Below are 55,498 nucleotides of genomic sequence, written 5' to 3'. Positions count from 1 at the left end.
ATGGTGCGTTCCTCCCTCAGCGCGTGAGCACGACGCCGCCGTCCGGCGAGAAAGTGACCCACACCTTGTCCTCCCAGGTGATGGGCCGCTCCACGAGGCGCGAGACATTGGGCTGGGAGACCTTGATCCGCGTGCCGCAGGCCAGTTCCACGTGATAGATGGACAGGTCGCCCAGATAGCCGATGTCCCAGATCACGCCCTCGAAGCAATTGTCCGCCAGGTGCGCCGGCGGGACGAGGGCGATGCGCATCTTCTCCGGCCGGATGGCGAGCCAGGCGGTATCGCCCACCGCGGCGTCCAGCGGCTGGGCGATGTGCAGGGGATAGGCGGTCTTCTCGCTGGCCAGCTCCACGCCCTCGGCGCCCGCCGTCACCACCTTGGTCTCCAGCACGTTCACGTCGCCGATGAAGTCGGCGATGTAGCGGGTGGCCGGCTGCTCGTAGATCACAGCCGGCGGGGCCACCTGCACCAGCTCGCCCAGGTTCATGACGCCGATGCGGTCGGCCACCGTCATCGCCTCCTCCTGGTCGTGAGTGACGATCAGGAACGTCATGCCGAGCGACATCTGCAGGTCCATCAGCTCGAACTGGGTGTCCTCGCGCAGCTTCTTGTCGAGCGCCGTGAGCGGCTCGTCCAGCAGCAGCACCTTGGGCTGCTTGGCCACCGAGCGGGCGAGCGCCACGCGCTGGCGCTGGCCGCCGGAGAGGTGGTGCGGCTTGCGCCGGGCGAAGGGCTCGAGCTTCACCAGCGCCAGCACCTCCTCCACGCGGGCCTTGATGGCCGCCTTGGGCATGCCATCCTGCCGCAGGCCGAAGGCGATGTTGTCCCACACGTTCATGTGCGGAAACAGCGCGTAGGACTGGAACATCATGTTCACCGGCCGCCGGTAGGGCGGCACGCCGGCGAGATCCTGCCCGCCCAGCGTGATTCGGCCCGCGCTCGGCTCCTCGAAGCCGGCCAGCATGCGCATGAGCGTGGTCTTGCCGCAGCCGGACGGGCCGAGCAAAGCGAAGAACTCGCGCTCATAGATGTCCAGCGAGACGCCATCGACGGCGACGAACTCGCCGAAGCGCTTGGCCACGTTCTCGAAGCGGATGAGCGGGGTGGCGGTGGGGTCGTTCCAGGGCGCGAAGGTGCGCCGCACGGCGCCGATGGTCTGGGTACGTGCCTTGTCCGCTGCCATGCGACCCCCCGCAATTGCGCTGCGGGAAGGCTAGCCGCCCCGCCGCGCCCGCTCAAGCGCTGTGCAGGATGAAAAAGGCGGCGCCCACCGGAACCTGTGCCGCAAATCGCGCCCCGCCCCGCCCGGCGCAAGGCGCGGCGGCGATCCCGCCGCGGCGGGATCCCTGCCCCGTTTCGGGCGCCGCGGACGGGTTCGAGGGGCGAAACAAGACGTTGACCACAGCTTCAGGCGAGCTTCGTGCCCGCCGGGCTTGCACGCCCCGTCGGCTTGTGGCAGGAACGGCCCGCTCGCGATGCAACGGCCTCGCGGGCCGATCAGCCCCCGAGGGGACCTGATCCAGCGCTGCGGTAGCTCAGTGGTAGAGCACTCCCTTGGTAAGGGAGAGGTCGAGAGTTCAATCCTCTCTCGCAGCACCATCCCAATCCCTTGAAATCGCTGAAGGCCCTTGATTTCCAAGGGCTCTCGTCCAGATCTCCGTTCCTTTCGCACCTCATTCGCGACCGACCGGCAAGGGCGTGTGACAGGCTCCCCCTGTTGCCGGCTGTCGATGGTTGACGATGCGTATCCCGCCGCGCGACAAGGCTTCGTATTCGATCGGGAGTAGGACATTGCGTTCAATGCGTTGGATTATCGCCGCTTCCGCCGCCAGCCTGCTGCTGGCCGGCTGCGCCACCGTCACCCGCGACGTCACGGCCACGATCCCGGTCGTGACGGAGCCTGCCGGCGCCAAGGTTTCGACGTCCTTGGGATTCGAGTGCGTCAGTCCTTGTGCCATCACCGCCGGCAGGAAGGATCAGTTCTCGGTCACGATTACAAAGGCCGGCTTCGAGCCGGAGACCGTCGACGTGACCACGCGGCAGTCTGAAGAGGGGAAGAAGGCTCTGGCCGGTAACATCATCGCCGGTGGCCTCATCGGCGCCAGCATGGACCAGGCGAATGGTGCCGACCTCGAGCACGTTCCGAACACCATCAACGTCGCGCTGCGCCCGGTGCCCAAGCGCGCTCGATAAGAAAAGGCGCCGGCCGGGTTTTCCGATCGGCGCTCCTTGACCTCAGATGATGCCCCGCGGCCCTACGGCGCGCAGGTCGCCGAGCTGCCCTGCGTCAGGACCCGCGGCGGCCAGGCGTTCGTCGCGGACGATCTGCGCCGGCTCGGCTTCTGATCGCGCGCCTTCCCGCCCCCTTGTCCCGCCCCGCCGCCTCGGCGGGGCGGGCGGGCCGGGCTATTTCCTGCCCAGCGGCTCGAACACCTGGTTGCTGAAGGGCGAGGAGGTGGGCACCTGGATGACGATGTAGCCGCGATCGTTCATCTGGTGGCAGCTGTTGCAGGCCGTGGTCAGCTCGTTGAACGACTTGGCGAAGGCCGCCTCGTCCTTGCCGGCGATCGCCGCCTCCAGGGCGTGGACGGGCGCCGCCACTACCGTCATGTCGGTCACCGGAATGCCGGGATAGAGGGTGACGGCGTCCTGGAAGCTCGCCCGGATCTGGTCGAGCTCATACTGCGCCAGGTCCCAGTTCTTGAGCCGGCCGGCGAACCACAGCTTGAAATGGCGCAGCTGCGTCGCGCCCATGATGTCGCCCAGGCTGGGCACGTAGGCATTCTGCGGCCCGACCTCCTTGCGCATCTGCGCCGGCGCCGGCCCGGCGCCGGCGGCGAGGATGGCGACCGCCAGCAGCGGCAGCGCCCATTTCATCTTGTCCATCGTCCCCCCCACGATCATTGATGACGGTCGCGCGCGCCCCGTTCCGGTCACGCGGCGAGATGCCGGGCGATCTCGGCCGTCGGCAGGCCGGTCAGGTCCTTCGGTACTTCGGCGATCAGCGCCGCCCGCACCGCCGGGGTCAGGTGCTCGCGCAGCAGGCCGAGAGCCTTCGGCGGCGCCACCAGCACCAGCGCGCCAAGGTCGCGGCTCCGTGCCGCCGCGTCCAGGCGATGGGCCAGATCGGCGAGGAAGGCGGCTTCCGCCTGGGCATGGGGGTCGGTGTCCTCCACGGCGCTGCGGGCGCCGCCATGGGACTGGTACACCCGCCCCGGCCGGTCCGAGCCGAGGTCCCGCGCCGGCAGGTCGGGCTGATCGAGCGCCTCGACCACCGCGAGGTCAAGGTCGAGCGCATCGCCGTCGTTGCGCAGCACCAGGGCCTTGGCCCCGTCGCACACCACCACCCACGCCGCCTTCGGAATTCTGATGTCCGCCATGGCCTGTCCTCCCTTGTGCCGTCCGGGCCGCCCTGGAGCACGTTCCGTTCAAATGGCATCGTCATTTGAACGGTAAAACGTTCTCTATCAAAGTGTTAGAGGGCGATTCACCGATCAGATTGGTTCAATCTGATCGGATCGCGCTCTATGGCATGCGCGAGGGGAGCCGGATCGTGTCGCCGTCCACGCTGAAGCTCCCATACCCCTGGTGGTGGATGGTGCGCGGCGCGTGCTGCGCCGGGTCCCGCCATGCCTTCACCACCTCCAGGATGAACAGGTTATAGGTCTCCACCAGACTGGTATCGCGCACCTCGCATTCCAGATTGGCGAAGCATTCCGCAACCAGCGGCGCGGCGACCTTTTTCGCCGGCCGGGCGGTGAGGCCGCAGGCGGCGAACTTGTCGCCGTCGCGGCCCGAGCAATTGCCCACCGCCACCACCTTCTCGGCCAGCGCCACGTCGGGAATGGCGATCACGCAGGCCTTGGTGGCCCGCAAGGCGGCGTGGCTGAAGTCGCCGCTGGAGACCACGCAGGCGATCAGCGGCGGGGTGAATTCCACCATCATGTGCCACGACATGGTCATGACATTGGCATGCCCATGATGGCTGGTGGTGAGCAGCACCACCGGCCCCGGCTCGATCAGCTTGTAGACGTCCGCAAGAGGCATGTCCCGCATCGAAGCCTCGCTCCGTTGCCCGCTCCCGCGCGGATGGCATCCCGCCTCCGCCGCCCCCTCACAGTGGGCGCGCCCCGGCGGCCCGCCTTGCGCTGTGTCAAACGGCGCGGCTCCATTTCGTCCGCCGGGCGGGGTGCGGCGGCGCCTTCCGCCGCGCCCTTGACGGGCATCAACGCCCGCGGCGCCCGGAGCGCCTTTACTTAAAGGGTTCAGGCATCGGAGGGGCAGGTCATGGTTGGGATTACATTGTCGCCGGAGCAGGTCCGCTCCGCTCCGCCCGAGGTCCGCCAGTGGCTCCAGAAGGAGATCGCGGCGTCCTTCGGCCTGCCCGCCGCCGCGGCGGTGCCGGAGCCGGCTCCCGAGCATCTGGTGCCCTGCACCGTGGAGGATGCGGCGGCGATCTACGGCGTCATCAGCGGCATGCTGCCGGTGGCCACCGTATTCTTCGAGCTGGGGCGCGAGGTGGGGCCGGCCGGCCCGCAGGGGATCGCGGCCCACGCCCTCGCCGACATGCTGCGCCATAGCCGGCTGCCCGGCGTGGAGCAGCTCGCCGGCTGCCTCTCGCTCATCAACGACGTGTTCCGCCGCGTCCGGCACGATCCCGCCGCCACGCTGTTCGCGCTCGATCCGCGCGGCTACTGCCTGGTGCCGGAACTGACCCAGCGCAGCATCCTGCATGTGTGGAACGACGTCGTCGCCGCGCACACCGCCGGCGAAGGCACGGGTCCGGAGATGGGTCCGGGCACGGGTCAGGCGCGGCCGCACGGGGCGGCCCCCGTCCTCTCCGGCCTCTCCGCCACGCTGCCGCCGGCCGCCGCGCATTTCGAGGGCGCGTTTCCCGGCGCGGACGAGGCATAGGCGAGCGGAAGCCGCCGCCCGCCACCGGGCGCGAGAGGCCCAGGCCGCCGGCAGGGGCCGGATCTCGGACCGGGGCCCCTGCGTCGCGCCATCGTCTTGGGGCGAGAGCGCACGGTCCCGTCCGGCGGCGCAGGCGCCATCGCGGCCGGATGGACTGCAAAAATCGAAAAGCCGGGAGAGGTACGCGCTCACGGCGCCCCCTTCATTGCGCGTTCATCTTTGGTGCCGCCCAATAGGCTGCGCATTAATGACGTCTTGACCTCGCACCGGGCACGGCTTCACGGGCGCTGCGGCTTACAATACGATGTGAATATATCGCATAACCTCAGTCGCATGGGAGGACCTGATGATCGGAAATGAGGGCGTGTACCTGTCCTGGTTTTTCCCGAACGACACGATGATGCAGGAACTTTCGTTCAGCGATCTCGGGCGCGGCTGGGAACGGGGCATGGAACTGGTGAAGATGGGCGGCGCGCGGAACGTCACCCTCTACAGCGACGGCCAGATCGTCCACCAGCATGACGACTTCCGCCGGGCGCTCCGCGCGGGCGAGACCGAGCACCCCTTCGATTCCTGAGCCCTCGGCGCGCCGCCTGAGGCGAGACGGCGCGGACGCCAAGGCCACCCGTCCGGCCTGAGATGCCCCCTCGGCAGGGAGCGCCTGCGGGGTGCCGGCGTGCCCGCTCCGTCCGGCCTTATTCGGCGGGGCCGGCGTGCGGGGGACGGGGCGGCTCGGTCAGGCGCACGGCGGCATATCCCATCGCGACCACCACGAGGGGAAGCACCACATAGGCATAGAGCCAAAGGCCGGTCATATCAGTCGCCCAAGCACGCTTCGCGCCATGAAGCGTAGCACCGCCGCCGCCTTCAGCCAAAACACGCTGCTCATGCACCAATCCTGCCGGCCGGGCGGCGGAAGGGTCAATGGCGGGGCGAGCCCACCCCCGTCCCATCCCCGCCCCGCGCCGCCCGGGCCAGCAGCGCCAGCACAGCCACGTTCACCAGCGTCAGTCCCGCCAGGGTGTGGAGCATCGCCGCCGGGCCGGAGTGGGCCATCAGGAAGGCGGCGGCCGAGGGCGCCAGCGCCTGGGCCATCAGGTTAGGCCGGGCCACGCGGCCGATCAGCTGGGCATAGCGGGCCGGGCCGAACAGGCTGAGCGGGACCGTGCCGCGGGCGATGGAATAGACCCCCGTGCCGGCGCCGTAGAGCGCCAGCGCCACGCCCGGCCACACCCAGCCGAACATCAGCATGAACAGGCCGAAGGCCATCATCACCACCGCCGCCGCCAGGGTCCACAGCGCGTCGTGCCGGCCACCGCCGGCCATCTCGATCAGCCGCGCGGCCACCTGGGCGGGGCCGAGCACCATGCCCACGCCCACCGCCTCGGCCAGCGTCAGCCCCTGCGCCTGCAACAGCGTGAGCAGGTGCACCGACAGCACGGAGACGATGGCGCCGCCGATGGTCATGATGGCGCACAACAGCAGGAACACCGCCCGGTCCCGCCCGTGGAGCACCACCGGGGCCGCCGCCGGCGCGGGCGCCGCGTCCGCCGCCTTGCGCGGCGCCGCCGGCAGGGCCACCAGTACCAGCGGCAGGCACAGGCCCAGCATCACCCCGGCATAGGCGAAGCACGTCCCCCGCCAGCCGAGCTGCGCCACCAGGAAAGCCGAGATCGGCCAGCAGACCGTGCTGGCGAAGCCGCCCCAGAGGGTGAGCTGGGTGATGGCCGGACGCGCGGCGGCGCCGTAGAGCCGCCCGAGCGCGGCGAAGGCGGCGTCATAGAGGCCCGCCCCCATGCCGAGGCCCAGCACCGCCCAGCCAGCGATGAACATGGCCAGCGATCCGGCGGCGCCGAGCATGGCGAGCCCCGCCGCCATCAGCGCGCAGCCCGTGGCCAGCACCACCCGGCCGCCGTCGCGCCCGATACGCGCGCCGACGCGCGGCGAGGCGAGGCCCGCCACCAGCAGGCCGAGGGTGAGCCCGCCGAAGATCCACGGCAGCGGCCAGCCGGTATCGGCCGCCAGCGGCGCCGCCAGCACCGACAGCAGGTAATAGGACGAGCCCCAGGCGAAGATCTGCACCACCCCGAGGGCGGAGGTCACGCGCAGGGTTCCGGTTCCGCGCGGCAGGGCGAGCGTGGCCATCAGGCGAGGCCCCGGCGGGCGGAGGCGAAGCGGCGGCGCGGGCGGAAGGACGGAGGCATGCGCGGGCGGGTCCGGGCGGGAAGGCGGGGCGGAGAACGCGAAGCGGAGAACGCGCGGCCCCGGCATCCGGGGCACTGACGCGCCGGCCGGCGGGACTGCGCGGAACCGGAGCGGGGGGACGCCCGGGACGGAGGCTCGGGAAAACGGCCTGCCCAGCCAGAGCACGCCCGATCGGCTTGCACCGCGGGCTGACCGGATAACGCGTTCTCCATCACCAGATTGGAGGGCGATTCACCGATCAGCTCGATGCCATCTGATCGGATCGCGCTCTAACATGGGCGGGCGGGCCGGACCAGCCGCCTGGACGCATGCGCGCCGCCGCCGCCCCGCATTCGCGGCGGCTCCCGGCGCGCCGCCCGTCCCCGGCGCGGGCGCCGGCCCCGCGCCAGCGGGCGCGGAACCTGCTACAGCAGCCGCCACCGCCGCACCACCCACGCCGAACGGAGCGTCCCATGTCCGACATCAAGGCCCGCATTCTCACCGGGCTGCGCATGAATTTCCTGCACCCCGAGGAGCTGCCCAGCGCGCTGATCCTCGACCTCGATACGGACGAGGGCGAGGAGCGCTACGTGCTGCCCTGCAACCCCGCCCTCTCCAGCCAGGAGGTGGAGGCCATCGGCGACGAGATCATGGCCGCCCTCGACAAGCTCATCGCCCCCTCGGACGACAGCGAAGGCGGCGACCCGGACGGGGACGACGACGATCTGGACACAGGCGACATCACCGACCTGCTGGACAAGCTCTGAGCGGCCGGCGCGGCCCGTCCGCCATCGATGCCGCTGACAGGCGGCTCAACATTCCCGCGCACGGAGCTTCGGCCACGCGCGCGGGTTGCGGCGAAAGTGCGAGCCCGCCGGGCACCAAACGGCCGCTGCGGCGTTCCTGAGCCGAGCCCGCCGCGACGGGAGGGAGCCGCGTGCGCCCTCCCCTTCGCCGCGCGGCGCCGGAGGACCTGCCGATGCTTGAGACCGCCCGCCCCGTTCCCCGCCTGACGGCCCCCCTGGGGCTGGCCGCCGCGCTCGGGCTCGCCGCCGTGCTCGGCCTCGCGCCGGCGCACGCCCAGCCGCAGAACCCCACCGCCCCGGAAAACACCATGCCCGGCGCGCCGGCGGCCACCGCGCCGGCCACCGCCCCCGCCCCGGCTCCGGCGAAGCCGCCGGCCGCGGCCACCGCGCCCACCGGCAAGGCGGCGCAGGGCGGCGACGAGGACGTGGTGAACGACACCAGCCTGGTGATGGCCTGCAAGCAGAAGGCGCTGGTCCTCCTACGGGCGAGTTCGCCCAAGGTGGAGGACATCTTCATCGACATGGACGGGCTCACCGTCGCCAAGGCGGACACCATGGTGGGCAACGCCAAGGTGATCGGCGTGATGATGGGCGAGGCCTATATCCAGCGCGAGAAGACCGACCGGGTGCACCGCTTCCTCTGCCTGACCGGCGAGGGCGGCAAGGTGCTGATGACCTTCTTCACCGAACGCTGACGCGGCCGCTTCACCGAGCGCCGACGCGGCTGCTCCGCCAAACGCCGACGCGGCCGCTTCGCCGCGCCGGCGCCGCCGCTATTGCTGGGCGATGCAGCGCGGCGCGCCGCTGCGGCTGACCGCGAGCGAGGGCAGCGCCACCTTGCTGTCCACCGTCAGCGCCGCCGTCAGGCCCTTCTTGGTGATGTCCTTCCACTGCGGGCAGGTCTTCGGGCTGGCCGGGCCGGTGACGGCGGAGAACAGCACCGCGCCCGGCTCCACCTTCACCGGCGCGGAGGTGTCGTAGGCGAGCGTCAGCGCGGTCTTGCGCGCGGCGAGGTCCCAGATCACCAGCTTGCGGTTCGGCCCGGTGCCGCGGTCCATCACGAGGTAGCGGCCGGCGAGGCCGAGCACATAGTCCGCCTCCTCGCGCACGCCCACCTCATAGTCCCCCGGAGCCTTGGCGAAGACGCAGCCCGCGGCGGCGTCCGGCCCCTTGCGGCGGGCGAGGATCTCGCTGCCCGGGCCGAGCGCGCTTTCCCGGTAGATGATGAGGAAATCGTCGTTGGACAGGCACTGGGCCGCATTGGCGGGCGCCGCCGCCGCCGGACGCGCAACCCCGCCGGCCAGCACGCCCATCGCGCACGCCAGCCCCAGAGCGAACCAACCCGTGTGTCTCTGCCTCATGCCCATTCCCCGTCGTTGCGGCAGCCCCGCGCCCCTCTCTTACTGGTTTTCTGCGCGGGCGCGAAGCCGGGGATCGGGAGAAGGCTCAGCCGGCCGGCGGCTCGGCCGCGTCCGGGGCGCGGGGCAGCCACAGCTCGGCCCGCAGCGGCCGCCCGGCCGCCGCCGCCGGCACCACGCAGGCGCCGCCGCTCGCCCGCGCCACGCCTTGCGCCAGCACGAAGGCCTCCGGCGCGGCAGAGCCCGCGACGCCCGGCGCCCCGTGCTCCTCCACCACGTCGAGCCGCAGGCGGACATAGTCGCCCGCCGGCAGGTCCGCCCGCTCCCAGCCCTCCGGCGGGCCGGCGGTCACGGAGGCGGCGAGCCCGCCCGCGTCCGGCGCCAGGGCCGACAGGCCCATGGCGAGGTCGATCAGCGCCAGTTCCAGCCGCGCCGCCTCGCCGCGCACCAGCGCCGGCGGGCCGGCGGCGGGCGCGACGGCGATCTCCGGCAGCGCCGCCCCGGCGAGCACGCCGCGCACATGGCCGACGAGGCCGGCCATATCCACCGGACGCTGCGCGGACGGATCGTCGCGGGCCATGGCCAGCAGCGCGCCGATCAGCCGGGCGGCGGCATCGGCGCCGGCGGGATCGCCGATGGCGAGGCGCGCCCGCACCCGTCCGGCCAGCAGGTCGAGCAGGGCCAGCCCGCCGGCCGGAAGGTCTTGTGGCAGGCGCCTGTGGCCCCTGGCCCGGCGCGGCGGCAGCCGCCACCACGGGCGCTGCCGGGGGAGCGCGACCGCCCAGGCCGACAGCCCCGCGAAGGCCAGCACGGCGCCGCCGGCGATCATCGCCGTGCGCCGCTCCCAGCCGCCCAGGATCTCGTCCTCGTCGAGCACCACCGCCACCAGCAGGCCGCCGCCGGGCAGCCTGCGCACCCCGTGCAGCGCCCGCTCGCCGTCGATGATGGACGGCCCGACGAACAGCCCGCCGTCCTGCCCGGCGACGCGCTCCATCACCTCGGCCTGTTCCTGCAGGCGCTCCACGGCGCGCGCGCCCTCGGTGCGGATCAGCACCACGCCGTCGGCGCGCGCCAGCACCATGTCGGCGTGCCCGAGCATGTCCTGGTAGGTCGCGGTCAGCGCTTCCGGAAACACCGTGACCGCCACCAGCCCGGCGAACCGCCCCTCGCGCGTGAGCGGCCGGCTGATGACGAAGCTGGTGGTGCGCGACATCTGCCCGCGGAACGGCTTGCTCACATGCAGGCCGCCGGGCCCGTCGCGCGCGGCGATGAAATAGTCGCGCTCGCGCACGTCGTAGGGCGGCATGGGGAAGGCGCGGCTGGAGGCCAGCGTGCGCCCGTCCGCATCCACCACGAAGGCGGATTCCACATTGGGCAGCCGCCCGCGAAGCTCGGCCAGCAGCTGGTGCAGGCCCGGATCGGCGCGCATCTCCGCCAGTGCGCGGCCCTCCACCTTGAGGGCCATGCGGTCGAGGGCCAGCTCGATGCCGCGCTGAACCGCCGCGAGATGTTCGGTGACGGCGGTGACATGGCTCGCCACCCGGCTCCGCGCCCGCTGCATCTCCGCCGCGCGGTCCGCCAGGACCAGGGCGGCGGCCAGCCCGGCCAGCGCCAGGCCAAGGAGAAGGATGCCGATCAGCCGTCCCCGAGGCTCCGCCCGCAGCCCGGCCCGCATCTCTCCGGCCCGCTCCTCCCCTGCCCGCTCCCGGCCGCGCCATCTCCAAGGTCGGACCATGCCTCACCCACGCACCGTTCCGCCGGTGCGGGCAGGATAGACGATACGGAAGGTCCCTGCTACGCCTGCGCATATCCGCTCCGCTGCGGCCGGGATGCACGCGGCACTCGGTTCAGGCGGCGAGGGGATATAAGGGTGCCAGTCGCCCGGCCCGGTGGAAGACCTTGCGTCCCCCGGCCGGAGCGGCGCGTAAAATGCGGGCCGGATCTTCCCGCCCGGAGTCTTGGAGGGCGTGCATGAAAGTGAGAATCGTTCTGGCCATGGCCGCCGGTCTGGTGATGTCCATGGCCGCCGCCGTCGCGCCGGCCGAGGCAAAGCCGCAGGTGCCGGAGGGGAGCTATCTCCAGACCTGCCGCAACGCCAACATCTTCCAGGGCCGCGACCTGCTGGCCATGTGCCCGAATAACCAGGGCGCGCTGGCGGTGGTCAAGCTGCCCAACTACCAGCTCTGCGGCGGCGACATCGCCAATGTGAACGGCCAGTTGGTCTGCCGCGGCGGCCGCCCCGGCGGCGGCTACCCGCCTCCGGGCCCGCCTCCCGGCCAGTATTACGGCGGCCAGGGCTATGGCCAGGGCGGCGGCTATTACGGCCAGGGCCAGTATCAGCCGCCTCCGCCGCCCCCGCCGCAGAACCGGCGCAACGGCATCTACCCGCCGGGCTCCTATTTGCACTCCTGCCAGGACGCCAAGGTGGTGAACGGCTGGCTCCAGGCGAGCTGCGCCGACACGCGCGGGCGCTGGCACAACACCCAGATCCCGCTGTCGCAGTGCCACGGCGACATCGGCAACATGAACGGCCGGCTGGCCTGCAACTGAGGCCGAAAGCAAAACCGGCCGGGATCGCTCCCGGCCGGTTCGCCTTAAGATCCATGGCCCCCGTCCGGGGGCCATTTTCGTTTCGGCTTCAGCTCAGCGCTTGAGCACGCGCACGTCGCGCACCGCGCCGCGCGCGGCGGAGGTGGTGAGCGCCGCATAGGCCTGGAGCGCCTGCGACACCACGCGCTTGCGGCTCTTCGGCTTCCAGGCGGCATCGCCCTTGGCCTCCATGGCGGCGCGGCGGTGCGCCAGCTCCTCTTCCGAGACGGCGAGGTGGATGCGGCGGTTGGGGATGTCGATCTCGATCGTGTCGCCCTCCTCCACCAGGCCGATGGCGCCGCCCTCGGCGGCTTCCGGCGAGCAGTGGCCGATGGACAGGCCCGACGAGCCGCCCGAGAAGCGCCCGTCGGTGACCAGCGCGCAGGCTTTGCCCAGGCCCTTCGACTTCAGGTAGCTGGTCGGATAGAGCATCTCCTGCATGCCCGGCCCGCCGCGCGGCCCCTCGTAGCGGATCAGCACGATGTCGCCGGGCTTGATCTTGCCGTTGGCGAGGATCGCCTCCACCGCGTCGTCCTGGCTCTCGAAGATGCGCGCCGGCCCGGTGAAGGTGAGGATGGAGGCATCCACGCCCGCCGTCTTCACGATGCAGCCGTCCTCGGCGATGTTGCCATAGAGCACCGCGAGGCCGCCGTCCTTGGAATAGGCGTGCGCGAAATCACGGATGACGCCGGCCTCGCGGTCGGTGTCCAGATCGTCCCAGCGGCGGGACTGGCTGAACGCCACCTGCGTCGGCACGCCGCCGGGGGCGGCGCGGTAGAAGGTGGCGACGCTCTCGCTCTTGGTGCGCTTCACGTCCCAGCGGTCGAGCGCGTCCTTCATGGTCGGGGCGTGCACCACCGGCAGATCGGTATGGATCAGCCCGGCGCGGTCCAGCTCGCCCAGGATGGCCATGATGCCGCCGGCGCGGTGCACGTCCTCCATGTGGATGTTGGCCACCGCCGGGGCGACCTTGCACAGCACCGGCACGTGGCGCGACAGGCGGTCGATGTCGGCCATGGTGAAGGGCACCTCGCCCTCGTTGGCGGCGGCCAGCAGGTGCAGCACCGTGTTGGTGGAGCCGCCCATGGAGATGTCCAGCGTCATGGCGTTCTCGAACGCCTTGAACGAGGCCACCGCGCGCGGCAGCACGCTTAAGTCGTCCTGCTCGTAATAGCGCCGGGTGATGTCGACGATGAGGTGGCCGGCCTCCACGAACAGGCGCTCGCGGTCCGCATGGGTGGCGAGCACCGAGCCGTTGCCGGGCAGCGCCAGACCCAGCGCCTCGGTGAGGCAGTTCATGGAATTGGCGGTGAACATGCCCGAGCAGGAGCCGCAGGTGGGGCACGCCGAGCGCTCCATCACCTTCACGTCTTCGTCGGACACCTTGTCGTCGGCGGCGTAGACCATGGCGTCGATGAGATCGACCGCCTTCTTCTCGCCGGTGGAGAGGATGACCTTGCCGGCCTCCATCGGGCCGCCGGAGACGAACACCGCCGGGATGTTGAGGCGCATAGCGGCCATCAGCATGCCGGGGGTGATCTTGTCGCAATTGGAGATGCAGACCATGGCGTCGGCGCAGTGCGCGTTGACCATGTACTCCACGCTGTCGGCGATGATCTCGCGCGAGGGCAGCGAATAGAGCATGCCGTCATGGCCCATGGCGATGCCGTCATCCACCGCGATGGTGTTGAACTCCTTGGCGACGCCGCCGGCCTTCTCGATCTCGCGCGCCACCAGCTGGCCGAGGTCCTTCAGGTGGACGTGGCCGGGGACGAACTGGGTGAAGGAATTCACCACCGCGATGATCGGCTTGCCGAAATCCCCGTCCTTCATGCCGGTGGCGCGCCAGAGGCCACGGGCACCGGCCATGTTGCGGCCGTGGGTGGTGGTGCGGGAACGATAGGTGGGCATGTCCTCGGTACCTTTATGTCCTAGCTTGGGGGCATTCGCGCAATTTTGTAACGCATCTCTTAGAGCGAATTCAGGCAAAGCGAAATCTTTTCGCGGCCCCGAGGCATGCGTCGTGCGCGCAGGGGGCGGGCGAGGCTTGCGCCGAACGGCACCCGCATGGCGTGCAGCGCGGGAACCTGCACGGGGGATGAGCCGTTGATAGGGCAGTTCCCACCCACCAAGGAGCATCCCCATGGGCAGCACCAGCGACAAGATTTCCGGCATGGCCAACGAGGCCGTCGGCAATGCCAAGCAGGGCATCGGCAAGGCGGTGGGCAACGACCGCCTGCGCGCCGAGGGCAAGGTGCAGGAGATCAAGGGCGAGGGCCAGCAGGCCGTCGGCAAGGCCAAGGACGCGGTGAAGAACGCCGTGGACCGCAGCCTCTGAGCCGCGACGCCACGCGCATGACGACGGAGCCGCCCCTCGGGGCGGCTTTGTCATGTCTGGCGGTCCGTGAACCCGTGCGGAATCAGGCCCGCGCCCGCCCGCGGCGGCGGCCGGGCAGCAGCCCCAGCACCAGGGCGCAGCCGCAGACGATGATGGCGGCGCCCAGGAGCTGGACGGCGGACAGCCGCTCGCCGAGGAGCCCCGCCCCCACCAGGGTGGCGATGACCGTCACGGCGAATTCCACGCTGACCGCGCGCGTCGCACCGATGGCCGACACCAGCCGGAAATAGGCCATGTAGCAGAGCCCGCTCATCACCCCGCCCAGCACCAGCAGCAGGCCGAGGTCCGCAAGCCGCGGCGGCGCGGGGACCGGGACCCACAGCAGCAGCGGCAGGGTCAGCAGCCCGCCGGCCAGGAACGCGCCGATGGTCACTTCCAGGGCGCCGGTGCCGCGCAGGTGGCGGCTCGCATAATTGCTGCCGAAGGCCGAGCAGAACGCCCCGGCGAGCGCCGCCGCGCAGCCCAGGATGAAAGTCACCGTCACCGGCTCGGCGGGAAAGCCCACCAGCAGGACGATGCCGGCCACCCCCAGCAGCAGGCCGACGAGCCCGCGCGCGGTGATGCGCTCCAGGCCCCACGCCTGCCCGATGGCCATGGAGAACAGCGGAATGGCGGCGATGCAGATGGCCGTCATGGCCGTGCCGATCAGCGGCGTCGCCACGGACAGGCAGACCAGCTGCCCGGCCACGGTGGTCGCCCCCACCACGGCGAGCGGGCGCCAGCCGTGGTTGAAGTTCAGCCGCCGCCGCGTCAGCACCGCCAGCAGCGCCAGCGCCGCGCAGGCCACGAACGCGCGCAGCGTCACCGCGCCGACCCAGCCGAAGGCCTCGACCACCCGCAGCAGCACGAGGAAGGAAAAGCCCCAGGCGACAGCCAGGAAGACATAAGCGGCGGCGTCCCTCGGCTTCATTTCCGGCGCCTCATTCCGCCGGCGGGCGGGCGGCGCGGGTCCGGCGGACCGGGCGCAGCTCGCCGACCAGCGTGCCGGCGAGGATCAGCGCCGCGCCGAGCAGCGCCAGCGGCGGCAGCCGCTCGCCGGCCAGCCGGCCGACGATGCCCGCCCACACCGGCTCGCCCGCATAGATCAGCGTGGCGCGGGTGGGCGAGACGAAGGCCTGCGCCCAGTTCATGGTGAGCTGGATGACCGCGCTCATGAGCCCGAGGCCCAAGGCGGCGGCGAACCAGGACGGGGACGCATCCGGCATCCCCTCGCCGGCGAACGGCATGGCGATGAGCGCGAACATGCCGGCGGCGAGCAATTGCACCACCGTGACGCGCCGGCCGTTCACCCGGCCGGCGAAGGCGCCGATGAGCAGGATCTCCGCCGCCATGGCCAGCGTGCCGAACAGCGTCACCACCTCGCCCGCGCCGAAGCCGAGCCCGCCGGCGGCAAGGCCCGGCGCATCCGGCCCGGCCAGCAGCAGCAGGCCGGTGAAGGCGAGGCCCACCGCCACCCAGCTCATCAGCCCCGGTGGCCGCTTCAGCACCGCCCATTGCAGCAGCGGCACCAGCGGCACATAGGCGGCGGTGATGAAGGCGGACTGGCTGCTGGAGATGGTCTTCAGGCCATAGGTCTGCGCGCCGTAGCCGAGGCAGATGGCAAGGCCGATGGCGGCGCCCGCCGCCAGTTCCTGCGGCGTCAGGCGCGCCATCTCGCGGCGGAACAGCAGCGCCAGCATCGCCCCCGCCGCGACGAAGCGCAGGCCGACGAAGGCCAGCGCGCCCTCCTCGCGCATCGCCACGTGGACGAGCAGAAAGCTCGCTCCCCACAGCATGGTGACGGCGACCAGCGCCAGTTCCGGACGGGTGAGGCGCGGCCGGAGGGCGGGACGCGAAGCAGACGCAACAGGCATGGGCAGAGCTTTAGGAGCCGCCGGCGGCGGCTTCAACCGGGGTCCTGTACCATTTGGCGTCAGGTGGGCAGGGTCGCATTGGCGGCGAGCACGGCGCCGGCGAGATAGAGTGAGCCGCAGATCAGCACGCGCGGCGGCGGCGTCACCGGGAAGGCGGCGAGGCCGGCGAGCGCGGCGCCGACGTCCGGCGCGGTGGAGGCGGAGAAGCCGAGCGCGGTGGCCACCGTGGCGAGGTCGGCCGGCGCCATGCCGTTGTGCTCCGCCGGCACCGGCACGCAGATCGCCTCGCGGGCAAGGCCGGAGAAGGCGGAGAGGAAGCCGGCCACGTCCTTGTTGGCCAGCATGCCGGTGACCAGCACCAGCGGGCGCGAATAGCGCTCCTCCAGCTCGGCCAGCGCATGGGCCAGCGCCTGGCCGCCGGCGGCGTTGTGGCCGCCGTCCAGCCACACCTCCACGTCGGCCGGGGCGCGGTCCACCAGCGGGCCGGGCGGCAGGCGCTGGAGCCGCGCCGGCCAGTCGGCGCCGCGGATGCCGGCCTCGACCGCAGTCGCCGGCAGGCGCAGCGCCGGCACCGCGCGCAGGGTGGCGACCGCGAGCCCGGCATTGTCGATCTGGTGCGGGCCGATCAGGCGCGGGCGCGGCAGGTCGAGGAGGCCGTCCTCGTCCGCATAGACGAGGCGCCCGGCCTCCTCGTGCACCGTCCAGTGCTGGCCGCGCGCGAACAGCGGCGCGCGGGCGCGGGCGGCGGCGCGCTCGATCACCGCCAGCGCCTCGTCCGGCTGGTCGCCGACGATCACCGGCACGCGCGGCTTGATGATGCCCGCCTTCTCGCCGGCGATGGCGGCCACCGTGTCGCCGAGGAATTCCACATGGTCGATGGAGATGGGCGTGATGACGCTGGCGAGCGCGGTCTCGATGACGTTGGTGGCGTCGAGCCGGCCGCCGAGGCCCACCTCCAGCAGCAGCACGTCGGCCGGGGTCTCGGCAAACAGCAGCAGCGCGGCGGCGGTGGTGACCTCGAAGAAGGTGATGGGCGCGCCGTCATTGGCCGCCGCCGTGCGCTCCAGCGCGTCCACCAGCCGGGCGTCGTCCACCAGGGTGCCGGCGAGGCGGATGCGCTCGTTGAAGCGCACCAGATGCGGTGAGGTATAGGCATGCACGCGCTTGCCGCCCGCCTCCAGCGCCGCGCGCAGATAGGCGAGTGTCGAGCCCTTGCCGTTGGTGCCGGCCACATGCACGACCGGCGGCAGCCGCCGCTCGGGATGGCCCAGCGCCGCGATGAGGCGCTCCATGCGCTCCAGCGACAGGTCGATGCGCTTGGGGTGGAGCGCCATCAGGCGCTCCAGCAGGGCGTCCAGCGCGCTCATGCGGCGCGGGCTCCCGGCGGTCGGGGGCTCACGCCGCGGCGGGGCGCGGCAGGCGGCCCTTGGGCGGCACGCCGGGCGCCTTGACCATGATGCGGCAGATCCGGGCCAGCGTCTCGCGCATCTGGTGACGGTGCACCACCATGTCGAGCATGCCGTGCTCGTAGAGATATTCCGCCCGCTGGAAGCCGTCGGGCAGCTTCTCGCGGATGGTCTGCTCGATCACGCGCGGCCCGGCGAAGCCGATCAGCGCGCCGGGCTCGGAGATCTGCACGTCGCCCAGCATGGCGTAGGAGGCGGTCACCCCGCCGGTGGTCGGGTTGGTGAGCACGACGATGTAGGGCTGCTTGACCTCGCGCAGCTCCTGGATCGCCACCGTGGTGCGCGGCATCTGCATGAGGGACAGGATGCCCTCCTGCATGCGCGCCCCGCCGGAGGCGGCGAACATGATGAAGGGGGTCTTCTTCGCGGCGGCGGTCTGCAGGCCGGTCACCACCGCCTCGCCGGCGGCCATGCCGAGCGAGCCGCCCATGAAGCCGAAATCCTGCACCGCCACGGTGACCGGCAGGGCCTCCAGCAGGCCGGTGGCCACCTTCACGGCATCCTGCGCCCCGGTCTTGGTGCGGGCGTCCTTCAGGCGGTCGATATATTTGCGCTCGTCGCGGAACTTCAGCGGGTCGATCACCACCTCCGGCAGCGCCACCTCGTCATAGGCGCCGTCGTCGAACGTGGTCTTCAGCCGGTCCACGGGGCTCATGCGCATGTGATAGCCCGAGCCGGGGATCACATACTGATTGGCCTCCAGGTCCTTGTGGAACACCATCTGCCCGGTTTCCGGGCACTTCACCCAGAGATTTTCCGGCACTTCCCGGCGATTGAGGAAGTTGCGGATCTTCGGGCGGACGACGTTGGAAATCCAGTTCAACACGCATCTCCAGCTTTTCCAGGCACCATGTAATGCCCTTGCGTGGCGAACGAAAGGCCGAACACGCGCGGCTGCCCCGCTTTGCCGCAGCCCTCACGGCTCGGCGGGCAGGAAGGCGAACGGCTGGGCCGCCTCGAACTGGGCCGCCGCATTGCCGCTATAGACCCGCCCGCCGGCGATGGTGAGCGTCTTGACCGGCGCCCCGGCCGTCAGGTCCAGGTCCGCCAGCGGCACCCAGAAGCTGTTGGGGCTGGTGGCGGAATCGAAGAAATAGACCCTGTTCTTCTGGTCCGCGACCGAGCGCCAGAGCGTCGCCGAGACGTTGGGCGTCGCGACAGTCTTGATGCCGAGCGGCGTGCTCACCGCGCGCATCACGCTCAGCACGCCCAGCGCCGACTGGTTCTCGAAGCTCCGGCCCGGCACGGCGGAGATGAAGGCGGGGTCCGCCGTCTTGGCCAGCGCGCCGATGAGGAAGGAGGCCCGCACGAAGCGGTCGGAGGCGCGGTTGGTGCCGGGCAGGAAGGTCAGCCCGCCGATCTCCTTCCAATAGGCGTCGAGCGCCAATTGCTGGTCGAAGGGCGGGGAATTGGTCATCACCACATAGTCGCGGCTGTGGTGGATGACGAGCTTGCCGCCGATATGCTCCAGGATGGCACTGTCGCCGCTGGCGTCGGACAGCGCCAGATGCAGCTGCGCGGCCGAGCCGTTGGGAATCTTGCCGCCCACCACCCGGAACGTGTCCTTGCCCAGCGCCTCCACCGCCTCGGCCACGGTGGCGAAATTATCGAGCGCATATTGCGCCCAGAGCGAGACCGCCAGCGTCGGCCGCGCGTCAGGCGCGCCGTATTCCGCCTCGGTGAGATAGAGCATGTTGGCGACCAGCCCGGCCTCGTTCATGCCGTCGGCGGAGCCCACGTCATAGGCGGTGGCGACAAGGCTGCCGTACTTCGCGGTCCATTTGACCGATCGCGGCCCGGCCGCGCCATCGCGCGCGATCCCCTTGGGGAAGGCCCAGAGGTTGCTGCGCATGTCCTCCGGCCAGTCCATGTTGCGGCCGGTGACGACCACCTGGTCCGTGCCGACGAACATGGCGCGGGTGCAGGCCGCCGCCGGTTCCAGCGCCGCCACCAGCGCCGCCGTCATGGCCACGGCCCCCGCCGCGCGCTTCATTCCACGCCAGATCATGAGACGCCCCCGCCCGATGCAAGGCGGCTACTCAAGACCCGCCGCACGAGCCCGGCAACTGAGGGATTCTACCACGCGGGCACCGCGAGAAGCCGCGCCGGCCGCATCGCGCCGGTCAGGCCGCCTCCACCCCGATCACCAGCCTCTGGCCCATGGCTTCCAGCGCCTGGGCCAGCGCCGGCAGCTTGGTGGCGTGCATGGGGTCCAGGATCCGCCGCACCTCCTTCTCGTCCCGCTCCAGGCGGCGGGCAAGCTCGGTCTTGCTGATGCCCGCGTTGCGAAACGCCTCCAGCACCGCCAGCTTGGCGGCCACCTCCGGGTCCACCGCGATCGCCACGAGATCCCGGCCCCGCGCCTTCGGCACCGGCAGCGCGAGCCCGCGACGGGGATAGGTCAGGAGGGCAAGGCCGAGCGCGTCCCGGGCCTGCGCATAAGCGTCGGCCCGGTCATCCCCTTGCGTGATGGCTTCCGGGACATCGGGAAAGGTCACCACCACCCCCGCCTCGTCGCCCGGTTCGAACAGAGCGCGATATTCGAACATCTGCATCATCCAACTCCCGTCGCGGCGGCGTTGCCCGCGCTGCCGCCCACCGCTCAGGCCTCAGGCGAGGCCCAGGGCCTTGCGGATCTTTCGCGCGGTCTTGGGGTCGATCTCGCGGGATGGAAGCGTCGACACCTTGCCGCCGACCCAGAGCATGGCGTGCCCGCCCTTTCCGGCCGCCTTCTCGACCCGGAAGGAAAGCCCCGCCTGCCTGGCTTCCTCCCGGATCTCGGCGATGAAACGGTCCCGCTTATCCATGTGGCCCGCCCGACCCCACCGTCAGGCTAATTTTCGGACATTTATGTCCGAATTTCAAGCGTGATGCATGGGGGAACAGGCACAGCTTGTCCTGGCCAAGCCGGCGGAGCGGGGGCGGGCTGTTGACACGGATGCCCGCCACCGGCGCACCGCAAAGCCCTCTCCCGCTTGCGGGGGAGGGTTGGGTGGGGGCCACGCGACAGCGCAGAAAGAAGGCCACCGCGCGGAGACGGGAAGGGGAATGCCGGTCGCGCCCCGGCGTGGCGGGGGTACAGAGGCGGAAAGCCCCCAAGCTGCGCTTCGGCCCCCACCCTGGCCCTCCCCCGCAAGCGGGAGAGGGGACCTGTCGCGAGGGCGACGGGGTTACGGGCGAAAGGGTTACGGGCGGCAGGGCTGCTCGCGGCGGGGAAAAGAGATCGGCCGGTCCGGCGGGGGGCCCGCGCGGCCGGCAGCGCCCCGCCCTACTCCGCCGCCTGGCGGCCGACGCCGCGCACCGCCTCGGCCAGTTCCCGCACCAGGGCTTCCACCGCCGGCACCGTGTTGGCGGTGGCCGCGCCCGCGTCGTCCAGCGTCTTGCGCACCGCCTCCACCAGAGCCGAGCCGACCACCACGGCATCCGCGCCGGCGGCGATGGCGGCGGCCTGGGCCGGGGTCTTCACCCCGAAGCCCACCGCCACCGGCAGCAGCGTGTGCTGCTTGATGCGCGCCACCGCCGCGCCCACCACGTCTGCGTCGGGCGTGGCCGAGCCGGTGATGCCGGTGATGGAGACGTAATAGACAAAGCCCGCGGTGTGGGCGAGCACGGTGGGCAGGCGGGTCTCGTCCGTGGTCGGCGTGGCGAGGCGGATGAAGTCCAGCCCCGCCTCCAGCGCCGGCAGGCAGAGCTCCTTGTCCTCTTCCGGCGGCAGGTCGACGATGATGAGGCCGTCCACGCCCGCGGCCTTGGCGTCGGCGATGAAGCGCGGCACGCCGTAGATGTAGATGGGGTTGAAATAGCCCATCAGCACGATCGGGGTCGCGGCATCCTCGACGCGGAAGGCGCGCACCAGATCCAGCGTCTTGGCCAGCGTCTGGCCGGCCTTCAGCGCCCGCAGGCCCGCCGCCTGGATCGCCGGGCCGTCGGCCATGGGATCGGTGAAGGGCACGCCCAGCTCGATCACGTCCGCCCCGGCGCCGGGCAGCATCCGCAGCAGCTCCAGCGAAGTGTCATAGTCGGGATCGCCGGCGGTGATGAAGGTCACCAGGCCGGGACGGCCCTGGGCGGCGAGATCGGTGAAGCGGGCGCTGATGCGGGTCGTCATGGTCCGTGTGGTTTCCTCCCCTCCGGTCCGAGGGGTCGGCCGCCATGCGGCCGGAAGCGGCAGGCAGACGGGGCGCGCGGCCCCATCCCGAATGGTCGAAGGCCGGACGCCCGGCGCTCAGTTGGCCTTCAGGATGCCGCAGCGGGCATCCGTCGCGCCGGTGGCGCCCATCAGGCGCACCTGGCCGATGCCGGTCACGCCCGGCACCGAGGCATAGAGCGTGGTGGTGGAGGTGCCGACCAGCTTGCCCTTGGCGAAGAACTGGCAGCCCACGTCGATCTGCGAGATCACCGTGGTGCCCACGTTCTTCACCCGCACGTTGACGAAGGCGCCGGCCGGATCGGACGCGACAGTGTCCGCCGCGAGCTGGAGGCTGGCCGGCTGCGGCGGCACCTGCGCCAGAACCGGGGACACCCCGCCCAACAGGCCGACGGCGAGAAGAGTAAGCGCTGCACGTGTCATATCCGGCCCCCCAGAAGGTCCGCCACGGTGGAGACGTCCTTGTCGCCGCGGCCCGACAGATTGACCACCATGAGGTGGTCCTTCGGCTTCGTCGGCGCGATCTCCATCACCTTGGCGATGGCGTGCGCGCATTCGAGCGCCGGGATGATGCCCTCCAGCTTCGACAGCAGCTGGAACGCGCCCAGCGCCTCGGTGTCGGTGCAGGGAATGTATTTCACCCGGCCGATGTCGTGCAGCCAGGAATGCTCCGGCCCGATGCCGGGATAGTCGAGGCCCGCCGAGATGGAATGGGCTTCGGAAATCTGCCCGTCGTCGTCCATCAGCAGATAGGTGCGGTTGCCGTGCAGCACGCCCGGCCGGCCGGCCAGGATGGCCGCCGCGGTTTGGCCCGAGGAGATGCCGTGCCCGGCGGCCTCGACGCCGAAGATCTCGACGCCCGGATCGTCCAGGAACTCATGGAACAGGCCGATGGCGTTGGAGCCGCCGCCCACCGCCGCGATCAGGCTGTCCGGCAGGCGGCCTTCCGCCTCCAGCATCTGCGCGCGGGTCTCCTTGCCGATGATCGACTGGAAGTCGCGCACCATGGAGGGATAGGGGTGCGGGCCGGCCACGGTGCCGATGCAATAGAAGGTGTCGTGCACGTTGGTGACCCAGTCGCGCAGGGCCTCGTTCATGGCATCCTTCAGGGTGCGCGAGCCGGACTGCACCGGGATCACCTGCGCGCCCAGCATCTCCATGCGGAACACGTTGGGCTTCTGCCGCTCCACGTCCACCGCGCCCATGTAGACCACGCACTTCAGGCCGAAGCGGGCGCACAGGGTGGCGGTGGCGACGCCGTGCTGGCCGGCGCCGGTTTCGGCGATGATGCGCGTCTTGCCCATGCGCAGGGCCAGAAGGATCTGGCCCAGCACGTTGTTCACCTTGTGGGAGCCGGTGTGGTTCAGCTCCTCGCGCTTCAGATAGACCTTGGCGCCGCCCAGGTGCTCGCTCAGCCGCTCGGCATAATAGAGCGGCGAGGGCCGGCCCACGTAATGGGCCAGATAGCCGTCCATCTGCGCCTTGAAGGCGGGGTCCACCTTGGCCGCCTCGTAGGCGGCCTCCAGCTGGAGGATCAGCGGCATCAGGGTCTCGGCAACGAAGCGCCCGCCATGGATGCCGAAATGGCCGCCCTCGTCGGGGCCGGTGCGATAGGAATTGAGCGCGTTCACGGAGCTTGAACTTTCCCGATGGGGGCGGCCGGAGCTGCCGCCGCTGCTGCCCTCGCCGCGCGGACGAAAGCGAAGATCTTGTCCGCCGACTTCACGCCGGGGGCGGTTTCCACGCCCGACGAGACGTCCACCCCGTCGAGGCGGACGGCCGCGAGGGCCTGCGAGACGTTGCCGGCGTCGAGCCCACCGGAAAGCATGACCGGCCGCCCGGGGTCAAGGCCGGCCAGCAGCCGCCAGTCGAACGGCCGGCCGTTGCCGCCGGGCAGCGCGTCGTCCGGCAGCGGCTTGGCGTCGAACAGCAGGCGGTCGGCCACCGCCGCATAGGCGGGCACCTGGGCGAGGTCCTCGGCCCGCGCCACCGGCAGCGCCTTCATCACCGGCCGGCCGGTGCGGGCGCGGATCTCGCCCACCCGCTCCGGCGTCTCGCGGCCGTGCAACTGGAGGATGTCGGGCTTGAACGCCGCCACGGCGGCACCGAGCGTCGCGTCGTCGGGGTCCACCAGCAGCAGCACGGTGCGGGCGCGCCCGCCGACCCGCGCCACCAGGGCCGGGGCGGCCTCCAGCGGCACGTGCCGGGGGCTCCTGGGGAAATGCACGAAGCCCACCAGATCGGCCCCGGCCTCGAGCGCGGCGTCGAGCGTCGCCGCGCTCGAGAGGCCGCAGATCTTCACCTCGATGCCCATCGGCCCGCCTGCTGCCTGCCTGTGTGTTGCCCGCCCGGCGCGCCGCGCGCCGGAAGACTCACGTCTCGATATGGGTGAACTGGCCCGACTTGCGGAATCGCCAAAGATAGCTGCCGAGCACCGAGGCGAGCGCGGTCGGGGTGATGCCCAGCCCGCGCAGCGTGCGGCCCTCCGCCTCGGCGGCGGCCGACACCACGGCGTCGGACTTCAGCAGCTCCACCTGGTCCTTGGTCAGCGGCGCCTTGGGCAGCCACTGGGTCAGGCCGGCGGCCAGCGAGGCGAGGCCGAACGGCACGGCGACCAGCGAGCGCTTGGCGCCGATCTCGTGCAGCATGAGCTGCATCAGCTCCTTGAAGGTGCGCACCTGGCAGCCGCCCAGCTCATAGACCGTGCCGGGCTTGGCGAGGCCCTCCACCGCATGCTCCACGGCGGTGGCGACATCGCCGACGAACACCGGCTGGAATCGGGTCAGGCCGCCGCCGATCAACGGCAGCGCCGGGCTCATGCGCGCCATGCCGGCGAACTTGTTGAAGAAGTCGTCCTCGGGGCCGAACACCAGTGAGGGCCGGAGAATCACCGCCGAGGGCACCGCCTGGAGCACCGCCGCCTCGCCTTCCGCCTTGGAGCGGGCATATTCGGACGGGCTGTCGGCGCTGGCGCCGATGGCCGAGACATGCACCAGCCGGGCGCCGGCCCCGGCCGCCGCCTCGGCCACCGCGCGGGCGCCGAACGCCTGCACCGCCTGGAACGACTGGCGGCCGGTGGGGGCGAGGATGCCGACCAGATTGACCACCGCCTGCGCGCCCTCGACCGCCCGCATGACGGACTGCGGATAGCGCAGGTTCGCCTGCACCAGCTGGATCTGGCCCACATAGCCGATGGGCTGGAGGAAGCCGGCGAGCTCGGGCCGGCGCACCGCGACGCGCACCCGGTAGCCGCGGCGGGCCAGCGCCCGCACCACATGGCGCCCGAGGAAGCCCGACCCGCCGAATACGGTCACCAAGCTGTCGGTCACCGGCTGCTCCGCCACCGTCACGTCGCTCATCTGCCTAACTCCCGCACGTCCGGGGCCGCCGCGATGCCGTGGTGGCCGCCCGCGCGTGCTCTATATACGATGTCCCTGCACATACGCGAGGACGGCCACGCGCGTAAAGCGCGGCCGATGCCACACGGTGTCGTAAAAGGGGAACAGTGGAGCGAAACGTGGTTGACGCCGCAGCGCGCTAACCTTATAAGCCCGGCACTTCGCTGGTGGCTCCGGTCGCCCGCTCCCGTATTCATTCCAGACGCGCATAGTAAAGCCCAGTCGGGCCGGCCCTGTGCCCGCCAAACCGAAGGATGGCCGATGGCCAATACGCCCTCCGCCAAGAAGGCGGCTCGCAAGATCGAGCGCCGCACCGAAGTGAACCGCTCGCGCCGCTCGCGGGTGCGCACCTACCTGCGCAAGCTGGAAGACGCGCTCACCGCCGGTGACAAGGACCAGGCCGTGGCCGCTTTCCAGGCCGCCGAGCCGGAGATCATGCGCGCCGTGACCAAGGGTGTTCTTCACAAGAATACCGCGTCCCGCAAGGTTTCGCGCCTCGCCGCTCGCGTCCGCAAGCTGAGCGCCTGAGCACAGTCCAGTCCCGCTTTCTTCCGGCGTGACAGAAGAGCCCGGCATTGCCGGGCTTTTTTATTGCCGGAGCGGTTGCATCGGCGATCGATTCGCCAGGATGCCGGCTGCGCTCTTTGAGGCGGAAGGTCAAGTCCTCGAAATGGCGACAACACGGCGCGCATCCAGACGCCGGTTCTCGCCGCTCAGGAAAAGCCGATCATCTTGAACGAGTTAACGCCCAAGCGGAAAAGCGGCTCCAAACAGCCGCCAAAGAACGGTACCTATGTATTCTTCCCTTTGCTCGGCCGAACCCTGCCCCCGAGCCTCCGGCGACCCTGGATTCTCATTGTCCATTCAGAGGTTTGCCGGCTGACATAAAGTGCCACTTCAACCGAGCTGTTGCGACCCTTTCCCCCACTATCCCAAACTGACCCGAAAGGCGTTGCACCGCTCCCGAGGCCTGTGTATGTTCAATCTCACCTCAGGGATTGCCCCGGGCATTCACCAATAGACTGAACGCTGAACAGCTCTTCGCGAGTGAAGGGAGGGAATGTCATGTGTATATATGCCCTTTCCAACCCGCAGCGTTCTTCAGTCTGGGGCGACAGCACTTGATTGGGGGCAAGTTGTTCTGAAGCTTCTTTATAAAAAGCCTCGGACAATTTCAGAATTCTGTAAAATATGACAATCAACGGAAAGGCCGCTGGAAGCAATTTCGGCGGCAAATGGGGCGGCTATGACCTTTTGCGACAGTGGTGAGCGCGCGATATTCTGCGCCATGCCGGCGGCGTTTTCGGTCCATGCGGACGCTGCATATCCCACCGCATTCCCGCCCCCGCGCTCGGGCTCGGCCGTGAGCCACGGCCCGGGCTGATCCGCGCCTTCGGCGCCCACCTTCATCCTTCTCCACCTTGCGCGCAGCGCGCCGGTCACCCGGCGCGACAGACCTCGCGCCTCAACCAGGGAACCGCCACGCGCGGGAGCAGCCCTCATGCTGAAGCCGGAAGCCGTAGACGTCGCCAAATTTCGGCCCGCCATCCCCGGAGCCGTCACGACCGACGTCTGTGTCCATCAGTGGGACCGGGTCCGCCAGCGCCTGCGTGAGGAGATCGGTGAGGAATCCTATACGAGCTGGTTCGCCCGCATCGAGCTCGACAGGGTCGGCGCCGGCGCGGTCCAGCTGTCGGTCCCCACGCGCTTCCTGAAGGCCTGGATCCAGGACCACTATCTCGACCGCCTGTCGGAGCTGTGGCGCGAGGAGAACGGCATCACCAAGGTGGACCTCGCGGTCCGCACCGCCGTCACCCGCAGCCTGCCGCTGAAGGCCGCCAACGCCCCCCGCGAGACCCTGTCCGAGCGCCCCGCGGTCGCCACCGCCCCGGCGCGCCCCGCCGCCGCCGCGCCCTCCGCCACGCAGGCCTCGGCCGATGTGGGCGCCGGCTCGCCGCTCGACCCGCGCTTCACCTTCGAGACCTTCGTGGTCGGCAAGTCGAACACGCTGGCCCACGCCGCCGCGCGGCAGGTGTCCGAGGCGGTGCCGGGCGCCGCCCCGCTGTTCAACCCGCTCTATCTCCATGCGGCCGTCGGCCTCGGCAAGACCCACCTACTCCAGGCCGTGGCCTGGGCCGGCGCGGCCCGTGGCCGCCGCGTGGTGTACCTGACCGCCGAGCGCTTCATGTACGGCTTCGTCGCCGCGCTCAAGTCGCACGCCGCCATCGCCTTCAAGGATGCGCTGCGCTCCATCGACACGCTGGTGATCGACGACCTGCAATTCCTGACCGGCAAGAACATGCAGCAGGAATTCTGCCACACGCTCAATGCCTTGATGGACGCCGGCCGCCAGGTGGTGGTGGCCGCCGACCGTCCGCCGGCGGAACTCGACGCGCTGGACGAGCGGGTCCGCTCCCGCCTCGCCGGCGGCCTCGTGGTGGAACTCGCCACGCTGGAGGAGGATCTGCGCCACCAGATCCTGAAGGCCCGCTCCCAGGTGCTCGCCGAGCAGCATCGCGGCTTCACCGTGCCGACCCCGGTGCTGGAATTCCTCTCCCGCCACGTGGGCACCAGCGGCCGGGACCTCGACGGCGCGCTGAACAAGCTGCTGGCGGTGAACAAACTCACTGGCGAGCCGGTGACGCTGGAGATGGCCGAAGGCGCGGTCAAGGATCTGGTGCGTCCCTGCGACCCCAAGCGCGTGCGGGTGGACGACATCCTGCGCGTGGTGGCCAAGCACTACAATGTGTCCCGCGCCGACCTGCTGTCGCAGCGCCGCACCGCCAACGTGGTGAAGCCGCGCCAGATCGCCATGTATCTCGCCAAGACCCTGACCCTGCGCTCGCTGCCGGAGATCGGCCGGCGCTTCGGCGGACGCGACCACACCACCGTCCTGCATGCGGTGCGCAAGATCGACGGACTGATCGCCACCGACCGCGCCCTGGCGGACGAGATCGAGACGCTGAAGCGCCTCGTCGCCGAGTAAGCCCCCTCCCCCGCGTTCGATCCGTCAGACCGGCGGATCGGGCCGCACGGCCGCTCCGGCGCCGACGTCCCGCACAAATCGAGGCCCGGCTCTTGCGTTGCGGCGGCGGCGGCGGCAATGTCTGCGGCCCGGCGGTTCGTTTCGACGAACCCGAACGGGGCCGCGGCGACGCCAGTTGCCGCGCGCATCCAATTCCCTCCGAGCGAAGAGTCACGGGTCCGGGCCATGAAGGTCACCGTCGAACGCGCCGAGCTTCTCAAGTCGCTCAGCCATGTCCATCGCGTCGTCGAGCGGCGCAACACCATCCCGATCCTCGCCAACGTGCTGATCCGCACGGGGACGAACGGCCTGTCGCTGAAGGCCACCGACCTCGACCTGGAAGTGGTGGAGACGGTGCCGGCGGAAGTGTCCCAGGATGGCGCGACCACGGTGCCGGCCCACGTGCTGTACGACATCGTGCGCAAGCTCCCCGATGGCTCGCAGGTGCAACTGGAGGCCGGCGGCGAACGCGGCAGCCTCGCGGTGCGCGCCGGCCGCGCCCGCTTCACCCTGCAGACCCTGCCCGAGACCGACTTCCCGGACCTCGCCGCTGGCGAATTCTCCCATTCCTTCAAAGTGAAGGGCGCGGAATTCCGCCGCCTAGTGGACAAGACCCAGTTCGCCATCTCCACCGAGGAGACGCGCTACTACCTCAACGGCATCTACCTCCACGTGGCGGAGAACGCCGGCAAGCCGACGCTGCGCGCGGTCGCCACCGACGGCCACCGCCTCGCCCAGGCGGAGCTTGACGCGCCCGAGGGCGCGGGCGGCCTTGCCGGCGTCATCGTCCCGCGCAAGACGGTGGCCGAGATCCAGAAGCTGCTGGAAGACAAGGACGCGGAAGTCACTGTCTCGCTGTCCGCCACCAAGATCCGTGTCGCGGTGGGCGCCATCGTGCTCACCTCCAAGCTGATCGACGGCACCTTCCCCGACTACGGCCGCGTCATCCCCGCCGGCAACGACAAGACGCTGCTGGTGGACAAGGCCGATTTCGCCGCCGCCGTGGACCGTGTCTCCACCGTCTCCAGCGAGCGCGGGCGGGCGGTGAAGCTCTCGCTCGGCGACGGCAAGCTGACCCTCTCGGTGACCAATCCGGACAGCGGCAGCGCCACCGAAGAGCTGGAAGTCGAGTATGGCGCCGAGCCGCTCGATATCGGCTTCAACAGCCGCTATCTGCTGGACATCACCTCGCAGCTCGAAGGCGACACCGCGGAGCTGAAGCTGGCCGATCCCGGCTCGCCGACCCTGGTGCGCGACAGCACGAAGACCGACGCGCTCTACGTGCTCATGCCGATGCGTGTGTGAGCCTGCGGGTGTGAGCCACACCCCTCCCGTGACCGCGCCCCGCGCCCGCATCCGCCGCCTCACCATCACCCGCTTCCGCAGCTACGCGGCAGCGCAGATCGAGGTGGCGGACGGGCCGGTGGTGCTCACCGGGCCGAACGGGGCGGGCAAGACCAACCTGCTGGAAGCCATCTCCTTCTTTTCCCCCGGCCGGGGCCTCCGGCGGGCGCCGCTCGACGCCATCGCCCAGGCCGGCGGCGACGGCTCCTGGGCGGTGGCCGCGCAAGTGGAAGGCGCTCTGGGCGAGGTGATGCTCGGCACCGGCGGCGATGCCCCGCGCGCGGACACGCCGGCCCGGCGCTTCCGCATCGACCGGGAGACGGCCTCCTCCGCCAATGCCTTCCTCGACCATCTGAAGGTGGTGTGGCTGACACCGGAGATGGACGGGCTGTTCACCGGGCCGCCGGCCGACCGGCGCCGCTTTCTCGACCGTCTCGTCCTCGCCGTGGACGCCAGCCACGGCACCCGCGTCAACGCCCTCGAACGGGCGCTGCGCACCCGCAACAGGGTGCTGGAGGACGGCGGCGACAACCGCATGCTGGGCGCGGTGGAGCACGAGCTGGCGGAACTGGGCGTCGCCGTCGCCGCCGCGCGGCTGGAGACGGTGCAGCGCCTCGCCACCGAGATCGCCGCCCACGCCGACGACGCCAGCCTCTTTCCCTATGCCGACATCGCCCTCGACGGCGCGCTGGAGCGCCTGCTCGCCACCGCGCCGGCGGTGGAGGTGGAGGACCGCTACCGCGCCATCCTCCAGGACAACCGCCCCCGCGACCGCGCCGCCGGGCGCACGCTGGAAGGGCCGCACCTGTGCGACCTCGCCGTCGCCCACGGGCCGAAGGGCCTGTCGGCGGCGCGCTGCTCCACCGGCGAGCAGAAGTCGCTGCTGATCGGCCTCGCCTTGTCCCATGCCCGCCTCGTCACCGCCATGCAGGGCCACGCCCCGGTGGTGCTGCTGGATGACGTGGTGGCCTATCTCGACGCCGACCGCCGCGCCGGGCTGTTCGCTGCGCTGTCCGCGCTCGGCGCCCAGGTCTGGATGAGCGGGGCCGATCCCCTCGCCTTCGAGGCATTGGCGGATGCGGAGCGTTTCGAGGTCCGTCCCGGCGAGGTTCGCCGCGCGCGCTAGGCGGGCGTCTTCACCATAGCGAGAGGTGCTTTTTGCCGGGGTGTGGCCATGATGCCACCTGCGCCGCAAACCCGCATGCTAGAAGGCGAATCAGCTCATCCCACCGTTTCGGGGAATCATGGCCCGCGATCGTTTCCCGCCCCCCGCCGCTCTCAGCCGGCGCGCTTTCGTCATTGGCACCCCGCTGTTCCTGGCGGCCTGCGTCACCAACGCCCCGCCCCCGGTCGTGACGACCATCGGCGACGCCCGCTACGGCGAGATCGTCGGCGAGCCGTTCGAAGTGCCCGCGGTGGACATCTCCGGCCTCGACCCGAAGCTGCTGCGCCAGGTGGTGGACTATCCCACCAAGTTCCCGCCCGGCACCATCGTCGTCGACGTGCCGAACCGCTTCCTCTACCTCGTCCAGGCCAACGGCAAGGCCATCCGCTACGGCGTGGGTGTCGGCCGGCAGGGCTACAGCTATCGCGGGATGGCCACCATCAAGCGCAAGGAGAAGTGGCCGCACTGGACGCCCACGGCGAACATGATCGCCAAGCAGCCGGACCGCTACAAGCCCTATGCCGCCGGCCTGCCGGGCGGCGAGACCAACCCGCTCGGCCCGCGCGCGCTCTATCTCTATGACGGCGACCGGGACACCATGTTCCGCCTGCACGGCACGATCGAGCCGGACACCATCGGCACCGAAGTCTCCTCCGGCTGCATCCGCCTGCTGAACCAGGACATCATCGACCTGTACGAGCGCGTCCCGCTCGGCACCCGCGTCATGGTCATCAACAACTGAGCCCGCCGGGCGCCTTCCAGAAGGCGCCCGAAGCCTTGATACATCAGGGTTTGGCGGGGCGGACTTGACCCTGTGCCCGCGCGGGCGCACACACGGGCCATGGATTTCGCCACCCTCGCGTTTTTCGCTGCCATTCTGACGGTGGCGGCGGCGACCCCCGGGCCGGCAGTGGTTGCACTGGTGGCGCGCACCCTGGCGCGTGGGCGGCAGGGTGCAGCGCCCTTCATCGCAGGCCTGATCCTCGGCGACGTGCTGTGGCTTGCGGCTTCCATTCTCGGCCTCTCCGCTCTGGCGGCGACCATGGGCAGCCTGTTCTTCCTCGTGCGCCTCGCAGGTGCCGGCTATCTGCTCCTGATGGCTTGGAGGATGTGGACCGCGCCGGCTGAAGCGCCGGATGTGGCCGGCCTGCCCGCACGGGCTGGGCGCGGCGGACTGTTCGGCGCCGGGCTCGCCCTCACCATGGGCAACCCCAAGACCATGGCCTTCTATCTCGCCATGCTCCCGGCGATGGTCGATCTGCAGCACATCGACATATTGGGCTTCACCGAGCTGTCAGGCGCGATCTGTGTCGTCCTGAGTGCCGTTTTCGCGTTTTACGTGTATTCGGCAGATCGCACGCGCCACCTCGTGGCCGGCACCTCCGCCCTGAAGACCATAAATCGTGTGTGCGGAACCGTTTTGGCCGGTACGGCCGTGGCGGTTGCCACCAAATAACCGCGGCTTTGCGGTACATATCAATCCAAGCGATACAACGATTCGAGACAGCACCATGGCCGAACCCGTGCCCGCGGCGTCCCCCGAAGAATACGGGGCCCAGTCCATCCAGGTCCTCAAGGGCCTCGACGCCGTGCGCAAACGTCCCGGCATGTACATCGGCGACACCGACGACGGCTCCGGCTTGCACCACATGGTCTATGAGGTGGTGGACAACGCCATCGACGAGGCCCTGGCCGGCCACGCCAAGGAAGTCACCGTCACCCTCAATGCCGACGGGTCGGTGACCGTCACCGACGACGGCCGCGGCATCCCCACCGGCATCCACGAGGAAGAGGGCGTCTCGGCGGCCGAGGTCATCATGACCCAGCTGCACGCCGGCGGTAAGTTCAACCAGAATTCCTACAAGGTCTCCGGCGGCCTGCACGGCGTCGGCGTGTCGGTGGTGAATGCGCTGTCCACCTATCTGGACCTGACCATCTGGCGGGACGGCAAGGAACACTACATGCGCTTCCGCCACGGCGACGCGGAAGCGCCGCTGAAGGTGGTGGGCGACGCCCCGGCGGGCAAGCGCGGCACCAAGGTGACCTTCCTGCCCTCGCCCGAGACCTTCACCCGGATCGAGTTCGACTTCGCCACGCTGGAGCACCGGCTGCGCGAACTCGCCTTCCTGAATTCCGGCGTGCTGATCATCCTCACCGACAACCGCACCCCGGACACCAAGCGCGAGGAGCTGCATTACGAGGGTGGCGTCGAGGCCTTCGTGCGCTATCTCGACCGCAACAAGCAGGCGCTGCTGCAGAAGCCCGTGGTGATCCGCGCCGAGCGCGACGGCATCTCCGTGGAAGCCGCGCTGTCGTGGAACGACGGCTACCACGAGAACATCCTCTGCTTCACCAACAACATCCCGCAGCGCGACCGCGGCACCCACTTCACCGGCTTTGCCGCCGCGCTCACCCGGCAGGTGATCGGCTATGCCGACCGCTCGGGCATCGCCAAGAAGGAGAAGGTGGACCCCACCGGTGAGGATTGCCGTGAGGGCCTGACCGCCGTGCTCTCCGTGAAGGTGCCGGACCCGAAATTCTCCTCCCAGACCAAGGACAAGCTGGTCTCGTCCGAGGTGCGGCCGGTGGTCGAGAGCCTGGTGGGCGAGGCGCTCTCCACCTGGTTCGAGGAGAACCCCTCCGAGGGCAAGTCGGTGGTGGGCAAGGTGGTGGAAGCCGCCGCCGCCCGTGAAGCCGCCCGCAGAGCCCGTGACCTCACCCGACGCAAGAACCCGCTGGACATCGCCTCGCTGCCCGGCAAGCTCGCCGACTGCCAGGAGCGCGACCCGGCCAAGTCGGAAATCTTCATCGTCGAGGGCGACTCGGCCGGCGGCTCCGCCAAGCAGGGCCGCGACCGCGCCTTCCAGGCGGTGCTGCCGCTGCGCGGCAAGATCCTCAACGTGGAGCGCGCGCGCTTCGACAAGATGCTCTCGTCCGACCAGATCGGCACGCTGATCACCGCGCTCGGCACCGGCATCGGCCGCGATGATTTCGACATCGCCAAGCTGCGCTACCACAAGATCATCATCATGACCGACGCGGACGTGGACGGCTCCCACATCCGCACCCTGCTGCTCACCTTCTTCTTCCGGCAGATGCCGGAGGTTCTTGAACACGGGCACATCTACATCGCCCAGCCGCCGCTGTTCAAAGTCACGCGCGGCAAGTCCGAGACCTACATCAAGGACGAGAAGGCGCTGGAGGACTATCTCATCACCGCGGGCCTGGAGGATGCCTCCCTCCACCTCGCCGGGGGCGAGGTGCGCACCGGCGCCGACCTGGCCGCCGTGGTGGAGCTGTCGCGCCAGATGCGGCTGACGCTGCTCAACCTGCACCCGCGCTACAATAAGGCGGTGGCCGAGCAGGCCGCGCTCGCCGACGGCCTGACCGCCGGCATCCTCGACGAGCCGGACCTCGCGAACGCCGCCGTCGAACGCATCGCCATGCGCATGAACGCGCTGGCGGAGGACACCGAGCGGACCTGGGAAGGCACCGCGGACGAGACCGGCATCCGCCTGTCGCGGCGGGTGCGGGGCGTGCTGGAGACCAATCTGCTCGATGCCGCCTTCCTCGCCTCGCCCGAGGCGCGGCGGCTGGAGAGCCTCGCCAAGCAGCTGGAAGGGGTGTTCGAAGGCACCGCCAAGCTCCGCCGCAAGAGCGACGAGCACGGCGTGTTCGGCGCCGTGGACCTGTTCGACGCGGTTACGGACACCGGCCGCAAGGGCCTCTCGCTGCAGCGCTACAAAGGCCTCGGCGAGATGAACCCCGAGCAGCTCTGGGAAACCACGCTCGACATCAACGCCCGCTCGCTGCTGCAGGTGAAGGTGAAGGAAGTGGACGCGGCCGACGACCTGTTCAACCGCCTCATGGGCGACCTGGTGGAGCCGCGCCGCGACTTCATCCAGGAGAACGCGCTGAAAGCCAGCGTGGACGTCTGATCCACCGGCGCCTGCCGGGCACGGGGCGCGGCCTACACGGCCGCGGCCACGGGCTCAGGCCGTCATGCCCAGCAGATCGGACAGGTCCGGCCCCACCGGGACGATGCCGGCGGGATTGAGCGCCTTCATGGAATAATATCCGCGCTTGATGTGCGCGATGCTCACGGTGTCGCGCACACCGGGAACGGCGAGGACGCGCCGCGTGTAGGCGGTCAGCGCCGGATAGGCCGAAAGCTGGCGCAGGTTGCACTTGAACAGGCCGTGATAGGCCGCGTCGAAGCGGATCAGCGTGACGAACAGGCGGATGTCCGCCTCCGTGACACGCCCGCCGAGCAGGAACGGACCGATGGCCGAAAGCCGCGCCTCCAGTTCGTCCAGCATGCCGAAGACGTCGGCGAAGGCGTCCTCATATGCCGCCTGCGTGGTCGCGAACCCGGCCCGGTAGACCCCGTTGTTGAGGCGCGGATAGATGCGCGCGTTCAAGGCGTCGATCTCGGCGGCGAGATCCGGCGGATAGAGGTCCAGCGTCCCGTCCGCCAGCACCCCGAAGCCGGAATTGAGCATGCGGACAATGTCGGCGGATTCGTTGTTGACGATGGTCTTGCGCTGCTTGTCCCACAGCACCGGCACCGTCGCGCGGCCGGTATAATGAGGATCGGCGCGGGTATAGATCTCGTGCAGGTAGGTGGCGCCGTTGAGCGTGTCGCGGTCGGCGCCGGGGTAGTCGCCGAAGCGCCAGCCCTGGTCGGTGAGCGCGGGTTCGACCACGGACACCGAAACCACGTCCTCCAGGCCCTTGAGCTTGCGGGCGATCAGCGTGCGCGAGGCCCAGGGGCAGATCAGGGCCACATAGAGATGGTAGCGCCCGGCTTCGGCCGGAAAGCCGCCCTCCCCGTTCGGCCCCGCTGCGCCGTCGGGCGTCACCCAGTTGCGGAAGCCGGAGACCTGGCGCACGAAGCCGCCCTTCGCGTCGCTGGCCTGCACCGGCTGCCAGTCCGCCGTCCATTTTCCGTCGACGAGCATGGGTCCGTCTCCTGTTGCAGCCGGGGCTGTCCGTCTGTGCCAAACACGTTGATACAGACTGTTTTACCGCTCAAACGGCGATGCCGTTTGAGCCGAACGGGCTCTAAGCGGCGGGCCGCGCCACCAGGGCGATGGCGGTGCCCCAGGGGTCGGTCAGGGTGGAGGCCTCTGACACAGAGGCCCGGGCCGCGATGGCCTCAAGGCGCGAGGGGCCGGCCTCGATCGTCACTTCGGCAAGGCCTGTGGACGGATAGTCCCGCACCGGCGCTCCCCGGCTGTTCCAGACGTTGGTCGCCACGTGGTGATGATAGCCGTTGGCGGCATAGAAGGTGGCGCCGGGATAGTGGCAGGTGACGTCGAGCCCGAGCACGCCCGCGTAGAAGGCCTCCGCCGGGGCGATCGCGCCGACCTGGAGGTGGACATGGCCGACGCGGGAACCTTCGGGAAAGCCCTGCCACGCGCCGTCCGGGGCGGAGGCGAGCAGGCCCTCGAAGTCCAGTGCCTCGGTCACCATCTTCACCTGCCCGTCCTGCCAGGCCCAGGCCGAGGCCGGGCGGTCGGCATAGATCTCGACGCCGTTGCCCTCGGGGTCAGAGAGATAGATGGCCTCGCTCACGGCGTGGTCGGAGGCCCCCACCACCGGGGTATGGGTCGCCATGGCATGCCGCGTCCAGCGGGCAAGGTCCGCCCGCGCCGGCAGCAGGAAGGCGGTGTGGAACAGGCCCGCCTCGCGGGGCGAACGGCGGCGGGCCGCAGCGTCCCGCCGCAGTTGCAGGAGCACCGTGTCGCCCACCCCCAGCTCCAGGCTCGCCGCATCGCCGGAGAGGCGGTGCAGGCCGACCGCCTGTTGATAGAACGCGGCGACCCGGTCGAGGTCGTTCACGGTCAGCGCGACACGGCCCATGGCAAGGGCGGCACCGGCTTCAGGCTTCGCCACAAGGTGGCTCTCGGGAGCAAGGGATGGGGCGGCCATGGGACGCACTCCTTTCAGGCGCTCAGCGCGCGGACTTTCCAATGGGGGTGCGCACCAGCGCGAAGGCGCCGTCGCCGGTCAGCGCCAGCGCGATCAGGCCGACGATCCACAGCGCCAGATATTCCCAGCCGCCCTTGGGGTTGGTGAAGAAGAAGCCGGCCGGGCCGTGCACCGTGGCGATGGCGCCGAGCAGGACCGGGATCATGGCCACGGCCACCAGACGCGGCAGGAAGCCGACAATGAGCGCGACGGCGCCGAGCACTTCCCAGGCGATGGTCACATAGGCCAGCCAACCGGGCAGGCCGAGCGAGCCGAAGAAGGCCGCGGTGCCGGCAGGGGTAAAGACGAAGATCTTCAGGCCCGCATGGGCGAGGAAGAGGATGCCCAGGGCGATGCGCAGGAGGAGCGCGGCGTAAGGGGCGGTGTTGCTGTCGGACATGATGTGTCTCCGGCGATGGGTAAGGAACCGATGGCCGGACTATGTTCCTCGCCGGGCGCCGGATTAAGCCGGCGCGCCGGAGTTGTTTCCTTCCAGATAGGAAGGAATAGAGCTCGCGGCGGCGTGATTGCCCATTCTACCAGCCCACGTCCCAGGCCGGCTCCCCGCGGAAACAGGTGGCGAGGAAATCCACCAGCGCCCGCACCTTCAAGGCCAGATGCCGCCCCGGCGGATAGAGCGCATAGACGCCGTGCGGACCTTCCTCCAGCCCCAGCAGCAGCGGCCGCACCGCGCCGGCCTGGATGCGGGGGCCGGCGATGAAGCTCGGCAGGCGGGCGATGCCGAGGCCCGCCTCAGCCGCAGCCATGCACGCCTCACCATCGGAGAAGCGGATGCGGCCCGTGACCGCGACCGTCTCCATCTCCCCGTCTGCCCCGACGCGGAATCGCCAGTTGAACGGATCGCGGAAATTGGTGTCGATGACACATTCGTGGCGCAGGAGGTCCGCCGGCCGCAGCGGCTCACCTCGGGCCTTCAGGTAATCGGCGGAGGCGACGAGGACGATGCGGGCACCGCACAGCTTGCGGGCGATCAGGCTGGAATCGCCGGGGGCGCCGATGCGGATGGCCGCGTCGAAGCCTTCCTCCACCACGTTCACCACCCGGTCGGAGAAGCTCACGTCGAGCTGGATGTCGGGAAAGGCGCGGGCGAAATCCAGCAGCAGGGGCGCCAGCTGGATGGTGCCGAAGGATTTGGGAGCGGTCAGCCGCAGCCGGCCGGCGGGGGCGCCGGACGCGTTGCGCACCGAGGCGTCGAGGGCGTCGAATTCCTCCAGCAGCAGCCGGATGCGCTCGTAATAGGCCTGCCCCACCTCGGTGGCGGACAGCGCGCGGGTGGTGCGCTTGAGAAGCTGCACGCCGAGATCCGCCTCCAGCTTGGAGACCAGCTTGGAGGCCTGTCCGCTGCTGGTGCCCAGCCGCTCGGCGGCGGCCGCGAAGCTGCCGGTGTCCAGCACCGCCACGAACATGCGCTCACTGGCGAGGCGCTCCATCATCCAGCCCCCGTAAGCCGATGGCGTCCCCGCAGGTCCATGCCCTCACTCCCCGGCCGAAACGGACGGCAGCACGGCGGCGAGGCGCCGGTGGATCGCAGCCTCGTGCCGCTGCCACCAGATGCCGAGCGCCACGATGGCAAGCCCGAGCACGCTCAGCGCCAGCGGGAACAGCAGGCTGTCCTGGAACAGCTCGAAAGCCAGATAGCCGAGATAGGTGGCGACCCCGAGCGTGCCGAGCACGGTGAAGATGCGCCGGCCGATGGCGGCGCCGAACAGCACCAGCGCCGCGTTGAACAGCGCGTAGCCGAGACGCGCCCACTCGCTGCCGGCCAACCCGCTCCAGGCGGCGATGGCGCCGAACAGATAGAGCCAGGTGGCGTAATCCGCGGTCCGGCGGCGACGGCGATAGATGTCCAGCGCTCCGGCGACGACGCACATGATGACGCCGAAGGCCATGGACACGCGACGGGCATGATCCCATTCCCAGGCATCCGGCCCGCCCGGCGGCCAGTGGGACAGGTCCATGCTCATGTACCAGAGCGTGATGGCGAGCGGCATGACCATGAAGGGCAGCGGCAGGCGCCAGAGCATCAATCCGCCGGCCGCCAGCGTGGCCACCTCCAGCGTCACCCAGCGCCCGTCCACCCATTGGTGATACTGGCTGTAGCGCGCGCCGGAAATCCCACCGTCGAGTTCCGGCCACAGCCCCAGCGCATGCTGCACCGACCAGGTGGCGAGCGGCACCAGGCACACCGCCAGCGCGCCGAGCAGGCCGGCGGGAATGGCCAGCCCGCGCCGCAGCAGGATTTCGGCCGCGACCCAGCAGGCGACGCCGTAGAGCACGGCCAGCACCGCGATGCCCCAGGGGCCGAGCGCATCCCAGCTCAGCGTCATGAACAGGCTCATGGCGGCGATCGCCAGCAGCCCGCCGAAATAATAGAGCGTGTGGCCGAAGGTGAAGGCGGGCGCTTCCAGGCCGCCGGTGGCGCCGGCCGCCCGCGCCTTCAGATAGATCCAGAGCGCATCCGCCTGCGTCCGCTCCAGCACGCCCGCCGCAACCGCTCCCTCCAGGTCGCCGGGGCCGATGGCGAGCCGCCCGGACGGGGCGGCGGACGCAGGATGGCGCGGTTCGCTCATGACGGCTCCCGATGGACACGGACGGAGGCGCGCCGCCGGATCATCGGCGCGCACGCCTGCTTTCTTGCGCAATGAGCTGGACCGCATCAAGGCCGCGTCCGCAGCCCGGTCAAAAGATACCACGCGGCGAGGCCTTGCCTTGCCCCATGCGCCCGGTCTTTGCTGAACGCCAGACCCAGGGCCGGAGGCCGGGCGGCGGCGTAACCGCCTCTCGCCACCTCGGCCGACCCGGAGACGGCGCGCGATGAACCTGCTGCTGATCTATGCCCGCGCCTTGTCGCTGCTGGGCCCGCTGGCGAAGGTCGGCGTCGCGCTGGCGATCGGCAACCTTGCGCTCGCCGTGGCGCAGTTTGCCGAGCCCATCCTGTTCGGCCGCATCATCGACGCTTTGGCCGGGGCTCAGGCCGGGGCCCGGCCGCCCACCTATGGCGAGCTGGCGCCGCTGCTGGGGGCCTGGGTGGCGTTCGGCCTGTTCAACATCCTCGCCGGGGTGCTGATCTCGCTGCACGCGGATCGGCTCTCCCACCGCCGCCGGCTCGGCGTGCTGACGGAATATTTCGAGCACGTGCTCCAGTTGCCGCTCTCCTTTCATGGCGAGACCCACTCCGGGCGGCTGCTGAAGATCATGCTCCAGGGCACGGATGCCCTGTGGGGCATGTGGCTGTCCTTCTTCCGTGAGGATTGCGCCGCCGTCGTCTCGCTGGTGGTGCTGGTGCCGGTGGGCATCTGGATCAACTGGCGCCTCGGCATCGTGCTGGTGGTGCTGATGCTCGTCTTCGGCTTCGTCACCGGCTACGTGATGCGGCGCACGGAGGCCCTGCAACGGGAAGTGGAAGGCCATCACGCCAGCCTTGCCGAGCACGCCTCCGACGCCCTCGGCAATGTTGCCCTGGTGCAGAGCTACACCCGCATCGAGGCCGAGGTGCGCGGCCTCAAGGACACCGCCAGCCAGGTGCTCGCCGCGCAGATCCCCGTGCTGTCCTGGTGGGCGCTGGTATCGATCGCCACACGGGCGGCGACGACGCTGACCATCCTCGCCATCCTGCTCATCGGCACTTGGCTCTATCTCCACGGGCTCGCCGCCATCGGCGACATCGTCACCTACGTGGGCTTCGCCACCATGCTCATCGGGCGGTTGGACAACACCGTGGGGTTCATCAACCGCCTGGTCATGTCGGCGCCGGGGCTGGCGCAATTCTTCCAGGTGCTCGACACGGTGGGCCAGGTGCGCGACCGGCCCGGTGCCACGGTGCTGGCCGACGTGAAGGGCGACGTGCGGTTCGACGATGTCTCGTTTTCCTATGACGGCAAGCGCAGCGCCCTGGCCGACGTGTCGTTCCATGCCGCGCCGGGCGAAACCATCGCCCTCGTCGGATCGACCGGCGCGGGCAAGTCCACGGCGCTCACGCTGCTCCACCGCGTGTTCGACCCGCAGTCCGGCGCGGTGCGGATCGACGGCACCGACATCCGCGACGTGACGCTGGCCTCGCTGCGCCACCAGATCGGCGTGGTGTTCCAGGAAGCCATGCTGTTCAACCGGACCATCGAGGACAATCTGCGGGTGGGCAAGCCGGACGCCACCGAGGCGGAACTGCGCCTCGCGCTGGAGCGGGCCCAGGCGCTGGAGCTGGTGGAGCGCAACCCCATGGGCCTCAAGGCCATGGTGGGCGAGCGCGGCCGCTCGCTGTCGGGCGGCGAGCGCCAGCGCCTGTCCATCGCCCGGGCGCTGCTCAAGGACCCGCCCATCCTCATCCTCGACGAAGCGACCAGCGCCCTCGACGCCTCCACCGAGCAGAAGGTGCAGGCGGCGCTGGACGAGGTGATGAAGGGCCGCACCACCTTCGTCATCGCCCATCGCCTCGCCACGGTGCGCGATGCCGACCGCATCCTGGTGTTCGAGCAGGGCCGCATCATCGAGGCCGGCACGTTCGACGAACTGGTGCGGCTGGGCGGGCGCTTCGCCGCGCTCGCCCGCGCGCAATTCCTCGCCCCGGCCGACGCGGTCGAGAAGCCGCTGGTGGAAACGTAGGGGTGCAGGCCCTGAAAATTCAATCCATGATGGCACGAACGCCCTTGCGGGCGAGCCGGCGGGCGGGCAGAAAAAGTCATTTGACAGCAGTCCCTTAAGGGCGATGCGCCGGCTTTCCGCTCGGCCTCTCCAGCCGAACCTTGAGAAAAGTGATCCGGCCGGCCACGGCCTGAGGCAAGGTTGCGCCTTCCCCGAAACAGCGAAAAAGGATAAGGAAAACACCAGCGTCGCCGGGGGGCGTCCTACTCAGGCATGGGCAGAGCGTAACCCACCCGGTCGCCGCCCTGTGCCGCGTTCATGACGCGCGCGCCTATTCGCGGGCCGACGGGCCGGCGGCGTGCGCACGAGGGAGCCAGCATTGCCGGGCCTGTCCAGCCTTTCCGCACGTCTCGCGGCCGCCGTCTCGCCGGTGCGCGGCGCGGCCCTCCGCATCGCCCTCTCGGCCACCGCGCTGGTGTGCGTGGCCGGAACATCCGTGAGCGCGACCCCGGTGCTGCTGGTGGAAGCCGATACCGGCCGCGTGCTGGAGCAGCAGGACGCCGGCAAGCCGTGGTACCCCGCCTCCGTCACCAAGCTGATGACCGTCTATGTGGCGCTGAACGCGGTGAAGGAAGGCCGTCTGACCTTCGACACGCTGCTCACCGTCTCCCCGCTCGCCGCCAACCAGCAGCCGAGCAAGATGGGCTTCAAGGCCGGCACGCAGCTGACGCTGGAGAATGCGCTGCGCATGCTCATGGTCAAGTCGGCCAATGACATGGCCGTGGTCATCGCCGAGGGCGTGGGCGGCAGCGTTCCGGCCTTCGCCGAGGAGATGAACGACACCGCCGCCCGGCTCGGCATGCACGGCACCCACTACAACAATCCCAACGGCCTGCCGGACCCCGAGCAATACACCACCGCCCGCGATCTCGCGGTGCTGGCGCGGGCGCTGATCTACCATTTCCCCGAGCAGGAGGCGCTGTTCCGCATCCCCGCTATCAAGCTCGGCAAGGCGGTCATCCGCAACTACAACCGCCTGATCGACCGCTATCCGGGCGCCGACGGGATGAAGACCGGCTTCATCTGCTCCTCCGGCTTCAACCTGGTGGCGACCGCCACGCGCGGCAACAAGCGGCTCATCGCCGTCATCCTCGGCGCGCCGTCCGCCGCGACGCGCACCGAGCAGGCGGCCATGCTGTTCGAAAAGGGCTTCCAGCCGTCCTGGTCGATTTTCGGATCGGCCGCTCCGACGCTGGACAACATCGCCGATACCGGCGGCGAGCCCACCGACATGAAGGCCTATATCTGCGGCGGCAAGCGCGGCCAGCTGCTGTCGGAGAATGAGGACGACGCCATCTTCGGCAGCGGCGGCTCGGCCACCTCCTATGCCACCCAGGCGGCCCAGGCGGCCGGCTTCTCGGGCAAGAACCCCGGCGCGGCGCTGCTCCAGACCCTGCCGCCCTCCATGCCCCCCATTCCCGTGTTCCTGGGCCCCAAGGGCGCGCCGACTCCGCTGGAGACGGCCTATCCCGAGGAAGAGAAGAAGCCTGTCGCGGCCAAGCCCGGCGACAAGAAGACCAAGCAGGCGGCGACCACCACCGGGGACGTCGACAAGAAGCTCGCCCCCCCGACGGCGGCGAAGCCGGTGTCCTCGTCACGGCCCAACGCCACGCTGACCAATGCGGAGAAGCACGGCTTCCAGGCGAAGCCGGTGCCGGCCGCAAGGCCGCAGCCTGTGCCCCAGTCGGCAGCCAAGCCGGCGACCACCGCGGCCAAGCCCAATACCGCCGCACCCAAGACAGCAGCCAGCAAGCCTGCGCCGTCGGACAGCGATGCGGCGCCCGCACCGGCCGCCCGGCCCGGAACCTGAACGCCTGAAGGCGATGTCTTGACCGATCCCTTTCCGGACGCGCCGGCGCCCGCCACCGCGCCTCGGCGCGGCCCGCCGGAGCCGCTTCCCGTCACTGTCCTCACCGGCTTCCTCGGCGCCGGCAAGACCACGCTGCTGAACCGTCTGCTGGCGAACCCGGCGCTGGCCGACACCGCCGTGCTCATCAACGAGTTCGGCGAGATCGGCCTCGACCATCTGTTTGTGCGCGAGGTGGATGAGGGCGTGGTGCTGCTGGCCAGCGGCTGCGTCTGCTGCACCGTGCGCGGCGACCTCGTCGCGGCGCTGGAGGACCTGCTGCGCGGGCGCGACAACAACCGCCTGCCGCCTTTCTCCCGCGTGCTCATCGAGACCACCGGCCTCGCCGACCCCGCCCCCATCCTGCACACGCTGATGACCCACCCCTACCTGCTGCTGCGCTATCGGCTCGACGGCGTGGTGACGGTGGTGGATGCCATCAACGGCAACGCTACCCTCGATGCCCAGCCGGAGGCGGTGAAGCAGGCGGCGGTGGCGGACCGCATCGTGCTGACCAAGACCGACCTCGCCACCACCCCGGCGCAACAGGCGGACCTTGCCGCCCTGCGCGCCCGCCTTGCCCGGCTCGCCCCCCTGGCGCCGGTGCTCGACGCGGCGGCGGGAGAGGCGAGCGCGGACCGCATCCTCAAGGCCGGCCTGTATGACCCGGCGCGCAAGATCCCCGACGTGGCGCGCTGGCTGGCCGAAGAGCAGATGGCGGCGAACCGGGAGGCGGCGGAGGGCCTGCCGGGCGGGATCGATCCCAACCGCCACGACGACCGCATCAAGGCCTTCACGCTGGCCACCGACGCGCCCATCTCCGCCTCGACGCTGGACCTGTTCCTGGAACTGCTGCGCGCCACCCACGGCGGCAGCGTGCTGCGCATGAAGGGCATCGTGAAGCTGCAGGACGACCCGTCGGCCCCGGTGGTGCTGCACGGCGTCCAGCACATCATGCACCCGCCCACCCGCCTGCCGGCCTGGCCGGACGACGACCACCGCACCCGCCTCGTCATGATCGTTCGCGACCTGGAGCCGGCGGTCATCCAGCGGCTGTTCGAGGCCTTCCTCGGCGTGCCGAAGGTGGATACGCCGGATCGCGCCGCCCTCACCGACAATCCCCTCGCCCCGCCCGGCCTCGCCGGCGGCCGCTGACGGCCGTCGGCGGGGCCTTAAGGGTTCAGGCGAAGAGGTCGAGCGCCAGATTGTCCGGCGTCAGGTCGGCGATGTGGACATTCTCGATGATCACGCCGATCGGCCAAGGGCCGTGCCCGGAGAGGTCCAGATAGAGCCCCTGGTCGGTCTCCGTCAGATGGTCGACGAAATCCTCGAACGAGTGGATGCCGGTCTCCGACTGGCGGTAGAGGGACAGTTCGATCTTGTCGCCGTCATCACCCGCCTGGAAGTCGATGATGCGGTCGCGGCTCGAATTCAGATCGTCATAGACGAAGCTGTCGGAACCCGAGCCGCCGACGAGGAAATCGTTGCCCCAGCCGCCTTCCAGGCGGTCGTCGCCGGCCCCGCCGCGCAGGCTGTCATGGCCTTCCATGCCATAGAGGCTGTCGTTGCCCGCCCCGCCGCGCAGATAGTCCCGGCCCGCGCCGCCATACAGGATGTCCTCGCCGGCGCCGCCGTAGAAGGTGTCGCTCCCCTGCGTCCCGAACACGTTCATGCTCTCGAAATTGGTGAAGGTGGTGCCGTTGGCCGTGGCCCCGTCCGAGAAGCTGAAGGTGACGCCCGTCGCCTGGGTGAACGCGATCACCACCTGGTCGTTGCCCGCCCCGCCATCGGCGATGGCCGCGCCCGCGCCGATGATGACGGTGTCGTCCCCGACACCGGCGTCGACCACATCCACGGCATGATACTGGCCCGAGCCGACATAGATGGTGTTGTCGCCCGCATCGCCGACCAGCACGTCGGCCCCGTTGGTGCCGGTGATGTTCTCGATGCCGAACAGCAGGTCGCCCTCGGCATCGCCGCCCGCGCCTTCGCCGGTGGCGAGGTTCACGCTCACGCCGACCTGCGGCCCGCTGACGAGGCCTGAATAGTCGGCGGTGTCGATGCCGTCGCCGCCGATCAGCAGGTCCGCGCCCGCCCCGCCATGGAGGCTGTCTTCGCCGGTGCCGCCGGTGAGGACGTCGTCCCCGCCATTGCCCACCAGCGTGTCATTGCCGCCGTCGCCTTCCAGGTAATCGGCGCCGGATCCGGCATAGGCGACGATGACGTCATTGCCTTCGCGTCCGACCAGGACATCGCCTTGCGGAGACAGGCCTTGCAGATTGTCCGAATCCAGGGTCCCGATAATATCGACCATGTTACCCACCCATCCGGTATTTGCGGATGCATGAGTATGTCCAGACCCAGCGTCACATCCTAAGATTTTAAGTTATGCTCATTTAGCGGCGAAATTCGAAACATCTTTGCAGGTCTTGAGGCGGGCCAGCACCCCTTCGGCCGCCGCCCGGCCGGTGGCAAAGCAGGCCTGCAGCAGATAGCCGCCGGTGGGTGCCTCCCAGTCCAGCATCTCGCCGCAGACGAAAAGATCGGGCCGTCCGCGCACCGAGAAGTCGTCTTCGACCTCCGCCCAGGCCAGGCCACCGGCGGTGGAAATCGCCCGTTCCAGGCCGCTTAGGCCGCTGATCTGAAGCGGCACGCCCTTGATGAGGCGGGCCAGCGCCTCCGGGGTTCCGGGCCGCTCCGCCATGCCCTCACGCAGCAGCGAGGCGTGGACCGGCGACAGCCCCGCGGCCTTGCGCAGCCGCTCCGCCAGGGAGAGCTTGGCCGGCGCGGCGGCAAGGCGCGCGGCGAGCGCCGCCACGTCGAGGTCCGGCCGCAGGTCGACGGTAATCTCCGCCTGCCCGCCGGCCGCGAAGGCGTCGCGAATGACACGGGACAGGGCATAGACCGCGCCGCCTTCCAGCCCCGTCCCGGTGACGACCATCTCGCCGCGCACCCGCGCCTCACCGCAGGAGAGCGCGATGCGCTTCACCGGTGTGCCGACAAAACGGCTCCGCATCTCCTGCGACCAGTCGATCCGCACGCCCATGTTCGCGGGGGCGAACGGCGTCACGGCAAGGCCTTGTCCCTCCAGGAGGGCGCGCCAGCCGCCGTCGGAGCCGAGGCGCGGCCAGGAGGCACCACCCAGCGCCAGGATCACGGCATCGGCCCGCACCGTGACGGGGCCGTGCAGCGTCTCGAAGGTCAGCGCGCCGGCGGCGTCCCAGCCGGTCCAGCGGTGGCGGGCCTCCAGCACCACGCCCGCCGCGCCCAGCCGCCGCAGCCACGCCCGCAGCAGAGGCGAGGCCTTGAAGCTCTTGGGAAACACCCGGCCGCTGGAGCCGGTGAAGGTGGGCTCGCCCAGGCCGTCCGCGAAGGCCCGGAGCGCCTCGGGCGGAAAGGCGCGAATGGCGGGCGCGAGGCGCCCGACAGCCGGGCCGTAGCGGGTGAGGAACAGATCGAGCGGCTCGCCATGGGTGAGGTTCAGCCCGCCGCGTCCGGCCATGAGGAATTTGCGCGCCGGCGCGGGCATGCGGTCGAAGATCCGCACGGCGACGCCGGCCTCCGCCAGCCGCGAGGCCGCCATCAGCCCAGCCGGGCCCGCCCCGATGATCACCACCTGTCTTGGAACAGCCATGCCGGGCTTGTGGCGCCAATCCGCGCCCCTGTCCATGGGGTGCGGCGCCCGTGCCGGGCGCCGCCGAGCGGCATCCGCCCGGCTGCGACGCCGGGCCGGGACGCTCAGTCTCCCGTACAGGCCTCCACCACGTCCTCGAACGAGCGCAGGCCCGCCCGCGGCGCGTTGACGAGCACGGCCATGTTGCCTGGCGGATGCTGGTTCTTCCACATCATGGTGTGGGCCAGCGGGATCTTATCCCACGGGAACACCTCCGACATGCAGGGGTCCACCCGCCGGTCGATGATGAACTGGTTGGCCGCCGAGGCCTGCTTCAGATGGGCGAAGTGCGAGCCCTGGATGCGCTTCTGGCGCATCCACACATAGCGCGCGTCGAAGGTGATGTTGAAGCCGGTGGTGCCGGCGCAGAACACCACCATGCCGCCGCGCTTGGCCACCAGGCAGGATACCGGGAAGGTCTGCTCGCCCGGATGTTCGAACACCATGTCCACGTCGCGCTTGCCGGTAATGTCCCAGATCGCCTTGCCGAACTTGCGGGCTTCCTTCACCCAGTCATTGTACTCGGGCGAATTCACCTTGGGCATCTGGCCCCAGCACTTGAAATCCTTGCGGTTGATCACGCCCTTGGCGCCGAGACCGAGCACGTAATCGCGCTTGGTCTCGTCCGAGATCACGCCGATCACATGCGCGCCGGAGGCGGCGGCAAGCTGCACGCCGAACACGCCGAGCCCGCCCGAGGCGCCCCATACCAGCACGAACTGGCCCGGTTTCACGTCATGCGGCGCGTGGCCGAACAGCATCCGATAGGCGGTCGCCATGGTCAGGGTGTAGCAGGCGCACTCTTCCCAGGTGAGATGCTTGGGGCGCGGCATGAGCTGGCGCGCCTGCACGCGGCAGAACTGCGCGAACGAGCCGTCGGGCGTCTCATAGCCCCAGATGCGCTGGGACGGGGAGAACATGGGGTCGCCGCCGTTGCACTCCTCGTCGTCGCCATCGTCCTGATTGCAATGGACGACCACCTCGTCGCCCACCTTCCAGCGCTTGACCTTGGCCCCCACCGCCCAGACGATGCCGGAGGCATCGGAACCGGCGATGTGATAGGGCTGCTTATGCACGTCGAACACCGAGATGGGTTCGCCAAGGCCCGCCCAGATGCCGTTGTAATTGACGCCTGCGGCCATCACGAGCACCAGCACGTCGGTCTCGCCCAAGTCCCAGGTGGGCACGACCTCCACCTGGAAGGACTCCTCCGGCGGGCCGTGCCGCTCGCGGCGGATGGTCCAGGCGTACATCTGCTTCGGCACGTGGCCGAGCGGCGGGATCTCGCCGAGCTCGTAGAGGTCCTTGAGCCCCGGATCGGATGTGGGGGTGGCGGTGGCGGGCTGGCCCATGGGTCCTCTCTCCTCTCACGGACCATTCGGTCTCGCTGCACAATCGGAAGTCGACGATCACGCTGTTTCGCGTTGCAGCGTAGCAGAGAAATTCCGCCTGACGAGCCTTCTTTCGACGGAGAGGGGACCGCGGCCTGTGGGTCTGCGGCGGTGCCCTCGTCCGGCGCGGCGCGACGGCGCGCCCCCTTCCGAACGCCGGCGTCCTGGCCCAAGATCGGGCCGCGCCGTCCGGCGGCAAGGCGAAAGGACACAGCATGGGTGCGTTGATCGGAATGCTCATCGTCGGCGCCATCGCCGGCTGGCTGGCGGGACAGCTGTTCCGGGGCAAGGGCTTCGGCCTGCTCGGCAACATGGCCGTCGGCATCGTCGGCGCGCTGGTGGGCGGCTTCCTGTTCGGCAACATCTTCATCGTCGGCGGCATCGTGGGCAAGATCATCTCCGCCACCATCGGCGCGGTGATCCTGCTGTTCGTGATCTCGCTGGTGACGTGAGCGGGCACCGCACCTAGACAAAAATGGCATCGACGGCGTTTGCGTTGCGGCGCAAGATAAAGCCGACCAGAACGTGCAGAAGCGCGAAGGGGGGAGATTATGGCGAGCCGTGACAAACCGTGGCTGTTCCGGACCTATGCCGGGCATTCGACCGCCGCGGAGTCCAACAAGCTCTACCGCTCCAATCTCGCCAAGGGGCAGACCGGCCTCTCGGTCGCCTTCGACCTGCCCACCCAGACCGGCTACGACAGCGACCACCCCCTCGCCCGCGGCGAGGTGGGCAAGGTGGGCGTGCCCATTTCCCATCTCGGCGACATGCGGGCGCTGTTCGCCGACATTCCGCTCGCCGACATGAACACGTCCATGACCATCAACGCCTGCGCGCCGTGGCTGCTGGCGCTCTATATCGCGGTGGCGGACGAGCAGGGCGCGGACCGCGCCCGCCTCCAGGGCACGACGCAGAACGACATCATCAAGGAATATCTCTCGCGCGGAACCTATGTATTCCCGCCCGCGCCCTCCATGCGCCTGACCAAGGACGTGATCGTCTTCACGACCGAGCACCTGCCGCGCTGGAACCCCATGAACGTGTGCTCCTACCATCTCCAGGAAGCGGGGGCGACGCCGGTGCAGGAGCTGGCCTTCGCGCTGGCCAACGCCATCGCCATCCTCGACACGGTGAAGAAATCCGGCGAGGCGGAAGGAGCGGCTTTCGGCGAGGTTGTGGGGCGCATCTCCTTCTTCGTGAACGCCGGCATGCGGTTCATCACCGAGATGTGCAAGATGCGTGCGTTCGTGGATCTCTGGGACGAGATCTGCGTCAACCGCTACGGCATCACCGACGCCAAGCAGAAGCTGTTCCGCTATGGCGTGCAGGTGAATTCGCTCGGCCTGACCGAGCAGCAGCCGGAAAACAACGTCTACCGCATCCTCTTGGAGATGCTTGCCGTTACCTTGTCCAAGAAGGCCCGCGCCCGCGCGGTGCAACTCCCGGCCTGGAACGAGGCGCTGGGCCTGCCGCGCTCGTTCGACCAGCAATGGTCGCTGCGCATGCAGCAGGTGCTCGCCTACGAGACCGACCTCTTGGACTATGGCGACATCTTCGACGGCTCCACCGAGATCGACCGCAAGGTGGAGGAGCTGAAGGCCGAGGCGCGGGAGGAACTCGCCCGCATCGACGCCATGGGCGGGGCGGTGGCGGCCATCGAGAACAGCTACATGAAGCAGCAGCTGGTGGAATCCAACACCCGCCGCCTGGAGGCCATCGAGCGCGGCGACCAGGTGGTGGTGGGCGTCAACCGCTGGACCGATACCGAGCCATCGCCCCTCACCACCGGGGAAGGCTCCATCCTCACCGTGCCGGAGCATGTGGAGCCCGAGCAGGTGGCCCGCCTGAAGGCCTGGCGCGAGAGCCGCGACGGCGCGGCGGCAACCGCCGCGCTGGAGGCGCTGAAGCGCGCCGCGCGGGAGGGCACCAACATCATGGAGCCGTCGATCCAGTGCGCCAAGGCCGGCATCACCACCGGCGAATGGGGCACGGCCCTGCGCGAGATCTTCGGCGAATATCGCGCCCCCACCGGCGTCGGCCGGGCGGCGCGGGTGGACACCCAGGGCCTCGACGAGGTGCGCACCCGGGTGGAAGCCGTGTCGGACAAGCTCGGCCGACGGCTGAAGTTCCTGGTGGGCAAGCCGGGCCTCGACGGCCACTCGAACGGCGCCGAGCAGATCGCCGTGCGGGCCCGCGATGCGGGCATGGAAGTGGTCTACGAGGGCATCCGCCTCACCCCGGCGGAGATCGTCAATGCCGCGCTGGAGGAGAGCGTTCACGTGGTCGGCCTCTCCATCCTCTCCGGCTCGCACGTGCCGCTGGTACGCGACGTGATGGAGCGCATGCACGCCGAAGGGCTGAGCGACATTCCGGTGGTGGTGGGCGGCATCATCCCGCCGGAGGACGAGGCGCAGCTGCGCGGCTTCGGTGTGGCGGCGGTCTATACGCCGAAGAATTTCGAGCTGAACCGCATCATGGCGGACATCGTCTCCATCGTGGACCGGGAGGCCCAGGACGCGGCCTGATCCCGCCGGCGGAACGAAGCCCCAACACGGCGGCGCGTCCGATTCGGGCGCGGTTTGTCCCCGCCCCGTTCCGCCGTCGGAGCGGGCTTTCCCGTTTCGAGACGCAGCTCCGCCGCGCCCCGGCCCGAGGCTCCCGTCCCAGGAACAAGACCGGAAAGCGCGGCGCTTACCGATTCGGGCCCGCTTTGATCCCTTGCCGTTCCCCTGACGATGACCCGCCGTCCCGTTCCGGGACAGGCACGGGAAACGCTGCCGTGCGGAACGAAAGCGGAAGGCACCGCCTTGGGCGATTCGGACACGCTTTAGCCTCGGCCCGTTCCGCGGTCCGGCCGTCATCGTCCCGTTCCGGTACGCATGCGCCGGCCTGTACCGCTGGGGGACGGTGCGTCCCACGGCAAAGCTGCCTAAGGTCGCGACGGAGCCGCAGGGAGTGTGCTCTCGGGGAGGTGGTCATGCGCGCGTTTCAATACGGCGTCGGCGCCGTGGTTCTGGCCCTCTGCGGCATGCTGGCGGCGGGTACCGCGCGGGCGCAGGAGAAGGTCTCCTTCCCCTCGCGCGACGGCACGACCATCGACGGCTACCTGTTCCGCACCGGCGCCGCGACGGCGCCCGCGGTGGTGTTCGCCCATGGCTGCGGCGGCCTGTTAGGACGTGGCGGCGCCATCAACGTCCGCGAGCAGGACTGGGCCCGGCGCCTCACCACCGCCGGCTATCACGTGCTGATGGTGGACAGCTTCACCCCGCGCGGCGTGCGCAGCATGTGCGCGCCGGCCAACTTCCAGGGCGAGGTCTATCGCGCCCGACCGCAGGATCTCTACGGCGCGCTCGCCTATCTCCAGGCACAGCCCTTCGTGAAGCCCGACAAGGTCGCGGTGATCGGCTGGTCCCTGGGCGGCGGTGCCGTACTGAACACCCTGCGCACCGACAGTCCCGCCCGCCTCGCCGGCCTGCCCCCGGCCCGCGATTTCCGCGCCGCCATCGCTTTCTACCCGGCCTCCTGCAACCTGGAGCGGCAGAAGGGCGGCTGGAGCAGCCGCATTCCGCTCCTCGTACTGCTGGGAGAGAAGGACGTCTGGTCGCCGCTCGCCCCCTGCGAGGCCCTGCTCACCCAGGCGGCGAGCGCCGGCAGCCCGGTGACGTTGCGCATCTATTCCGGCGCCTATCACGATTTCGACTGGCCCGGCCTTGCCTATAAGGAGCGGCCCGAATTCCGCACCGCTTCCGGCGCCGTGCCCATCGTCGCGATGGATCCGGAGGCCCGCGCCGACGCCCTCGACCGGGTGCCGGCCTTTCTCGCCCGCTACCTGAAATAGGCCGCAAGCACGCTGGGTGTCGTGACAACGCAACGGGAATAGCGCCAACTTGACGGGGGCGACCGTTCAGGGAGAGCAGCACATGACCACCATCGTCGAGCCGACCGAGGCGCAGCTCAAGGCACTGGTCGAACCTTATCTTGATGGCGTGCCGGACGGCGTGAGCCTCGGTTTTGCCATCGGCATCGCCAGCCCCACCTTTTCCACGATCTACACCTTCGGCGGGCTGCGCATGCAGGACGGCACCGCGCTGGCCTTCGATGCCGATACGCCCTTCGTCATCGCCTCGGTGACCAAGACGTTCACCGCCACCGCCTATGCCTATTATCTCGACGGCGAAGACCTGGAGAATGCGGTGCTGGGCGACTATCCGGAGCTTGAGATCGGCAGCCAGTTCGCGCAGATCCCGCTCACGACGCTGGTGAACTACACCTCCGGCCTGCCGCAGGACAATGGCGCGGCCGACGACGAGCCGGCCAACATGCCCCAGCCCTATACGATCCCCGGCATGCTGGGCTTCCTGAACTACACCACCATGGGGCCGTTCCCCGAGCCGGCCTATCGCTATTCCAATCTCGGCTTCGCGCTGATGGGGGCGGTGATGCCCACGCTCGCGGGCACGGATGATCCCTATGAGCAGATCGTGGTGGATCTGATCTTCGAGCCGCTGGGTCTCTCGGCCCAGTTCTTCGACGAAGTGCGGCTCGACACCTTGCCGCGCGGCTATTTCTACAATGGACAGACCTACAATTCCATCGCCGCGCCAGGATGGCCGCAGTTCACCGCTTATAACGCCGCGGGCGGCATCGTCGCCACGCCGGACGACATGTTGAAGTGGCTGTGCTTCAACATGAGTTTCGAGCCGCAATCGCCGCTCAGCCCGCTGCTCGGCCAGCTCCAGACCGCCTCGACCACGGTGACCACGCCGTGGGGCGACCAACTGGGCCTCGCCTGGTTCCTCACCCCGGCCAGCGACACCACCTTCGCCACGGTCTGGAAGGACGGCGACCTGCCTGGCTTCAGCAGCTACATCGCCTTTCTGCCCAGCGAGACGCCCGGCGTCGCGCCCGCGCCGGGCGGGGTGTTCGTGCTCAGCAACACCGAGGGGATGACCGATTCCAACGGCACCGAGATCTGCGCCTCCCTGGCCAACGACATCCTCTATCTGATGCAGGGCTTGACCCCACCGGACGACAAGACCGCCTATCCCCGCTCCAAGCGCTGAGGCCCCCCGGCGCGTCGCGCGCGACGCCCACGCCGACCGGCTTGCGTTGCATGCCGGTCGGCGCCTGCTCTAGCCTGTCCAGACAAGCGATTCCATTCGCGACCCGCCGCCGGGAGGCCGCCCATGATGAGCATTCCATTCTTCGGCGTCGCCGCCGCCTTCATCTGCGTGTTCGCCGGGCAACGGGGTGCCGCACTGGTACTCTGGGCGCTGTCCATGGCGGCGCTGCTGGTGCTGTTCCGCCTGCACGCCACCGATCCCCTCAACATCGTGCTGTGAGGGGCCGTCCATGACCGCGCTCATCAACGCTCCCACGTCCCGCCTGCTCAACGCGCTCGGCCTGCTGGCGGTGAGCATCGTGCTCATCGTCGCCTTCGTGGACCAGATCGTGCTGGGCGACCTGCCCTGTCCGCTGTGCTTGCTCCAGCGGGCCGGCTTCGTCGGCGCCACCCTCGGGCTCGCGCTCAACGTGAAGTTCGGCCCGCGTCCAAGCCATTATGCGGTGGTGATCCTCTCTGCCTTTGGCGGCGCGCTGATTTCCACCCGGCAGGTCCTGCTGCACATCGTCCCCGGCACCGGCACCTATGGCGACGCCTTTCTCGGGCTGCATTTCTACAGCTGGGCGCTGGTCGTCTACATGGCCATCATCCTGGGCAGCGCCGTCATGCTGCTGTTCGACCGCCAGTTCGCCCCGGCCGAGGCGGGCGCCGGCACCCGAGGCGGCGCCACCTTCGGCCTCGCCATAGTGGCGCTGGCGGCACTGCTGGCGCTCGGCAACGGCGTGTCCACGGTGCTGGAATGCGCCGGCGGCCTGTGCCCGGACAATCCCACCTCCTATCTGCTGCTGCCCGGGGGGCGATAGGCGCTTTCCCGCTCATCCATCAGCGGGGGCGATGGATGGCGCACCGACTTTCATTTCCGCTTTTGCCTTGCGCGGGGTAGAGGAAGCCACCCGCCGGGGCGGCGGAACGGCCCGCGCCGGCGGGCCGTAAACGACATCCGGACGTACCGGGTGCCAGGAGGTTTCATGTCGCGTCACCTCGCCAGCCGGATGCTGGCTCCCATCGCCAACGCCCCCTATCTGCTGCTGAGCCTCACCGCGCTGCTGTGGGCCATCAACATGGTGGTGGGGCGCTACATGGTCGGGGCGGTGCCGCCCATCACCATCGCCTGCCTGCGCTGGCTGGGGGCGACGCTCATCATCCTGCCGTTCGCCTGGCCGCAACTGCGCCGCGACGCGCCGATCATCCGGCAGCACTTCTGGCGGCTGGTGGTGCTCTCGGCCAGCGGCATCGCCTGCTACAACGCCATGAGCTATTACGGCCTGCAATATACCCAGGCGCTCAACGGCCTGCTGGTGCAGTCCATGGGGCCGCTGCTGGTGGCGCTGTGGAGCCTGCTGCTGTTCCGCGATCGCCTCGCCGGCGGGCAGGCGGTGGGCATCCTGATCTCGCTGATCGGCGTCGTCGTCATCATCAGCCGCGGCGACATGGACACGCTGCTGCACCTGAAGCCCAACGTCGGCGACATGTGGATCATCGTCGCCCTGATCATCTATGCCTTCTACACCGCCATCCTGCGGGTGCGCCCGCCGCTCGGGCCGCTGTCCTTCCTCGCCACTATCATGGCCATGGGCGCAGTGCTGCTGGCCCCGTTCATGGTCTGGGAACTGGCCAGCGGCAGCGCGGTGCTGCATTTCGACCGCTTCACCTTCGCGGTGTTCGCCTACGTCTCCACGGCACCGTCGCTGCTGGCCTATCTCGCCTTCAACCGCGGGGTGCAACTGGTGGGTGCCAACCGCGCCGCGCCCTATTTCCACCTGATGCCGGTGTTCGGCTCCGCGCTGGCCATCCTGTTCCTCGGCGAGCGCTTCGAGTGGTTCCACGGGGTCGGCTACGCTTTGGTGCTGGCGGGCATCGTCACCGCCACGCGCTCCAAGCCGGCGCCCGCCGAACCCGCCGACGGCCTCTAGGTAGTGTGGACTCTTGGGGTTCCCGGGCTGAATGATCTGTGATTCAAAGCTGCCTTTGATGAGGCAGCGATGGGTGTTCTTGATCGACTGGTGCTTGGGGATGAGCAGTGGGCGCGGATAGCGCCGCACATCATCGGCGACGAGCGGACGCGCGGCTCTTCGGGCCGGGACAATCGTATGTTCATCGAGGCGGTGCTGTGGATCGTGCGCACCGGCTCGCCTTGGCGCGATCTGCCGGAGCTGTTTGGAGAATGGAACACCGTCTTCCGTCGCT

At 69.8% G+C, this 55,498-nt stretch carries 54 protein-coding genes and 1 tRNA gene; 26 read left to right on the top strand and 29 right to left on the bottom strand.

Annotation, left to right across the window (positions count from 1 at the left end):
- Positions 1–16: 16 nt before the first annotated feature.
- Positions 17–1,183, bottom strand: coding sequence for an ABC transporter ATP-binding protein (locus YU1_RS0111985; protein WP_029004278.1), 1,167 nt, complete (start codon positions 1,181–1,183; stop codon positions 17–19).
- 341 nt (positions 1,184–1,524) lie between these two features.
- On the opposite strand from YU1_RS0111985, the gene YU1_RS0111980 reads away from it, so the two are divergent.
- Positions 1,525–1,599 (top strand) — tRNA-Thr (locus tag YU1_RS0111980).
- Between the two features lie 201 nt (positions 1,600–1,800).
- Positions 1,801–2,193, top strand: coding sequence for a hypothetical protein (locus tag YU1_RS29140; protein WP_051356784.1), 393 nt, complete (start codon positions 1,801–1,803; stop codon positions 2,191–2,193).
- 213 nt (positions 2,194–2,406) lie between these two features.
- Here the strand turns inward: YU1_RS29140 and YU1_RS0111965 are convergent, their stop codons facing one another.
- From YU1_RS0111965 to YU1_RS0111955, 3 genes are all read right to left on the bottom strand, one after another.
- Positions 2,407–2,886: a hypothetical protein gene (locus YU1_RS0111965; protein ID WP_029004277.1), complete on the bottom strand. Its 480-nt coding sequence runs from the start codon at positions 2,884–2,886 to the stop codon at positions 2,407–2,409.
- A 47-nt stretch (positions 2,887–2,933) separates the two neighbouring features.
- A complete protein-coding gene (locus YU1_RS0111960) occupies positions 2,934–3,380 on the bottom strand; it encodes a host attachment protein (protein ID WP_029004276.1) in 447 nt (148 codons plus the stop codon).
- Positions 3,381–3,525: 145 nt separating this feature from the next.
- Complete coding sequence (locus YU1_RS0111955; protein ID WP_029004275.1) at positions 3,526–4,056, bottom strand: flavin reductase family protein; 531 nt, start codon at positions 4,054–4,056, stop codon at positions 3,526–3,528.
- A gap of 231 nt (positions 4,057–4,287) precedes the next feature.
- Between YU1_RS0111955 and YU1_RS29135 the strand changes: the two genes are divergently transcribed.
- The gene (locus YU1_RS29135; RefSeq protein WP_156922088.1) at positions 4,288–4,914 is read left to right on the top strand and encodes a hypothetical protein; all 627 of its coding nucleotides are present in this window, start codon (positions 4,288–4,290) and stop codon (positions 4,912–4,914) included.
- A 346-nt stretch (positions 4,915–5,260) separates the two neighbouring features.
- Complete coding sequence (locus tag YU1_RS0111945) at positions 5,261–5,491, top strand: hypothetical protein (protein WP_029004274.1); 231 nt, start codon at positions 5,261–5,263, stop codon at positions 5,489–5,491.
- Positions 5,492–5,835: 344 nt separating this feature from the next.
- On the opposite strand, the gene YU1_RS29130 is transcribed toward YU1_RS0111945, so the two are convergent.
- Positions 5,836–7,059: an MFS transporter gene (locus tag YU1_RS29130; protein WP_051356803.1), complete on the bottom strand. Its 1,224-nt coding sequence runs from the start codon at positions 7,057–7,059 to the stop codon at positions 5,836–5,838.
- A 512-nt stretch (positions 7,060–7,571) separates the two neighbouring features.
- Here YU1_RS29130 and YU1_RS0111930 point away from each other — a divergent pair.
- Positions 7,572–7,865: a hypothetical protein gene (locus tag YU1_RS0111930; RefSeq protein WP_029004273.1), complete on the top strand. Its 294-nt coding sequence runs from the start codon at positions 7,572–7,574 to the stop codon at positions 7,863–7,865.
- A 170-nt stretch (positions 7,866–8,035) separates the two neighbouring features.
- Positions 8,036–8,599, top strand: coding sequence for a hypothetical protein (locus YU1_RS34415; RefSeq protein WP_245263305.1), 564 nt, complete (start codon positions 8,036–8,038; stop codon positions 8,597–8,599).
- A 78-nt stretch (positions 8,600–8,677) separates the two neighbouring features.
- On the opposite strand, the gene YU1_RS0111920 is transcribed toward YU1_RS34415, so the two are convergent.
- Together YU1_RS0111920 and YU1_RS0111915 are read right to left on the bottom strand one after the other, a co-directional pair.
- Complete coding sequence (locus YU1_RS0111920) at positions 8,678–9,265, bottom strand: hypothetical protein (protein ID WP_156922086.1); 588 nt, start codon at positions 9,263–9,265, stop codon at positions 8,678–8,680.
- A gap of 85 nt (positions 9,266–9,350) precedes the next feature.
- On the bottom strand, positions 9,351–10,937 hold the full coding sequence (locus tag YU1_RS0111915) for a cache domain-containing protein (RefSeq protein WP_029004270.1): 1,587 nt from the start codon (positions 10,935–10,937) through the stop codon (positions 9,351–9,353).
- A gap of 296 nt (positions 10,938–11,233) precedes the next feature.
- Here YU1_RS0111915 and YU1_RS0111910 point away from each other — a divergent pair, with 296 nt between their 5' ends.
- The gene (locus tag YU1_RS0111910; RefSeq protein WP_029004269.1) at positions 11,234–11,812 is read left to right on the top strand and encodes a CVNH domain-containing protein; all 579 of its coding nucleotides are present in this window, start codon (positions 11,234–11,236) and stop codon (positions 11,810–11,812) included.
- A gap of 93 nt (positions 11,813–11,905) precedes the next feature.
- Here YU1_RS0111910 and ilvD read toward each other — a convergent pair whose 3' ends face one another.
- On the bottom strand, positions 11,906–13,762 hold the full coding sequence (gene ilvD, locus YU1_RS0111905; protein WP_029004268.1) for a dihydroxy-acid dehydratase: 1,857 nt from the start codon (positions 13,760–13,762) through the stop codon (positions 11,906–11,908).
- Between the two features lie 232 nt (positions 13,763–13,994).
- Between ilvD and YU1_RS0111900 the strand changes: the two genes are divergently transcribed.
- A complete protein-coding gene (locus YU1_RS0111900) occupies positions 13,995–14,189 on the top strand; it encodes a CsbD family protein (protein ID WP_029004267.1) in 195 nt (64 codons plus the stop codon).
- An 82-nt stretch (positions 14,190–14,271) separates the two neighbouring features.
- On the opposite strand, the gene YU1_RS0111895 is transcribed toward YU1_RS0111900, so the two are convergent.
- The 12 genes from YU1_RS0111895 to YU1_RS0111840 all read right to left on the bottom strand — a co-directional run bounded on the left by YU1_RS0111895 (position 14,272) and on the right by YU1_RS0111840 (position 25,065).
- Positions 14,272–15,159 carry a DMT family transporter gene (locus tag YU1_RS0111895; RefSeq protein ID WP_029004266.1) on the bottom strand — a complete coding sequence of 296 codons (888 nt, stop codon included), beginning with the start codon at positions 15,157–15,159 and terminating at the stop codon, positions 14,272–14,274.
- A gap of 10 nt (positions 15,160–15,169) precedes the next feature.
- Entirely contained in the window at positions 15,170–16,102 is a 933-nt protein-coding gene (locus YU1_RS0111890; RefSeq protein WP_029004265.1) for a DMT family transporter, read from the bottom strand.
- Positions 16,103–16,161: 59 nt separating this feature from the next.
- A complete protein-coding gene (locus YU1_RS0111885) occupies positions 16,162–17,469 on the bottom strand; it encodes a bifunctional folylpolyglutamate synthase/dihydrofolate synthase (RefSeq protein ID WP_029004264.1) in 1,308 nt (435 codons plus the stop codon).
- Between the two features lie 28 nt (positions 17,470–17,497).
- Complete coding sequence (gene accD, locus YU1_RS0111880) at positions 17,498–18,391, bottom strand: acetyl-CoA carboxylase, carboxyltransferase subunit beta (RefSeq protein ID WP_029004263.1); 894 nt, start codon at positions 18,389–18,391, stop codon at positions 17,498–17,500.
- A gap of 93 nt (positions 18,392–18,484) precedes the next feature.
- Entirely contained in the window at positions 18,485–19,576 is a 1,092-nt protein-coding gene (locus YU1_RS0111875; RefSeq protein WP_029004262.1) for a linear amide C-N hydrolase, read from the bottom strand.
- 115 nt (positions 19,577–19,691) lie between these two features.
- Positions 19,692–20,123 (bottom strand): type II toxin-antitoxin system HicB family antitoxin, encoded by a 432-nt coding sequence (locus tag YU1_RS0111870; RefSeq protein ID WP_029004261.1) that lies wholly within the window; start codon positions 20,121–20,123, stop codon positions 19,692–19,694.
- 54 nt (positions 20,124–20,177) lie between these two features.
- Positions 20,178–20,375, bottom strand: a complete 198-nt coding sequence (locus YU1_RS0111865; protein WP_029004260.1) for a hypothetical protein — start codon at positions 20,373–20,375, stop codon at positions 20,178–20,180.
- Between the two features lie 461 nt (positions 20,376–20,836).
- Complete coding sequence (gene trpA / locus YU1_RS0111860) at positions 20,837–21,676, bottom strand: tryptophan synthase subunit alpha (protein WP_029004259.1); 840 nt, start codon at positions 21,674–21,676, stop codon at positions 20,837–20,839.
- 117 nt (positions 21,677–21,793) lie between these two features.
- On the bottom strand, positions 21,794–22,138 hold the full coding sequence (locus YU1_RS0111855; protein ID WP_156922082.1) for a hypothetical protein: 345 nt from the start codon (positions 22,136–22,138) through the stop codon (positions 21,794–21,796).
- Complete coding sequence (gene trpB, locus YU1_RS0111850; RefSeq protein WP_029004257.1) at positions 22,135–23,346, bottom strand: tryptophan synthase subunit beta; 1,212 nt, start codon at positions 23,344–23,346, stop codon at positions 22,135–22,137. Before trpB ends, YU1_RS0111855 begins: the two co-directional genes overlap by 4 nt.
- Positions 23,343–24,029 carry a phosphoribosylanthranilate isomerase gene (locus tag YU1_RS0111845; RefSeq protein ID WP_029004256.1) on the bottom strand — a complete coding sequence of 229 codons (687 nt, stop codon included), beginning with the start codon at positions 24,027–24,029 and terminating at the stop codon, positions 23,343–23,345. Before YU1_RS0111845 ends, trpB begins: the two co-directional genes overlap by 4 nt.
- Positions 24,030–24,087: 58 nt before the next feature.
- A complete protein-coding gene (locus YU1_RS0111840; protein WP_029004255.1) occupies positions 24,088–25,065 on the bottom strand; it encodes a complex I NDUFA9 subunit family protein in 978 nt (325 codons plus the stop codon).
- 309 nt (positions 25,066–25,374) lie between these two features.
- On the opposite strand from YU1_RS0111840, the gene rpsT reads away from it, so the two are divergent.
- Positions 25,375–25,641: a 30S ribosomal protein S20 gene (rpsT, locus tag YU1_RS0111835; RefSeq protein ID WP_029004254.1), complete on the top strand. Its 267-nt coding sequence runs from the start codon at positions 25,375–25,377 to the stop codon at positions 25,639–25,641.
- A 624-nt stretch (positions 25,642–26,265) separates the two neighbouring features.
- On the opposite strand, the gene YU1_RS33430 is transcribed toward rpsT, so the two are convergent.
- Entirely contained in the window at positions 26,266–26,523 is a 258-nt protein-coding gene (locus YU1_RS33430) for a hypothetical protein (RefSeq protein ID WP_156922080.1), read from the bottom strand.
- A gap of 91 nt (positions 26,524–26,614) precedes the next feature.
- Between YU1_RS33430 and dnaA the strand changes: the two genes are divergently transcribed.
- The 6 genes from dnaA (at position 26,615) to gyrB (ending at position 34,585) form a co-directional block, all read left to right on the top strand.
- Positions 26,615–28,099 (top strand): chromosomal replication initiator protein DnaA, encoded by a 1,485-nt coding sequence (gene dnaA, locus YU1_RS0111830; protein WP_084539819.1) that lies wholly within the window; start codon positions 26,615–26,617, stop codon positions 28,097–28,099.
- 225 nt (positions 28,100–28,324) lie between these two features.
- Positions 28,325–29,443: a DNA polymerase III subunit beta gene (dnaN, locus tag YU1_RS0111825; protein WP_029004252.1), complete on the top strand. Its 1,119-nt coding sequence runs from the start codon at positions 28,325–28,327 to the stop codon at positions 29,441–29,443.
- 28 nt (positions 29,444–29,471) lie between these two features.
- Complete coding sequence (gene recF / locus YU1_RS0111820; protein WP_029004251.1) at positions 29,472–30,608, top strand: DNA replication/repair protein RecF; 1,137 nt, start codon at positions 29,472–29,474, stop codon at positions 30,606–30,608.
- A 118-nt stretch (positions 30,609–30,726) separates the two neighbouring features.
- The gene (locus YU1_RS0111815) at positions 30,727–31,389 is read left to right on the top strand and encodes a L,D-transpeptidase (RefSeq protein WP_029004250.1); all 663 of its coding nucleotides are present in this window, start codon (positions 30,727–30,729) and stop codon (positions 31,387–31,389) included.
- A 99-nt stretch (positions 31,390–31,488) separates the two neighbouring features.
- A complete protein-coding gene (locus YU1_RS0111810; protein WP_029004249.1) occupies positions 31,489–32,103 on the top strand; it encodes a LysE family translocator in 615 nt (204 codons plus the stop codon).
- A gap of 55 nt (positions 32,104–32,158) precedes the next feature.
- Positions 32,159–34,585 carry a DNA topoisomerase (ATP-hydrolyzing) subunit B gene (gene gyrB / locus YU1_RS0111805; protein ID WP_029004248.1) on the top strand — a complete coding sequence of 809 codons (2,427 nt, stop codon included), beginning with the start codon at positions 32,159–32,161 and terminating at the stop codon, positions 34,583–34,585.
- Between the two features lie 54 nt (positions 34,586–34,639).
- Here gyrB and YU1_RS0111800 read toward each other — a convergent pair whose 3' ends face one another.
- The 5 genes from YU1_RS0111800 to YU1_RS0111780 all read right to left on the bottom strand — a co-directional run bounded on the left by YU1_RS0111800 (position 34,640) and on the right by YU1_RS0111780 (position 39,211).
- Complete coding sequence (locus YU1_RS0111800; RefSeq protein WP_029004247.1) at positions 34,640–35,608, bottom strand: glutathione S-transferase family protein; 969 nt, start codon at positions 35,606–35,608, stop codon at positions 34,640–34,642.
- Between the two features lie 103 nt (positions 35,609–35,711).
- Positions 35,712–36,581 (bottom strand): VOC family protein, encoded by an 870-nt coding sequence (locus tag YU1_RS0111795; RefSeq protein WP_051356782.1) that lies wholly within the window; start codon positions 36,579–36,581, stop codon positions 35,712–35,714.
- A 22-nt stretch (positions 36,582–36,603) separates the two neighbouring features.
- The gene (locus YU1_RS0111790; protein WP_029004245.1) at positions 36,604–37,020 is read right to left on the bottom strand and encodes a DoxX family protein; all 417 of its coding nucleotides are present in this window, start codon (positions 37,018–37,020) and stop codon (positions 36,604–36,606) included.
- Positions 37,021–37,156: 136 nt separating this feature from the next.
- On the bottom strand, positions 37,157–38,074 hold the full coding sequence (locus YU1_RS0111785; RefSeq protein WP_245263304.1) for a LysR family transcriptional regulator: 918 nt from the start codon (positions 38,072–38,074) through the stop codon (positions 37,157–37,159).
- 42 nt (positions 38,075–38,116) lie between these two features.
- Positions 38,117–39,211, bottom strand: a complete 1,095-nt coding sequence (locus tag YU1_RS0111780; protein ID WP_029004243.1) for a hypothetical protein — start codon at positions 39,209–39,211, stop codon at positions 38,117–38,119.
- Between the two features lie 244 nt (positions 39,212–39,455).
- Between YU1_RS0111780 and YU1_RS0111775 the strand changes: the two genes are divergently transcribed.
- The 3 genes from YU1_RS0111775 to YU1_RS0111765 all read left to right on the top strand — a co-directional run bounded on the left by YU1_RS0111775 (position 39,456) and on the right by YU1_RS0111765 (position 44,280).
- Positions 39,456–41,240, top strand: coding sequence for a glucan ABC transporter ATP-binding protein/ permease (locus YU1_RS0111775; protein WP_029004242.1), 1,785 nt, complete (start codon positions 39,456–39,458; stop codon positions 41,238–41,240).
- 358 nt (positions 41,241–41,598) lie between these two features.
- Positions 41,599–43,089: a D-alanyl-D-alanine carboxypeptidase family protein gene (locus tag YU1_RS29125; RefSeq protein ID WP_245263303.1), complete on the top strand. Its 1,491-nt coding sequence runs from the start codon at positions 41,599–41,601 to the stop codon at positions 43,087–43,089.
- 18 nt (positions 43,090–43,107) lie between these two features.
- Complete coding sequence (locus YU1_RS0111765) at positions 43,108–44,280, top strand: CobW family GTP-binding protein (RefSeq protein WP_029004241.1); 1,173 nt, start codon at positions 43,108–43,110, stop codon at positions 44,278–44,280.
- 25 nt (positions 44,281–44,305) lie between these two features.
- On the opposite strand, the gene YU1_RS34730 is transcribed toward YU1_RS0111765, so the two are convergent.
- The 3 genes from YU1_RS34730 to ccrA all read right to left on the bottom strand — a co-directional run bounded on the left by YU1_RS34730 (position 44,306) and on the right by ccrA (position 48,150).
- Positions 44,306–45,439 carry a calcium-binding protein gene (locus tag YU1_RS34730; protein ID WP_029004240.1) on the bottom strand — a complete coding sequence of 378 codons (1,134 nt, stop codon included), beginning with the start codon at positions 45,437–45,439 and terminating at the stop codon, positions 44,306–44,308.
- A gap of 78 nt (positions 45,440–45,517) precedes the next feature.
- On the bottom strand, positions 45,518–46,759 hold the full coding sequence (locus tag YU1_RS0111755) for a TIGR03862 family flavoprotein (protein ID WP_029004239.1): 1,242 nt from the start codon (positions 46,757–46,759) through the stop codon (positions 45,518–45,520).
- A 104-nt stretch (positions 46,760–46,863) separates the two neighbouring features.
- Positions 46,864–48,150, bottom strand: a complete 1,287-nt coding sequence (gene ccrA, locus YU1_RS0111750) for a crotonyl-CoA carboxylase/reductase (RefSeq protein ID WP_029004238.1) — start codon at positions 48,148–48,150, stop codon at positions 46,864–46,866.
- 254 nt (positions 48,151–48,404) lie between these two features.
- Between ccrA and YU1_RS0111745 the strand changes: the two genes are divergently transcribed.
- The 8 genes from YU1_RS0111745 to YU1_RS29120 form a co-directional block, all read left to right on the top strand.
- Positions 48,405–48,641 carry a GlsB/YeaQ/YmgE family stress response membrane protein gene (locus YU1_RS0111745; RefSeq protein ID WP_029004237.1) on the top strand — a complete coding sequence of 79 codons (237 nt, stop codon included), beginning with the start codon at positions 48,405–48,407 and terminating at the stop codon, positions 48,639–48,641.
- Positions 48,642–48,740: 99 nt separating this feature from the next.
- Positions 48,741–50,714 (top strand): protein meaA, encoded by a 1,974-nt coding sequence (locus YU1_RS0111740; RefSeq protein WP_029004236.1) that lies wholly within the window; start codon positions 48,741–48,743, stop codon positions 50,712–50,714.
- 452 nt (positions 50,715–51,166) lie between these two features.
- Entirely contained in the window at positions 51,167–52,027 is an 861-nt protein-coding gene (locus YU1_RS0111735) for a dienelactone hydrolase family protein (RefSeq protein WP_035715102.1), read from the top strand.
- Between the two features lie 82 nt (positions 52,028–52,109).
- Complete coding sequence (locus YU1_RS0111730; RefSeq protein ID WP_029004234.1) at positions 52,110–53,252, top strand: serine hydrolase domain-containing protein; 1,143 nt, start codon at positions 52,110–52,112, stop codon at positions 53,250–53,252.
- Between the two features lie 123 nt (positions 53,253–53,375).
- Positions 53,376–53,531: a DUF5993 family protein gene (locus tag YU1_RS33985; RefSeq protein WP_029004233.1), complete on the top strand. Its 156-nt coding sequence runs from the start codon at positions 53,376–53,378 to the stop codon at positions 53,529–53,531.
- A 10-nt stretch (positions 53,532–53,541) separates the two neighbouring features.
- Positions 53,542–54,114, top strand: coding sequence for a disulfide bond formation protein B (locus YU1_RS0111720; RefSeq protein ID WP_051356781.1), 573 nt, complete (start codon positions 53,542–53,544; stop codon positions 54,112–54,114).
- Positions 54,115–54,279: 165 nt separating this feature from the next.
- Positions 54,280–55,224 carry a DMT family transporter gene (locus tag YU1_RS0111715; RefSeq protein WP_029004231.1) on the top strand — a complete coding sequence of 315 codons (945 nt, stop codon included), beginning with the start codon at positions 54,280–54,282 and terminating at the stop codon, positions 55,222–55,224.
- 69 nt (positions 55,225–55,293) lie between these two features.
- Positions 55,294–55,498, top strand: a 205-nt coding sequence (locus tag YU1_RS29120) for a transposase (RefSeq protein ID WP_035713895.1), incomplete at its 3' end; no start/stop codon positions are given.

It is taken from the genome of Azorhizobium doebereinerae UFLA1-100 (assembly GCF_000473085.1).
GTDB lineage: Bacteria > Pseudomonadota > Alphaproteobacteria > Rhizobiales > Xanthobacteraceae > Azorhizobium > Azorhizobium doebereinerae.
This window is presented reverse-complemented; position numbering and strand designations above follow the sequence as displayed.

Excerpts from the sequence above, each read along its gene's own strand:
- YU1_RS0111985 (WP_029004278.1), bottom strand. The coding sequence starts at position 1,183 with ATGGCAGCGGACAAGGCACGTACCCAGACCATCGGCGCCGTGCGGCGC.
- YU1_RS29135 (WP_156922088.1), top strand. The coding sequence starts at position 4,288 with ATGGTTGGGATTACATTGTCGCCGGAGCAGGTCCGCTCCGCTCCGCCC.
- YU1_RS0111790 (WP_029004245.1), bottom strand. The coding sequence starts at position 37,020 with ATGTCCGACAGCAACACCGCCCCTTACGCCGCGCTCCTCCTGCGCATC.
- YU1_RS0111870 (WP_029004261.1), bottom strand. The coding sequence starts at position 20,123 with ATGCAGATGTTCGAATATCGCGCTCTGTTCGAACCGGGCGACGAGGCG.
- YU1_RS29140 (WP_051356784.1), top strand. The coding sequence starts at position 1,801 with ATGCGTTGGATTATCGCCGCTTCCGCCGCCAGCCTGCTGCTGGCCGGC.
- YU1_RS0111720 (WP_051356781.1), top strand. The coding sequence starts at position 53,542 with ATGACCGCGCTCATCAACGCTCCCACGTCCCGCCTGCTCAACGCGCTC.
- YU1_RS0111960 (WP_029004276.1), bottom strand. The coding sequence starts at position 3,380 with ATGGCGGACATCAGAATTCCGAAGGCGGCGTGGGTGGTGGTGTGCGAC.
- YU1_RS0111815 (WP_029004250.1), top strand. The coding sequence starts at position 30,727 with ATGGCCCGCGATCGTTTCCCGCCCCCCGCCGCTCTCAGCCGGCGCGCT.
- YU1_RS0111800 (WP_029004247.1), bottom strand. The coding sequence starts at position 35,608 with ATGCTCGTCGACGGAAAATGGACGGCGGACTGGCAGCCGGTGCAGGCC.
- YU1_RS0111910 (WP_029004269.1), top strand. The coding sequence starts at position 11,234 with ATGAAAGTGAGAATCGTTCTGGCCATGGCCGCCGGTCTGGTGATGTCC.
- YU1_RS33430 (WP_156922080.1), bottom strand. The coding sequence starts at position 26,523 with ATGAAGGTGGGCGCCGAAGGCGCGGATCAGCCCGGGCCGTGGCTCACG.
- YU1_RS0111900 (WP_029004267.1), top strand. The coding sequence starts at position 13,995 with ATGGGCAGCACCAGCGACAAGATTTCCGGCATGGCCAACGAGGCCGTC.
- YU1_RS0111865 (WP_029004260.1), bottom strand. The coding sequence starts at position 20,375 with ATGGATAAGCGGGACCGTTTCATCGCCGAGATCCGGGAGGAAGCCAGG.
- YU1_RS0111810 (WP_029004249.1), top strand. The coding sequence starts at position 31,489 with ATGGATTTCGCCACCCTCGCGTTTTTCGCTGCCATTCTGACGGTGGCG.
- rpsT (WP_029004254.1), top strand. The coding sequence starts at position 25,375 with ATGGCCAATACGCCCTCCGCCAAGAAGGCGGCTCGCAAGATCGAGCGC.
- YU1_RS0111745 (WP_029004237.1), top strand. The coding sequence starts at position 48,405 with ATGGGTGCGTTGATCGGAATGCTCATCGTCGGCGCCATCGCCGGCTGG.
- YU1_RS0111740 (WP_029004236.1), top strand. The coding sequence starts at position 48,741 with ATGGCGAGCCGTGACAAACCGTGGCTGTTCCGGACCTATGCCGGGCAT.
- YU1_RS0111890 (WP_029004265.1), bottom strand. The coding sequence starts at position 16,102 with ATGCCTGTTGCGTCTGCTTCGCGTCCCGCCCTCCGGCCGCGCCTCACC.
- ccrA (WP_029004238.1), bottom strand. The coding sequence starts at position 48,150 with ATGGGCCAGCCCGCCACCGCCACCCCCACATCCGATCCGGGGCTCAAG.
- YU1_RS0111885 (WP_029004264.1), bottom strand. The coding sequence starts at position 17,469 with ATGAGCGCGCTGGACGCCCTGCTGGAGCGCCTGATGGCGCTCCACCCC.
- YU1_RS34730 (WP_029004240.1), bottom strand. The coding sequence starts at position 45,439 with ATGGTCGATATTATCGGGACCCTGGATTCGGACAATCTGCAAGGCCTG.
- YU1_RS0111780 (WP_029004243.1), bottom strand. The coding sequence starts at position 39,211 with ATGAGCGAACCGCGCCATCCTGCGTCCGCCGCCCCGTCCGGGCGGCTC.
- YU1_RS0111785 (WP_245263304.1), bottom strand. The coding sequence starts at position 38,074 with ATGATGGAGCGCCTCGCCAGTGAGCGCATGTTCGTGGCGGTGCTGGAC.
- YU1_RS33985 (WP_029004233.1), top strand. The coding sequence starts at position 53,376 with ATGATGAGCATTCCATTCTTCGGCGTCGCCGCCGCCTTCATCTGCGTG.
- ilvD (WP_029004268.1), bottom strand. The coding sequence starts at position 13,762 with ATGCCCACCTATCGTTCCCGCACCACCACCCACGGCCGCAACATGGCC.
- YU1_RS0111730 (WP_029004234.1), top strand. The coding sequence starts at position 52,110 with ATGACCACCATCGTCGAGCCGACCGAGGCGCAGCTCAAGGCACTGGTC.
- YU1_RS0111915 (WP_029004270.1), bottom strand. The coding sequence starts at position 10,937 with ATGCGGGCCGGGCTGCGGGCGGAGCCTCGGGGACGGCTGATCGGCATC.
- dnaN (WP_029004252.1), top strand. The coding sequence starts at position 28,325 with ATGAAGGTCACCGTCGAACGCGCCGAGCTTCTCAAGTCGCTCAGCCAT.
- YU1_RS29130 (WP_051356803.1), bottom strand. The coding sequence starts at position 7,059 with ATGGCCACGCTCGCCCTGCCGCGCGGAACCGGAACCCTGCGCGTGACC.
- YU1_RS0111920 (WP_156922086.1), bottom strand. The coding sequence starts at position 9,265 with ATGAGGCAGAGACACACGGGTTGGTTCGCTCTGGGGCTGGCGTGCGCG.
- YU1_RS0111945 (WP_029004274.1), top strand. The coding sequence starts at position 5,261 with ATGATCGGAAATGAGGGCGTGTACCTGTCCTGGTTTTTCCCGAACGAC.
- YU1_RS0111735 (WP_035715102.1), top strand. The coding sequence starts at position 51,167 with ATGCGCGCGTTTCAATACGGCGTCGGCGCCGTGGTTCTGGCCCTCTGC.
- gyrB (WP_029004248.1), top strand. The coding sequence starts at position 32,159 with ATGGCCGAACCCGTGCCCGCGGCGTCCCCCGAAGAATACGGGGCCCAG.
- YU1_RS0111895 (WP_029004266.1), bottom strand. The coding sequence starts at position 15,159 with ATGAAGCCGAGGGACGCCGCCGCTTATGTCTTCCTGGCTGTCGCCTGG.
- YU1_RS0111845 (WP_029004256.1), bottom strand. The coding sequence starts at position 24,029 with ATGGGCATCGAGGTGAAGATCTGCGGCCTCTCGAGCGCGGCGACGCTC.
- YU1_RS0111955 (WP_029004275.1), bottom strand. The coding sequence starts at position 4,056 with ATGCGGGACATGCCTCTTGCGGACGTCTACAAGCTGATCGAGCCGGGG.
- YU1_RS0111715 (WP_029004231.1), top strand. The coding sequence starts at position 54,280 with ATGTCGCGTCACCTCGCCAGCCGGATGCTGGCTCCCATCGCCAACGCC.
- trpA (WP_029004259.1), bottom strand. The coding sequence starts at position 21,676 with ATGACGACCCGCATCAGCGCCCGCTTCACCGATCTCGCCGCCCAGGGC.
- YU1_RS0111755 (WP_029004239.1), bottom strand. The coding sequence starts at position 46,759 with ATGGCTGTTCCAAGACAGGTGGTGATCATCGGGGCGGGCCCGGCTGGG.
- YU1_RS0111795 (WP_051356782.1), bottom strand. The coding sequence starts at position 36,581 with ATGGCCGCCCCATCCCTTGCTCCCGAGAGCCACCTTGTGGCGAAGCCT.
- YU1_RS0111930 (WP_029004273.1), top strand. The coding sequence starts at position 7,572 with ATGTCCGACATCAAGGCCCGCATTCTCACCGGGCTGCGCATGAATTTC.
- YU1_RS0111965 (WP_029004277.1), bottom strand. The coding sequence starts at position 2,886 with ATGGACAAGATGAAATGGGCGCTGCCGCTGCTGGCGGTCGCCATCCTC.
- YU1_RS0111775 (WP_029004242.1), top strand. The coding sequence starts at position 39,456 with ATGAACCTGCTGCTGATCTATGCCCGCGCCTTGTCGCTGCTGGGCCCG.
- YU1_RS0111855 (WP_156922082.1), bottom strand. The coding sequence starts at position 22,138 with ATGACACGTGCAGCGCTTACTCTTCTCGCCGTCGGCCTGTTGGGCGGG.
- dnaA (WP_084539819.1), top strand. The coding sequence starts at position 26,615 with ATGCTGAAGCCGGAAGCCGTAGACGTCGCCAAATTTCGGCCCGCCATC.
- YU1_RS0111875 (WP_029004262.1), bottom strand. The coding sequence starts at position 19,576 with ATGATCTGGCGTGGAATGAAGCGCGCGGCGGGGGCCGTGGCCATGACG.